General features: G+C 65.9%; 50 protein-coding genes (1 of these 50 cut by a window edge). 13 read left to right on the top strand and 37 right to left on the bottom strand.

Annotated elements, in window-relative coordinates:
* The 18 genes from hypE to METUNV2_RS0100165 form a co-directional block, all read right to left on the bottom strand.
* Positions 1-997: the 5' portion of a hydrogenase expression/formation protein HypE gene (hypE, locus tag METUNV2_RS0100250; RefSeq protein WP_018227507.1), read on the bottom strand. Its footprint begins 80 nt before the window's first position; only the first 997 of its 1,077 coding nucleotides appear in the window; the start codon lies at positions 995-997; its stop codon lies beyond the left edge, outside the window.
* Positions 994-2,133 carry a hydrogenase formation protein HypD gene (gene hypD, locus METUNV2_RS0100245; protein ID WP_018227506.1) on the bottom strand — a complete coding sequence of 380 codons (1,140 nt, stop codon included), beginning with the start codon at positions 2,131-2,133 and terminating at the stop codon, positions 994-996. The genes hypE and hypD overlap by 4 nt, the downstream gene beginning before the upstream one ends.
* On the bottom strand, positions 2,130-2,369 hold the full coding sequence (locus METUNV2_RS0100240) for a HypC/HybG/HupF family hydrogenase formation chaperone (RefSeq protein ID WP_008063444.1): 240 nt from the start codon (positions 2,367-2,369) through the stop codon (positions 2,130-2,132). Before METUNV2_RS0100240 ends, hypD begins: the two co-directional genes overlap by 4 nt.
* The gene (locus tag METUNV2_RS0100235; protein ID WP_018227505.1) at positions 2,360-3,499 is read right to left on the bottom strand and encodes a Kae1-like domain-containing protein; all 1,140 of its coding nucleotides are present in this window, start codon (positions 3,497-3,499) and stop codon (positions 2,360-2,362) included. The genes METUNV2_RS0100240 and METUNV2_RS0100235 overlap by 10 nt, the downstream gene beginning before the upstream one ends.
* Positions 3,496-4,437, bottom strand: a complete 942-nt coding sequence (gene hypB, locus METUNV2_RS0100230; RefSeq protein ID WP_018227504.1) for a hydrogenase nickel incorporation protein HypB — start codon at positions 4,435-4,437, stop codon at positions 3,496-3,498. The genes METUNV2_RS0100235 and hypB overlap by 4 nt, the downstream gene beginning before the upstream one ends.
* A 134-nt stretch (positions 4,438-4,571) precedes the next feature.
* Positions 4,572-4,916: a hydrogenase maturation nickel metallochaperone HypA gene (gene hypA / locus METUNV2_RS0100225; protein WP_018227503.1), complete on the bottom strand. Its 345-nt coding sequence runs from the start codon at positions 4,914-4,916 to the stop codon at positions 4,572-4,574.
* Positions 4,909-5,988, bottom strand: coding sequence for a hypothetical protein (locus tag METUNV2_RS0100220; protein WP_018227502.1), 1,080 nt, complete (start codon positions 5,986-5,988; stop codon positions 4,909-4,911). The genes hypA and METUNV2_RS0100220 overlap by 8 nt, the downstream gene beginning before the upstream one ends.
* Entirely contained in the window at positions 5,985-6,500 is a 516-nt protein-coding gene (gene hybE / locus METUNV2_RS0100215) for a [NiFe]-hydrogenase assembly chaperone HybE (RefSeq protein WP_018227501.1), read from the bottom strand. Before hybE ends, METUNV2_RS0100220 begins: the two co-directional genes overlap by 4 nt.
* A gap of 33 nt (positions 6,501-6,533) precedes the next feature.
* Positions 6,534-6,755, bottom strand: a complete 222-nt coding sequence (locus METUNV2_RS19950) for a rubredoxin (protein WP_018227500.1) — start codon at positions 6,753-6,755, stop codon at positions 6,534-6,536.
* Positions 6,756-6,757: 2 nt separating this feature from the next.
* Positions 6,758-7,624 carry a hydrogenase expression/formation protein gene (locus METUNV2_RS0100205; RefSeq protein ID WP_018227499.1) on the bottom strand — a complete coding sequence of 289 codons (867 nt, stop codon included), beginning with the start codon at positions 7,622-7,624 and terminating at the stop codon, positions 6,758-6,760.
* Between the two features lie 12 nt (positions 7,625-7,636).
* Positions 7,637-8,134, bottom strand: coding sequence for a hydrogenase (locus METUNV2_RS0100200; protein ID WP_018227498.1), 498 nt, complete (start codon positions 8,132-8,134; stop codon positions 7,637-7,639).
* Entirely contained in the window at positions 8,131-8,484 is a 354-nt protein-coding gene (locus METUNV2_RS0100195) for a HypC/HybG/HupF family hydrogenase formation chaperone (protein ID WP_018227497.1), read from the bottom strand. Before METUNV2_RS0100195 ends, METUNV2_RS0100200 begins: the two co-directional genes overlap by 4 nt.
* 3 nt (positions 8,485-8,487) lie before the next feature.
* Entirely contained in the window at positions 8,488-9,162 is a 675-nt protein-coding gene (locus METUNV2_RS0100190) for a HyaD/HybD family hydrogenase maturation endopeptidase (RefSeq protein ID WP_018227496.1), read from the bottom strand.
* Between the two features lie 22 nt (positions 9,163-9,184).
* On the bottom strand, positions 9,185-9,529 hold the full coding sequence (locus METUNV2_RS0100185; protein ID WP_332309771.1) for a HigA family addiction module antitoxin: 345 nt from the start codon (positions 9,527-9,529) through the stop codon (positions 9,185-9,187).
* 76 nt (positions 9,530-9,605) lie between these two features.
* A complete protein-coding gene (gene cybH / locus METUNV2_RS0100180) occupies positions 9,606-10,337 on the bottom strand; it encodes a Ni/Fe-hydrogenase, b-type cytochrome subunit (protein ID WP_018227495.1) in 732 nt (243 codons plus the stop codon).
* Between the two features lie 25 nt (positions 10,338-10,362).
* Positions 10,363-10,953, bottom strand: coding sequence for a HupE/UreJ family protein (locus tag METUNV2_RS0100175; protein ID WP_018227494.1), 591 nt, complete (start codon positions 10,951-10,953; stop codon positions 10,363-10,365).
* 35 nt (positions 10,954-10,988) lie between these two features.
* On the bottom strand, positions 10,989-12,845 hold the full coding sequence (locus tag METUNV2_RS0100170) for a nickel-dependent hydrogenase large subunit (RefSeq protein WP_018227493.1): 1,857 nt from the start codon (positions 12,843-12,845) through the stop codon (positions 10,989-10,991).
* Positions 12,846-12,916: 71 nt separating this feature from the next.
* Positions 12,917-14,002 carry a hydrogenase small subunit gene (locus METUNV2_RS0100165; protein WP_018227492.1) on the bottom strand — a complete coding sequence of 362 codons (1,086 nt, stop codon included), beginning with the start codon at positions 14,000-14,002 and terminating at the stop codon, positions 12,917-12,919.
* Positions 14,003-14,554: 552 nt separating this feature from the next.
* On the opposite strand from METUNV2_RS0100165, the gene METUNV2_RS0100160 reads away from it, so the two are divergent.
* Positions 14,555-15,685 carry an aminotransferase class V-fold PLP-dependent enzyme gene (locus tag METUNV2_RS0100160; RefSeq protein WP_018227491.1) on the top strand — a complete coding sequence of 377 codons (1,131 nt, stop codon included), beginning with the start codon at positions 14,555-14,557 and terminating at the stop codon, positions 15,683-15,685.
* On the opposite strand, the gene METUNV2_RS19295 is transcribed toward METUNV2_RS0100160, so the two are convergent.
* Positions 15,675-18,269: a diguanylate cyclase gene (locus METUNV2_RS19295; RefSeq protein WP_018227490.1), complete on the bottom strand. Its 2,595-nt coding sequence runs from the start codon at positions 18,267-18,269 to the stop codon at positions 15,675-15,677. The two genes, METUNV2_RS0100160 and METUNV2_RS19295, sit on opposite strands and share 11 nt — an antisense overlap.
* Before the next feature lie 120 nt (positions 18,270-18,389).
* Positions 18,390-19,373 carry a LysR family transcriptional regulator gene (locus tag METUNV2_RS0100150; protein ID WP_018227489.1) on the bottom strand — a complete coding sequence of 328 codons (984 nt, stop codon included), beginning with the start codon at positions 19,371-19,373 and terminating at the stop codon, positions 18,390-18,392.
* Positions 19,374-19,745: 372 nt separating this feature from the next.
* Between METUNV2_RS0100150 and METUNV2_RS0100145 the strand changes: the two genes are divergently transcribed.
* The 11 genes from METUNV2_RS0100145 to fba all read left to right on the top strand — a co-directional run bounded on the left by METUNV2_RS0100145 (position 19,746) and on the right by fba (position 30,950).
* Positions 19,746-21,212, top strand: coding sequence for a form I ribulose bisphosphate carboxylase large subunit (locus METUNV2_RS0100145; protein WP_018227488.1), 1,467 nt, complete (start codon positions 19,746-19,748; stop codon positions 21,210-21,212).
* 137 nt (positions 21,213-21,349) lie between these two features.
* Entirely contained in the window at positions 21,350-21,769 is a 420-nt protein-coding gene (locus METUNV2_RS0100140) for a ribulose bisphosphate carboxylase small subunit (RefSeq protein WP_018227487.1), read from the top strand.
* A gap of 10 nt (positions 21,770-21,779) precedes the next feature.
* Positions 21,780-22,712 (top strand): CbbX protein, encoded by a 933-nt coding sequence (gene cbbX, locus METUNV2_RS0100135; protein ID WP_018227486.1) that lies wholly within the window; start codon positions 21,780-21,782, stop codon positions 22,710-22,712.
* The gene (locus METUNV2_RS0100130) at positions 22,702-23,469 is read left to right on the top strand and encodes an HAD-IA family hydrolase (protein WP_018227485.1); all 768 of its coding nucleotides are present in this window, start codon (positions 22,702-22,704) and stop codon (positions 23,467-23,469) included. The genes cbbX and METUNV2_RS0100130 overlap by 11 nt, the downstream gene beginning before the upstream one ends.
* Entirely contained in the window at positions 23,466-24,164 is a 699-nt protein-coding gene (gene rpe / locus METUNV2_RS0100125) for a ribulose-phosphate 3-epimerase (RefSeq protein ID WP_018227484.1), read from the top strand. Before METUNV2_RS0100130 ends, rpe begins: the two co-directional genes overlap by 4 nt.
* Positions 24,157-24,861, top strand: coding sequence for an HAD-IA family hydrolase (locus METUNV2_RS0100120; protein ID WP_018227483.1), 705 nt, complete (start codon positions 24,157-24,159; stop codon positions 24,859-24,861). The genes rpe and METUNV2_RS0100120 overlap by 8 nt, the downstream gene beginning before the upstream one ends.
* Positions 24,862-24,931: 70 nt before the next feature.
* The gene (locus METUNV2_RS0100115) at positions 24,932-26,002 is read left to right on the top strand and encodes a class 1 fructose-bisphosphatase (RefSeq protein ID WP_008063499.1); all 1,071 of its coding nucleotides are present in this window, start codon (positions 24,932-24,934) and stop codon (positions 26,000-26,002) included.
* 38 nt (positions 26,003-26,040) lie between these two features.
* Positions 26,041-26,919 carry a phosphoribulokinase gene (locus METUNV2_RS0100110; RefSeq protein ID WP_008063502.1) on the top strand — a complete coding sequence of 293 codons (879 nt, stop codon included), beginning with the start codon at positions 26,041-26,043 and terminating at the stop codon, positions 26,917-26,919.
* A gap of 10 nt (positions 26,920-26,929) precedes the next feature.
* Positions 26,930-28,969 (top strand): transketolase, encoded by a 2,040-nt coding sequence (tkt, locus tag METUNV2_RS0100105; RefSeq protein WP_018227482.1) that lies wholly within the window; start codon positions 26,930-26,932, stop codon positions 28,967-28,969.
* Positions 28,966-29,829 (top strand): glyceraldehyde-3-phosphate dehydrogenase, encoded by an 864-nt coding sequence (locus METUNV2_RS0100100; RefSeq protein ID WP_018227481.1) that lies wholly within the window; start codon positions 28,966-28,968, stop codon positions 29,827-29,829. Before tkt ends, METUNV2_RS0100100 begins: the two co-directional genes overlap by 4 nt.
* 104 nt (positions 29,830-29,933) lie before the next feature.
* Complete coding sequence (gene fba / locus METUNV2_RS0100095; RefSeq protein WP_008063508.1) at positions 29,934-30,950, top strand: class II fructose-bisphosphate aldolase; 1,017 nt, start codon at positions 29,934-29,936, stop codon at positions 30,948-30,950.
* Between the two features lie 167 nt (positions 30,951-31,117).
* Here fba and METUNV2_RS0100090 read toward each other — a convergent pair whose 3' ends face one another.
* Genes METUNV2_RS0100090 through METUNV2_RS0100080 form a run of 3 tightly spaced genes read right to left on the bottom strand, consistent with a single transcriptional unit; the run spans position 31,118 to position 34,147 of the window.
* Positions 31,118-32,491 carry a sensor histidine kinase gene (locus tag METUNV2_RS0100090; protein WP_018227480.1) on the bottom strand — a complete coding sequence of 458 codons (1,374 nt, stop codon included), beginning with the start codon at positions 32,489-32,491 and terminating at the stop codon, positions 31,118-31,120.
* 20 nt (positions 32,492-32,511) lie between these two features.
* Positions 32,512-33,276: a helix-turn-helix transcriptional regulator gene (locus METUNV2_RS0100085; RefSeq protein ID WP_018227479.1), complete on the bottom strand. Its 765-nt coding sequence runs from the start codon at positions 33,274-33,276 to the stop codon at positions 32,512-32,514.
* A gap of 10 nt (positions 33,277-33,286) precedes the next feature.
* Entirely contained in the window at positions 33,287-34,147 is an 861-nt protein-coding gene (locus tag METUNV2_RS0100080; RefSeq protein ID WP_026187740.1) for a DMT family transporter, read from the bottom strand.
* Between the two features lie 315 nt (positions 34,148-34,462).
* On the opposite strand from METUNV2_RS0100080, the gene METUNV2_RS0100075 reads away from it, so the two are divergent.
* Complete coding sequence (locus METUNV2_RS0100075; RefSeq protein WP_026187739.1) at positions 34,463-36,655, top strand: putative bifunctional diguanylate cyclase/phosphodiesterase; 2,193 nt, start codon at positions 34,463-34,465, stop codon at positions 36,653-36,655.
* Positions 36,656-36,668: 13 nt separating this feature from the next.
* Here METUNV2_RS0100075 and METUNV2_RS0100070 read toward each other — a convergent pair whose 3' ends face one another.
* The 14 genes from METUNV2_RS0100070 to dnaA all read right to left on the bottom strand — a co-directional run bounded on the left by METUNV2_RS0100070 (position 36,669) and on the right by dnaA (position 56,885).
* Positions 36,669-37,565, bottom strand: coding sequence for an arylamine N-acetyltransferase family protein (locus METUNV2_RS0100070; protein WP_018227476.1), 897 nt, complete (start codon positions 37,563-37,565; stop codon positions 36,669-36,671).
* 55 nt (positions 37,566-37,620) lie between these two features.
* Entirely contained in the window at positions 37,621-39,105 is a 1,485-nt protein-coding gene (locus METUNV2_RS0100065; RefSeq protein ID WP_018227475.1) for an acetamidase/formamidase family protein, read from the bottom strand.
* Between the two features lie 167 nt (positions 39,106-39,272).
* The gene (locus METUNV2_RS0100060; RefSeq protein WP_018227474.1) at positions 39,273-40,184 is read right to left on the bottom strand and encodes a nuclease-related domain-containing protein; all 912 of its coding nucleotides are present in this window, start codon (positions 40,182-40,184) and stop codon (positions 39,273-39,275) included.
* Positions 40,184-41,059, bottom strand: a complete 876-nt coding sequence (locus METUNV2_RS0100055; protein ID WP_018227473.1) for a GIY-YIG nuclease family protein — start codon at positions 41,057-41,059, stop codon at positions 40,184-40,186. Before METUNV2_RS0100055 ends, METUNV2_RS0100060 begins: the two co-directional genes overlap by 1 nt.
* 108 nt (positions 41,060-41,167) lie before the next feature.
* Positions 41,168-41,329, bottom strand: coding sequence for a hypothetical protein (locus tag METUNV2_RS20260; RefSeq protein ID WP_332309770.1), 162 nt, complete (start codon positions 41,327-41,329; stop codon positions 41,168-41,170).
* Positions 41,330-41,565: 236 nt separating this feature from the next.
* Positions 41,566-41,904 (bottom strand): zinc ribbon domain-containing protein YjdM, encoded by a 339-nt coding sequence (locus METUNV2_RS0100045; protein ID WP_026187738.1) that lies wholly within the window; start codon positions 41,902-41,904, stop codon positions 41,566-41,568.
* Positions 41,905-41,965: 61 nt separating this feature from the next.
* Entirely contained in the window at positions 41,966-42,367 is a 402-nt protein-coding gene (locus METUNV2_RS0100040; RefSeq protein WP_018227472.1) for a PIN domain-containing protein, read from the bottom strand.
* Positions 42,364-42,612 (bottom strand): AbrB/MazE/SpoVT family DNA-binding domain-containing protein, encoded by a 249-nt coding sequence (locus tag METUNV2_RS0100035; protein WP_026187737.1) that lies wholly within the window; start codon positions 42,610-42,612, stop codon positions 42,364-42,366. Before METUNV2_RS0100035 ends, METUNV2_RS0100040 begins: the two co-directional genes overlap by 4 nt.
* Before the next feature lie 349 nt (positions 42,613-42,961).
* Positions 42,962-43,873 carry a Fic family protein gene (locus tag METUNV2_RS18725; protein ID WP_232415572.1) on the bottom strand — a complete coding sequence of 304 codons (912 nt, stop codon included), beginning with the start codon at positions 43,871-43,873 and terminating at the stop codon, positions 42,962-42,964.
* 128 nt (positions 43,874-44,001) lie between these two features.
* Complete coding sequence (locus tag METUNV2_RS0100025; protein WP_018227469.1) at positions 44,002-50,061, bottom strand: hypothetical protein; 6,060 nt, start codon at positions 50,059-50,061, stop codon at positions 44,002-44,004.
* A gap of 290 nt (positions 50,062-50,351) precedes the next feature.
* A complete protein-coding gene (locus METUNV2_RS0100020) occupies positions 50,352-51,341 on the bottom strand; it encodes an IS5 family transposase (RefSeq protein ID WP_018227468.1) in 990 nt (329 codons plus the stop codon).
* Between the two features lie 154 nt (positions 51,342-51,495).
* Positions 51,496-54,000, bottom strand: coding sequence for a DNA topoisomerase (ATP-hydrolyzing) subunit B (gene gyrB, locus METUNV2_RS0100015; RefSeq protein WP_018227467.1), 2,505 nt, complete (start codon positions 53,998-54,000; stop codon positions 51,496-51,498).
* 94 nt (positions 54,001-54,094) lie between these two features.
* Positions 54,095-55,195 (bottom strand): DNA polymerase III subunit beta, encoded by a 1,101-nt coding sequence (dnaN, locus tag METUNV2_RS0100010; RefSeq protein ID WP_018227466.1) that lies wholly within the window; start codon positions 55,193-55,195, stop codon positions 54,095-54,097.
* Positions 55,196-55,442: 247 nt separating this feature from the next.
* Positions 55,443-56,885 carry a chromosomal replication initiator protein DnaA gene (gene dnaA / locus METUNV2_RS0100005; protein ID WP_018227465.1) on the bottom strand — a complete coding sequence of 481 codons (1,443 nt, stop codon included), beginning with the start codon at positions 56,883-56,885 and terminating at the stop codon, positions 55,443-55,445.
* Between the last annotated feature and the right edge of the window lie 344 nt (positions 56,886-57,229).

Here is a 57,229-nt window from a genome sequence, read left to right as displayed (position 1 = left end):
AGTGGTGCGGGTCTTCGGTCACGACACCGATGCGCGCGGCGTCCGCCCCGCGCGGGTGGGCACGCATCGCGGCCAGCACGCTGTCGGCCTGGTCCGCCGGCACGATGGCCAGCAGCTTGCCTTCGTTGGCGACGTAGAGCGGGTCCAGCCCCAGCAGTTCGCAGGCGGCATCGACTTCCGGTTTCACCGGGATCGCCGCTTCGTCGAGCAGCATGCCGACGCCGGACTGGCGGGCGATCTCGTTCAGCGTGGTCGCGACACCGCCGCGGGTCGGGTCGCGCAGCGTGCGGAGGGCCGGACAGGCGGCCAGCATGTCGGCCACCAGACCGTTCAGCGCCGCGGTGTCCGACACGATGGTGGTTTCGAATTCCAGCGATTCGCGCTGCGACAGCACCGCCACGCCGTGGTCGCCCACCGTGCCCGACAGCAGGATGACGTCGCCCGGCCGCGCGTGCGCACCCGACACGTCGATGCCGTGCGGCACCACGCCGACGCCGGTGGTGCTGATGAACACGCCGTCGCCCTTGCCCTGCTCCACCACCTTGGTGTCGCCGGTCACCACCGCGACGCCGGCCTCGCGCGCGGCGGCCGCCATCGATTGCACGATGCGCTTCAGGTCGGCCAGCGGAAAACCCTCTTCGAGAATGAAGCTGGCCGACAGCCAGAGCGGCGTGGCGCCCATCATCGCCACGTCGTTCACCGTGCCGTGCACGCTGAGCGCGCCGATGTCGCCGCCAGGGAAGAACAGCGGCGAAATGACGTGGGCGTCGGTCGCCATCACCAGACGAGCGCCCTGCGGAATGGCCAGCGAAGCACCGTCGTTGCCCTGGCGCAGGAAGGGGTTGTCGAAGGCGGCGAGGAAAATCTCCTCGATCAGCTGCGACGCTGCGCGACCGCCTGCGCCATGGCCCATGTCGATGCGGCCGTTGCGGATATCCAGCGGCCGGACATAGCCGGCGCGCACGGTGCCGCCCTTGCTGTCGTCTCTCGCGTTCATGCTGTCACCACCGGAATGTCCTTGAACCGCCCGTAGGCGTAATGCGCGGCACAGGCGCCTTCGCTCGACACCATGCAGGAACCGATCGGGTTTTCCGGCGTGCACACGGTGCCGAAAATCTTGCAGTCGGTCGGCTTCTTGACGCCGCGCAGGATGGCGCCGCACTCGCAGGCCTTGTTGTCGGCCACCGGCGTGTAGCCGACATCGAAACGGCGCTCGGCGTCGAACTCGGCAAAGGCCGGGCGTATCTTCAGCGCGCTGTACGGCACTTCGCCCAGGCCACGCCATTCGAAGCTGGGCCGCAGTTCGAACACCTCCGACACCTTCTGCTGCGCGGCCAGATTGCCGTCGCGGTCCACCGCGCGGGTGAATTCGTTCTCGACGTGGGCGCGGCCTTCGTTCACCTGGCGCACCAGCATCAGGATGGCCTGCATCACGTCCAGCGGCTCGAAGCCGGCGATCACCACCGGCTTGCGGTACTCCTCGGCGAAATGCTCGTAGGGCGCAGCGCCGATGACGATGCTCACGTGCGCCGGGCCGATGAAGCCGTCGATCGGCACCGTGCCGTACTGGCGCACTTCCGGCGATTCCAGAATGTGGGTGATGGCAGACGGCGTCAGCACGTGGCAGCACAGCACGCTGAAATTCTTCAGCCCCTCACGCTGCGCGCGCAGGATGGCCAGCGCGGTCGGCGGCGTCGTTGTTTCGAAGCCGATGGCGAAGAACACCACCTGACGCTCCGGGTTGTCGCGCGCGACGGTGAGCGCGTCGGCCGCCGAATACACCATGCGGATGTCGCCGCCGCGCGCCTTGGCCTTGGTCAGCGACAGCTGGTCGGAGGCCGGCACGCGCATCGTGTCGCCGTAGGTGCACACGATCACCTCATGTTCGAGCGCCAGCCTGATCGCCATGTCGACCCGGCCGATCGGCAGCACGCACACCGGACAGCCGGGGCCGTGAATCATGCGCACATTGGCCGGCAGCAGTTCGCTCACGCCGTAGCGCGAAATGGCGTGCGTGTGGCCGCCGCAGAACTCCATGAAGCTGTACTGGCGGTCACCGCGTGCCTCGTCGGCCAGGCGGTCGGCGATGCGGCGGGCGACGTCGCCGTCGCGGAATTCGTCGATGTATTTCATGCGGCGGACTCCGTTGCGGCCATCGCCGACATTTCGCCGAACAGCGCCAGCGTGCGCTCGGCCTCGTCCGGATCGATCATGCCGATGGCGTGACCGACGTGGACGATGACGTAGTCGCCGACCTGCGCCTGCGGCACCAGTTCGATCGACACTTCCTTGCGGATGCCGCCGAGGTTCACCATCGCGCGTTCGTCCGCGCGCAGTTCGACCAGTTTGGCGGGAATGGCTAGACACATGACAGCATCTCCGAGTGCGTGTGCGGGGCGATGAGGATCTGCTGCGCGACCGCCCAGGCCTGGCCCCAGGCCAGACCGGCGTCGCCGCAGGAGGTGGATTGCGGGCGCAGCACGCGCAGGCCGCGCCGCTGCAGCCGCAGCGTGACCCGGCGGGTGAGCAGCGCATTCATGAAACAGCCGCCGCCGAGGCAGACGGTGTCGACGCCGGTGACTTCGGCCGCTTCCAGCGCCCACTGCGCGAGCGCGTCGGCCAGTTCGAAATGGAAACGGGCGGCCGCGGCGTCGACCGCGTCCGCCGGCGTGTCGAACAGAGTCGCAACCAGCGGGCGCAGATCCAGCTGTTCGCTGCAGGCGGCCGGTGCATCGACATCGAGCGACGGTTCGCCGTGCTGCGCGCACCAGCGCTTCGCCGCGGTTTCCAGCGCGATCGCGGCTTCGGCTTCGTGCGACTGGCGCACGCTCAGGCCGAGCGCACCGGCGGCGGCGTCGAACCAGCGGCCGGTGCTGGTGGTGGGCGGGCTGTTCAGGCCGGTGTCCAGCATGCGCGCCACGGTACGCGCGGCGGCACTGCCCACCGCAGGCGCGAAGCGCGCCTCGATCTGGTCGCCGCGACCCAGCACCTGCAGCGCCGCGGCCGCCATGCGCCAGGGCTCGCGCGCGGCGGCGTCGCCACCGGCCAGCCGCAGCGGCCACAGATGACCGAGCCGGCGCCAGTCGCCGGGCGCCACCCACAGCAGTTCGCCGCCCCAGGCCAGGCCGTCGGTGCCGAGGCCGACGCCGTCCAGCGCCAGTCCGACCACCGGTTCGGTCAGGCCGTGCTCGGCCATCACCGCGGCGATGTGCGCGTGGTGATGCTGCACGCCGACCGCCGGCACGCCCAGCCTTTCGGCCAGCGCCACCGCCAGCCGGCTGCTGTGGAAATCCGGGTGCAGGTCGTGCGCCACCGCCTGCAGCGAGGTGTTCGACTGTTCGAGCAGCGCGTCGAGCGAGCGCTCAAGCGCGACACAGGCGGCCGGATCGCCGAGGTCACCATGCAGCGGCGACCAGTGCGGCTGGCCGTCCTCCAGCAGACAGGCGGCGTTCTTGAGCCAGGCGCCACAGGCCAGCACCGCCGGCAGGCCGGGGTTCATGATGTGTGCACCGGCTGTGCTGCGGACTGCGCAAGCGCCGGCTGCATGCGCGCGGCGATCCAGGCCAGCCATTCATCCATGCCTTCGCCGGTGGTGGCGGATACGCGGATCACTTCGATGTCCGGATTCACCCGGCGCGCGAAATCGATGCAGCGCTCGACGTCGAATTTCAGATAGGGCAGCAGATCGACCTTGTTCACCAGCATGACGCGGCTGGCGGCGAACATGTCCGGGTACTTCAGCGGCTTGTCCTCGCCTTCGGTCACCGACAGGATGGCCACCTTGGCCGCCTCGCCCAGATCCCACATGGCCGGGCACACCAGATTGCCGACGTTCTCGATGAACAGCAGGCTGCGCGCCGCGCCGTGATCGTGGCGGTGCAGCCGGGTGAAGGCTTCGGCCACCATGGGCGCGTCCAGATGGCAGCCCTTGCCGGTGTTCACCTGGATGGCCGGTGCGCCGGTGGCGCGTATGCGGTCGGCGTCGAAGGCGGTCTGCTGGTCACCCTCGATCACCGACACCGGCAGGCCGGGCGCACGGCCCTTCAGCGCCTCGATGGTGGCGCACAGCAGCGTGGTCTTGCCGGAACCCGGGCTGGACACGAAATTGAACGCGGTCACGCCGTGCGAGGCGAAGTGCTGGCGGTTCCGCGCGGCGATGCGGTCGTTCTCGCCAAGGATGTCGGTTTCCAGCCGGATCGCGCGCGCCTGGCTCATGCCGGGCACCGACACCCGGGCCGCGCCGGCGCCGAAGTGCAGGTCGCCGCTGGCCGGGTCCACGCTCACATGGGCGTGATCGGCAACGACCGGTTCCGCTGCACGCGAAGCCGGCTTCGCACGGCGCGCCGCCGGCGAATACGGGTTCGCCGGATGGGCGTGGCCATGCCCCTCGATACTGACCTGGCTGCCGTCACCGGCACATCCACAGACTACGCACATGTCGATCCCCTCCGTCCTCGCCCGGTCTGGGCCGGGTCATGTTCCGCTGCGTCACGCGGCACGGGCCGCGCACATTCCTGTCTCCGGTCTGCCCGCCCTGTTGCGGACCCGACCTTCTGCTGCGGCGCCGCCGCTCAATCCTCGACCTGCATGTCGATCACTTTCAGCTCAGTGCCGCCGGTGGGCTGCAGCCGGAAGCCACCGCAGTGCGCACAGGCGTCACCGCGCTGCGCGATCTGCACGGTGACGCTGCAGTCCATGCACCAGGCTTCGCCCGGCGGTTCGTCAATGTCGATCCGCGCGCCGTCGAGCAGGGTGCCGGGCGCGATGGCTTCGAGCGCGAAGCGCAGCGCGCGCGACTCGACGCCGGCCAGCTGCCCCGCTTCCAGCCGCAGATGCGTAACCCGGGCGAAGCGCTCGCGCTCGGCCGTACGCTCGACCAGCTGCAGGATGCCGCCGGCCAGACTGGCTTCATGCATGGGCCACCTCCGGCAGCAGCAGGTCGTAGCGCACGCAGGGGTCCCAGGCGCTCATCAGCACCGCCACCTGAAGCGCGATGTCGGGCGCGTGCGGGTCCAGCGTTTCGAGCGACGCGGCGACCGCGCCCTGCGGGTGGAAATTCCATTCGGTCGGCGCCAGCACCCGGCAGCGCTGCACCACGGTGCGGGTCGGGTCGAGCTCCACGTAATGCAGCAGCAGGCCGCGCGCCATTTCGGCCCAGGCCAGACCGGCGCCCGGCCCGAGCGCGAGCTGGCCGCTGCGCAGCCGGGGTGCGGCATCGGGCAGCGCCAGCCGCACGGCTTCGGCGATGCGGGCGGCCATGCGGGCGCCGGCGGTGGGCGCCGACGGCGCCTTCGGGGCGTCGTCGAGCCGGGTCCAGCAGCCGGTTTCGGCGCAACGGCCATCGAGGTCGGGCAGACGACTGAAGCTGTCCTCGTCCGCCAGACGGCCGGCCAGCGTGCGCAGGCCGGCGTCGTCGGCGTGCGCCTGCAGCGGCGGTGCCACCGGCAGCCGGCGGTCGGCGATCGGGGCGATATCGTCCATCAGCGCGGCCAGCCAGCTGGCGCGGCCGGCACGCCAGCTGGCGAAGGCGGCGTGCGGATCGGCGTCCCACGCGGCCAACCAGTCCTGCGCACCGCCGCCGAGCAGATGGCGTTCAAGCCAGTCGACCGGCGTATGGGTGGCGTCCGGACGCAGCAGCGGACAGGCCGCGAGCGCGCGCTGCGCTTCGGGCGGCGGCGAGCCGGCCAGCCGGGTCGGCCAGTCGAGCAGCAGGCGGCGCAGGTGTTCGCGCAATGTTTCGTCGCGCAGGCTCGCAGTACTGGGCGGCGCTTCGATGCCGCGGGCCGCATCCACCGCGGCCCGCGCGCACAGCGCATGGGCATGGGCGCACAGGCTGAACACCGAAGACAGCAGGCCGGGCAGCACGTCGGCCGGCTTGCCGCGACCCAGCGTGGCGGCCCAGTCCGGACGGCTGCCAGCCAGCGCCTGCGGCCGCGCGGCGCCCGGGCGCACGCGCAGCACGCCGGCCAGTGCGTCCAGCGTGTTCATGGGCTGCGGCTCCGGCCGAACAGGAAGCCGCGACGCGACGGGCGTTCGACTTCGCCCTCCGCCTCGCGCGGCGCGGCCGCGGCATCCGCCTGCGCACTGCGCAGACGGATCAGCACCGCACGCGCGGTGGCGACCGCGTTGTCGTGGTCCGGGAAATCGAACATCGGCGAAAACAGCGAACAGGCGTCGAAGGTGCCGATGGCCGCCTCGTGCGCACCGATGAAGTCGAAGCGCTCGTTGCCGAGCGCCAGCCGGCGGCTGACGCCGACCCGGCCCGCATCGTCCTCGCGCACCAACGGCAGGCGCACCAGATTCATGAACCAGGGCGTGACCAGCACACCGCTGACCGCGGCCGGCAGATCCGGCTCCGACGCGCAGGGCTCGAAGCCGACCGCCTCCACCCGCAGCGCGGGGTTGATCACCGGCAGCCCGGCCATGCGGGTGTCGGCGATCTGGCGGAACAGCGTCTCGAGGGCGCTGATGCGGTAGGCGAGCATCGGGTCGGTGGTCATGTCGGTCGCTCAGGTGCGGTGAGGTGATCAACCTCAGTCGATCACCATGAACTGGTCGGCGTCGCCGTCGCACTGCGGGCAGCGCCAGTGCGGCGGCAGGTCGGTGAATGCGGTGCCCGGCGCGATCTGCCACACCGGGTCGCCCTGCTGCGGGTCGTACACCCACCAGCAGATCTTGCATTCGAGCTTCGCATTGTCCGGCAACTTCCCGGCGTCGCCGAGATAGCTGCCTTCGAAGCGTGCGGGTTCCGACATGATCAGGCGCCTTCCACCCAGGCCAGCACTTCGGTCAGACGCTCGAACGAATCTTCGAGATCCTCCTTCGCGGCCATCGCGACCTCGGGCAACGCGGTCACCTCGACGGTGTTCAGGATGACCACGTCCTGCGAGTTGTAATAGACCACGCGCCAGGTGTTGGGCACGCGGGTGTTGGTGATGCGGCAGTTGCCGTAGCCACGCGACAGGATGAGCACACGGCCGGTGCCGAGGTGGTGATCCATGAAGCCGATGTCTTCCTGCGACATCGGCAGCAGCGTGAGATTCACCACGTGCGCCGGCTGGCCCGGCTTCCATGCGCGCCACTGGTCCTCGATCTCGGCCAGCAGCGCCGGCGCGTTCTGCACGTTGGGCGGCAGCGCGCCCTGCCAGCGCGGCACCGAGAACCACAGGTCGTCTGCCGCCGAACTGCGCAGGATGTGCGGGATGGCGCCGACTTCCATGGTGTCGGACTGCACGCGGCCGCCGTCGGTCACGATGACGCGCCACACGCCGGCGAACACCGATTCCTGCACGTCGACCCGCCAGGCGGTGTCGCCTTCGGTGCGCACCTGGGCGCTCACCTCGCCCTCGCCCATCACCTGGTTGATCAGCTTCAGGTCGTCCGGCGGCAGCCGGGTCAGGTCGATGCTGCGGTTGCGGCCGTCGAGGCGGGTTTCGCCGACGCAGGCCAGCACGTCGCGCAGCGCCAGATGCGCCTGTTCGTGGCCGACCAGCTCTTCCGGCTCGGGCAGGATGGGCGGGCGGAAAGTCTCCATGCCCTGCGGCATGTTCATGTACTGCAGCGTTTCATCTTCGACCTGGGTGCCGGGGCCGATGACGGCGACCGGAATCGGAAACTCTTTCACGTTGGACTCCGTTCAGTGGCAGGAGGATTCGGAAGCGGCGCCGGCGTTGCGCACCGGAATGCCGACCGTGGGGGCGCGCGAGGTGGGCATGGTGAGCGCCAGGCCGACCCGTTCGACATAGACGTCCCAGTCCAGCATGCCGGACAGGGTGGTGACGTACTGGCCGTCGCGCACGAACACCAGCGCCGGCCAGCGGATGGAGCCGTAGCGCTTCGCAATGGCGTCCTCGTCCGCGCGGGTGGCGACACCGACCGTGAAGCGGCGCGGGAACTGCGCCACCAGTTCGGGCAGCACCACCGCCACGTCCAGCGCCTCGGGGAAACGCACCGGGTCGCCGGCGAGCAGGATGATGCGGTCGCCCCCGGCAGCGGCCCAGTCGGCCACCATGTCGGCGGTAAGCCACTGCGCGCCGTGGGCGCTGACCAGCCGTTCGATCAGCGGCGAAGCGGTGGCCGGTGCAGCCACCGGCAGCGTGACGATGGGCGCGGATGCGCCGTGTTCGATGCTCATGCGGGTTCTCCCAGAAGGCTGCCCTGAGGGCTGTGTTCGCTACGGGCCGCGGCGCCAGACAGCGCACGCAGCTGTTCTTCACTCATCGCGGACGGCAGGGCGAAGGCGGCATCGCCGTCGCCGCCTTCGCCCTGCATGACCGCCTCGATCATGTCCAGCGTGGCATCGACCTCGCGCGCGCGCTCGACGCTGATGCGCTCCTGCGCGCTGTCGAGGAACACCAGCAGCCAGTCACCGACCGCCACCTCGCCCACCAGCGCGGAGCGCACGCGGCGCAGGCCCAGCCGGCCCACGCAGCGCACATGACCCGGCTCGACCGCCATCACCTGCATCGGAATGCCCAGACACATGGTTCAGCCCTCCGCCGCGGTGGTCGGGAAGAAGCGGGCGTCGCCGCTGCGGCAGGCGAGGTCTTCGGCCGGGCGTTCATCCTCGTAGCGCTCCAGCCCCAGTTCGGCGAAGGTGATGCATTCGCGCACGGTGAGCGGCGTGCTGCGCGGCTGCGGGCCGGCGCCCCAGCGGCGCAGCGTATCCAGCCCGATCTGCAGTGCGTCTTCCAGCGCGCGACGGACGGTCGGGCGCAGGCTGCCGCCGTAGTCCTCCAGCTCTTCCGGCTGGCAGCCGATCAGCAGCACTTCGCGCGGATAGCGGCCGGTGAGCTGGGCCAGCGACAGCACTTCCTGGAAGCCGGTCTGGTGCAGGCTCATCTTCTTCGCGCCCATGAAGCGGGGCACGTCGTCGTTGGCGATGCACTTGATGGTGCCCGGCTCCAGCCCGTAGTCGATGGCATCGAATATGAGCAGGCAGTCGGCCGACTGCACGTGCTGCACCAGGTAGAGGCCCTGGGTGCCGCCGTCGATCAGCTGCACCTCGATGCCTTCTTCGGGCGCGAATTCCCAGCGCTGCTGCAGCGCTTCGACACAGCGCACGCCGAAGCCCTCGTCGGCCCACAGCACGTTGCCGATGCCGAGCACGACCAGGGTGTCACCAGGGCGGTGACAGGCGGTTTCGGACGGAGTGGTGTTCATCGTCGCAATACCTCGGAAAAAATCAGTGGGCGCCGCGCGGAAGCGTGGCGTCAGGCGTGGCGCGCAGCGCCTTCCAGGCGTGGAAGCTGTCCCAGGCCGACTGCAGCGCGAGCCAGAAGGCGGCGTCGGTGCCGAACAGCAGGGCACAGCGAATGGCGGTGTCGGGCGTCATCGCGCGCTGGCCATGCACGATTTCGTGCAGACGGCGGCGCGACATGCCGAGCGCGCGTGCAGCCTCGCTCTGCGACATGCCGATGGGAGAAAGGTAGTTGTGCTGAAGAAATCGTCCCGGATGCCACGGCGCCCGCACCGGAATGCCCGCAGGCGGGTGCGAACGACGTGACGAACCGGGACGCAAGGGGTGCACAACGAGCCTTCTTTCTCTTGAGGAGACGGTGGAAGGTGCCGCGGCGCGCGCGGGAGCGGGAGCCGCGGACACTGTTTCAGTCCTTGAAGGTGCGGTGGCCGGAAATCATGGTGCTCACCACGCTGGAGCGACCCATGATGTCTTCGCGGATGGCCGCATAGACGTGCAGGATGACGAACACGATGAGCGCCCACATGCCGAGGTGGTGCCAGGTATGCACGTCCTGCGACTGACCCATCAGCGGAATCACCCAGCCGAACATCCGCTCCTGCCACGAGCCCATCTGCGCGCCTTCGCCGTACAGCGCGAAGCCGGTGCAGATCATGAACAGCGTGAGCAGCAGGTAGCCGAAGAACATGGCGAAGCGCGCCAGCGGGTTGTGGCCGACATAGCGCCCGGGACGCGCGCTCACGAAGGCATACCACTTGAGCATGCCGAACACCTCGACCCAGTAGGCGCGGGTGAGCAGCGGTACCCAGAACAGCTCGCGGGCATGGTGATTGCCGACGATGGCCCAGTAGATGCGGCCGATCAGCCCCACCGCCAGCAGGTAGCCGGCGGCGAAGTGGGCGAAGCGGATATAGCCCATCAGGTAGTTCGCGCTGGCTTCACCCGGCTGGGTGGGCAGCGGCGAACCGATGAAGTAGCCGGTCAGCGCAAGCACCGTGATGGCGAGTGCGTTGATCCAGTGCCAGATGCGGACCGGCGCCTCGTACACATAGACCGACTTGATCGAGCGGCCGTGGGCGACCGCTCCGTCATCGATGCCGGTGGCGTGGGACAGCTTTTCTGAAGTGGTGGCGGACATCTGTCGTCTCCCGCGGTTGGGTGCTTCAGATGCGCGACGCGAACATGAACAGGCCGGCCGCACCGACACCGGCGGCCTGCACGCGCCACAGCCAGGCCGGCACGCGGGCCAGCCAGCTGCCGGCCACGAGACCGGCGGCGTGCAGCAGTGCCGAGCCGGCGACGAAGCCTGCGGCGTAGGCGGCGAACGAACTACCGGCGGCCCATTCGGCACCGTGCGCCACGCCGTGCAGCGCACCAGCGGCGGCGACCAGCGCGAAGCCGACGGTGGCCGGCAGTCGGCCGCGGCCGAGCAGCAGCACGCCCAGCGCAGCGACGCTCAGCGCGACACCGGCTTCGACGAAGCCGCCGGCGCCGGTCTGCACGCCGATGAAGGCACCGGCCAGCAGCGCGATCAGAAAGAAGGCCGGGCCAGCCAGGCGCTGCGCGGCCGGCAGGGCCGCCGCCGACCACACGCCGACCGCAATCATCGCCAGCAGGTGATCGGCACCGGCAAACGGGTGGGCCAGGCCAGCGGCCAGACCGTGGGCGCCGTGGCCTTCATGTGCCTGGGCGACGCCGGCGGCGGCGGCCAGAGCGGCCGCGACGGCTGCGCGGCGAACGAGGGACGTATTCATGTTTCCTCCTGATTTCGTTATGTCGTGGGCGCGCTTCAGCGCACCTTCACCGTGGTCAGTTCCTGGCCGTCCTCGCTCATCACGTGCGTCGAGCAGGCGAGGCAGGGGTCGAAGGAATGCAGGGTGCGCAGGATTTCCACCGGCTGTTCCGGATTCACCATCGGCGTGTTCATCAGGCTGGCCTCGAAGGCGCCGATCTGGCCCTTGGTGTCGCGCGGGCTGCCGTTCCAGGTGGTCGGCACGACGCACTGGTAGTTCTCGATGCGGCCGTCCTTGATGCGGATCCAGTGGCCCAGCATGCCGCGCGGTGCGGCCACGGTGCCCACGCCCTTGGCTTCCTTCGGCCAGGTCTTCGGGTCCCACTTCTCGACGTTGGCGGTGCTGCGGTCGCCGGCCTTGATGTTGTCGATCAGCTGCTTGTAATCGTCATACATCATTTCGGCGGCGTACTGGCTTTCCAGCGCGCGGGCCAGCGTGCGGCCGATGGTCGTGGGCAGCAGCTGCTTGGCGGTGAAATGGGTTTCCGGCAGGCCGAGCGCCTTCGGGATGGCGCTGTTGATCGCCACCGCCGACTCATCCACCTGCTGCTTCACGCGCTGGCACCACTTGTTGCCCTTGGCGGCGTGCGCATAGCCGAGGATGTAGCGCGACAGCGGGCCGACCTCGACCGCATGGCCGCGCCAGCGCGGCGACTTGATCCACGAGTACTTCGCGCCTTCGTCGATTTCCTCGATGTTGGTGCGCGAACCCTTGGTGTTGGCGCCCAGCACGTAGTTCGGCTCGGTCACGCCGTCCCACGGGTGCAGACCCTTGGATTCGTCGGCGTACTTGTACCAGCTGTGGGCGACGAATTCCTGCACCTGCTCCGGGTCACGCGGGTCGATTTCGTGGATCTCGTCCCAGTTGCCGTTCAGGATGACGCCGCCCGGCAGCTGATGCGTGCTGTGGTCGTAGGGCACCTTCTCGTAGGTGCCGTAGTCGGCCACGTTGGTCGCCGACAGGCCTCCGCCGTACAGCCAGCCGGCCTGCTTGTAGATCGTTCCGATGGCGAGCACGTCCGGTACATAGACGTTGTTGTTGAACTCGATCATCTCCTTGATGCGGGCTTCGACGAAGTTCAGCCGCTCCATGTTGATCGGCGCACCGGCGGCGCCGTCGCCGTCGATGTTGATCGCGCACGGCACGCCGCCCACCAGGTAGTTCGGGTGCGGGTTCTTGCCGCCGAAGATGGTGTGCACCTTGACCCATTCCTTCTGCAGGTCGAGTGCTTCGAGGTAGTGGGTGACCGCCATCAGGTTGGCTTCCGGCGGCAGCACATAGGCCTTGCTGCCCCAGTAGCCGTTCATGAAGGGACCGAGCTGGCCGCTTTCGACGAACTTCTTCAGCCGGTTCTGGATGTCGCGGAAATAGCCGGGCGAGGACAGCGGGTGCGACGGCGACACCATCTGCTGCAGTTCGCTGGTTTTCTTCGGATCGGCCTTCAGCGCCGACACGACATCCACCCAGTCGAGCGCGTGCAGGTGGTAGAAGTGCACCGCGTGGTCATGCACCTGCAGCGTCTTCGCCATCATTTCGCGGATCAGGTGGGCATTCAGCGGAATCTTGATGCCCAGCGCGTCTTCCACCGCGCGCACCGAAGTCAGTGCGTGACAGCCGGTACAGACGCCGCAGATGCGCTCGACGAAGGCCCAGGCGTCGCGCGGATCGCGGCCCTTCAGGATCACTTCGAGGCCGCGCCACATGGTGCCGGTCGACACCGCGTTGCGGATGACATTGTTGCTGTCCACATTCACTTCACAGCGCATGTGACCTTCGATGCGCGTGACCGGGTCGACGACGATGCGCCGACCGGAGTTGTCCATCTTGAAACCTTGCGTTTCGTAAGCACCCATCTTCGTATCCTTTGCTGGAACAGGGCCCGCCGGCGCGGCCGCTTACGGCCGCGCGCCTGCGGGGTTCGCGATCAGTGGTCGGCGGTGGTGGTGGCGCTGTCCTGCTTGTGCGAGGCGCGCTTGATCGCCGACACCGCTGCGTGGGCCGCGACCGCCGCACCGACCACGCCGGCCGCAGTGGCGCCGACCTGGTCCGCATTGGCCTCAATGCCGAACTGGTGGATGTCGGTCAGGCGGTCGTAGAACGAGCCCTTGTCCCAGAAGCCGTCTTCCGAGCAGCCGATGCAGCCGTGGCCGGCCTTGATCGGGAAGCTGGTGCCCTCGTTCCACTGCACGGTGGAACAGGCGTTGTAGGTGGTCGGGCCCTTGCAGCCGACCTTGTAGAGGCAGTAGCCCTTGCGCGCGGACTCGTCGTCCCAGGCCTCGACGAACTGGCCGGCGTCGAAGTGCGGACGGCGGTAGCACTTGTCGTGGATGCGCTGGCTGTAGAACATCTTCGGCCGGCCCTGGCGGTCCAGTTCCGGGATGCGGTCGAAGGTGAGCATGTAGGTGATGACGCCGGTCATCACTTCGGCGATCGGCGGGCAGCCCGGCACCTTGATGATGGGCTTGTCGAAAATGACCTTGTGCACCGGCGTGGCCTGGGTCGGATTCGGCTTGGCCGCCTGCACGCAGCCCCAGCTGGCACAGGAGCCCCAGGAAATGATGGCCTTGGCGTCCTTGGCCACGTGCTTCAACTGGTCGATGAAGGGCTTGCCGCCGATGATGCAGCTCATGCCATCCTGGTTCAGCGGCGGGTTGCCCTCGACCGCCAGGATGTAGTTGCCCTTGTACTTGGTCATGATCTCTTCGAGGATCGCCTCCGCCTGGTGGCCTGCGGCCGCCATCAGCGTGTCGTCGTAGTCGAGCGAGATCATCGACAGCACCACGTCCTTCGCCAGCGGGTGGGCCGAGCGGATGAAGGATTCGGAACAGCAGGTGCATTCCAGACCGTGCAGCCACAGCACCGGGGTGCGCGGCTTGGTTTCCATCGCGTGGGCGATCTGCGGCACGAAGGCCGGACCGAGCCCGAGCGACGTGGCGGTCAACGAACAGTACTTCAGGAAACTGCGGCGCGAGATGCCCTGCCGGCGCATCACCTCATAGAAGGTTTCCATCCTGGTCTCTCTCCTGTGCTTCTTGTTGTCAGCGGCCCATCACCCTCGCTGTACGCACGCCGCGATTCCGGTGAGCCTGTGCGCGAACGGACCCGTCCCACCTTTCAATGCGTCAGTCGACGGTGCGATGCGCACAGGTGGCGTTGATTACTAACAAGTTGCGGGCCAGCCGGTTTTTCTGCGCTGCAACAAGAATATTGATACAGATCAAGGCCTTGTTCCGTATCGGAAAAGATATGCATGGACGTGGATGGATCGCTGCCGGTCGTCAAGGCGCGATGGAAGGCTGTCTTCCACTTTCCACCCGTTGGCGGAAGCCCTGTTTGCAGTGGTCAGCCAGCTTCCGGCCGGCGCGGCGGCTGCGGGCGCGGAAACAGGCGGGTTATGGCGCCACAACGGAAACCCGACATTCCGGCAACCCGCCCCGGTGGATTAGAATTCAGGCCCTTCGTGCGGACCTGAGCCGCGCGAATGCCCGCAGGTTCTGTCCAGCCGCCGCCACAAGCGGGGGTGCAAATCTGTCGTCTACCCCACTGAAACGGAGAGATCACCGTGTCCGGCCTTCTGCCCAATGTCGATCCCGATGGACTGCTCGAATATTCGGTCGTCTACACCGACCGCGCGCTGAACCACATGTCCGCCGCCTTCCAGGGCGTCATGAAGGACATTTCGCGCGTACTGAAGCAGGTCTACAACGCCAAGGCCGCGGTCGTCGTGCCCGGCAGCGGCACCTTCGGCATGGAAGCCGTCGCGCGCCAGTTCGCCACCGACCAGAAGGTGATGGTGATCCGCAACGGCTGGTTCAGCTTCCGCTGGACCCAGATCTTCGACATGGGCCGCATCCCGTCCGAACAGATCGTGCTGAAGGCGCGCCAGCCCGAGCCGGGCTCGCAGAAGGCCTTCGCGCCGGTGCCGGTCAAGGAAGTGGTCGCCGCCATCCTCGAACAGAAGCCGGCGGTGGTGTTCGCGCCGCAGGTCGAAACCTCGGCCGGCATGCTGCTGCCGGACGACTACCTGCGCGAAGTCGCCGCCGCGGTGCGTGAAGTCGATGGCCTGTTCGTGCTCGACGCGATCGCCGCTGGCACGCTGTGGGTGGACATGGCCGCGCTCGGCATCGACGTCGTGGTGTCGGCGCCGCAGAAGGGCTGGAGCGGTTCGCCCTGCGCCGGTCTGGTCATGCTGGGCGAACGCGCCCGCGCACGCATCGATTCGACCACCAGCACCAGCTACGCGGCCGACCTGAAGAAGTGGCTGCAGATCATGGAAGCGTACGAGAACGGCGGCCACGCCTATCACGCCACCATGCCGACCGATGGTCTGGTGCAGCTGCGCAAGGTGATGCTGGAAACCGAGCAGTACGGTTTCGACAAGGTGAAGGCCAACCAGATCGAACTGGGCCGCCAGGTGCGCGCGCTGCTGGAAGCGAAGGGCTTCGACAGCGTCGCCGCCGAAGGCTTCAAGGCGCCGTGCGTGGTGGTGAGCTACACCAGCGATCCGGACATCCAGACCGGCAAGAAATTCGTCGCGCAAGGCATGCAGATCGCCGCCGGCGTGCCGCTGCAGTGCGACGAGCCGGCGGATTTCCGCACCTTCCGCATCGGCCTGTTCGGCCTCGACAAGCTGCAGAACGTCGAGCGCACCGTGGCCAGCTTCAAGGCCGCGCTGGACAAGGTCACCGGCTGACCAGCAGTCCGCGCGGGGCGGCGACCACCCGGTCGCGCCCCGCGCGCTTGGCGTCGTAGAGCGCCAGATCGGCCCGGCGGTGCAGGGTATCCACCGTATCGTCGGCCACGGCCAGCGCAATGCCAGCCGAAATCGTGACCGGCGGCAGATCCCGTCCGCCGTGCTCGAGCCGCAACGCGGCCACCTGTTCGCGGATGTCGTCCAGACGCAGCAGGGCATCCTTCATTTCGCAGGCCGGCAGCACCAGACACAGCTCTTCGCCACCGTAGCGGCAGGCGAGGTCACAGGTGCGAACCCGCTTCCTCAGCAGCGCCCCCAGCGCACGCAGCACGTGGTCGCCCGCTTCGTGGCCGAATTCGTCATTGAAGCGCTTGAAGTGATCGACATCGATCATCGCCAGGCACAGCGGCTTGCTGTCACGCCGGCTGCGCTGCAGTTCGCGCGGCAGGGTTTCATCGAGATAGCGACGGTTGTACAGGCCGGTCAGCGCGTCGCGCATGGCCTTCTCGTGCAGTGATGCACGCAGCTTCAGGTTGGACAGCGACAGGCTCAGCGTTTCGGCGAAGCGCTCGGCGCGCGCGAGCACTTCGGCGATATCGGCCTCGGGCGCGGTCTCGATCAGCAGATGGAAGCTGCCCAGCGTTTCGCTGCCGGTCACCAGAGGCACGCAGATCGATTCGTGCCGGAAGGCATCGCTGTCATGCGCGCAGGACAGCTGGTGAGCCGGGTCGGTACAGGCGTGGGAACGCGCCCGCCGCAAGGCCCAGCAGTCCCGCAGCGCGAACCGTTCGGGCATGGCGCAGTCGCCCCAGCGCACCACCACATCCATCCGGTCTGCGTCGCTCAGCAGGGCCAGGCCACCCGACCAGCCCTCGAACAGCGACTGGGCACCGCGCCGTACGATTTCGCTGGCCTCGCTCATCGAATCGGCCGAGCCGATCAGATTGCTGGTCTGCTGATGCACCGCGCGCTCGTGATGCGAGGCGTGCAGCCCGGCAACCACCTCCTCCAGCCGGCGCTGGTTGTCCTCGGCGCACATCATGGCCTGCTTGCGTTCTTCGACATCGATCAGGAAGCCGCACAGCTGCACCGCACCCTCCCGTCTTTCGGTGTGCGCATGCAGTGAATGCCAACGGTAGCTGCCGTCGGCCATGCGGAAACGAAGTTCCGCGATGAAGCGCCCGCCGCCCTCGGCCAGTGCGGTCCTCGCGTCGGACGAAATGCGGATCAGATCGGTCGGCTCGACCAGCGAGGACGGCGCCGTATTCAGGTTCAGCGCCCGGCGTTCGTAGCCCCACAGCGCATGGGCGTTTTCCGACAGATAGGTGAGCCGCCATCCGTCGTCCGAACTCATGCGGAACATGATGATGGGGCCGGCATTGAACAGCGCGCGCTCCTCGTGCAGCACCGCGGTGATGGCCTTGTTCAGGTGAATGTCGATCTTGGTGCCGTGCACCCGGGTGGCACGGCCGCTGGCATCGCGCTCATGGACCAGACCGCGTGCCAGCATCCATCGCCACTCGCCTTGCGCATCGCGCACACGGTATTCGGCCTCGTAGCGCGGAATCTCGCCACGCAGGTGGGCCAGCATCAGATGGCGGGCAGGTTCCCTGTCATCCGGATGGAAGCGTTCACGCCACTGTGCGGTGGTCAGCACCACGCCATCAGGCTGGTCGCCTTCAGCCAGCATGTAACCGTCGAAACGCACGGTATCGGCGGCAATGTCCCAGTCCCAGAACGCGATGCGCGCGGTTTCCATGATGACCCGGCGCTGGTCCGCCGCCCGCCGCAGTTCGGCGGTCATCTGGTCGGCCAGCGCGCGGGCACGCGCTTCCAGCGAGCGGTTCGCGTCCTGCAGCGCACGTATGGTGGCCTTGTCGCGCTCGATCAGGCGCTGGTTGAAAAGCGTGGCAATCAGGGTGACCGTGGTCAGCAGCACCGCGTTGAGGGCCACCAGCATGGCCAGCCAGTGCTCGTCGAGCACCGTGCCTTCCGAGGTGCAGACCGCGGCCGCATCGAAGTGTGCCGCCCGCATCGCGGTGTAGTGCATGGCCGCGACCGCGCTGCCCAGCACCAGGGCACCGAACAGGATGGAGCGTCGGCCGGTCACGAGCAGCAGCGACAGCCAGGAAAGACCGACCGCCACCGCCACAGAAAGCAGCACCACACCCGGGTCATAGCGTATGGCCGGCATCACCTCCATGGCCGTCATGCCGGCGTAGTGCATGACACCGATGCCGCTGCCCAGCGCCAGTGCGGCCTGGAAACGCCGCCATCCGGCAAACTCCGGGCGCCGCATCAGGGAAAGGGAGACCGCAACACCGGCGAAGGCCGGCAGGATGGACAGCAGGGTCAGCCACGGATCGAAAGTCATTTCGATCGGCAGATGGAACGCCAGCATGCCGACGAAGTGCATGCTCCAGATTCCCACACCCATCACCAACGTGCCTGCGGCTTGCCAGGCGAGCCGCACCCGGCTGCGCAGATCGGGCAGCTGACGGGTGATGTGCAGGAAGGTCGCGGAGGCAAAGATGGCCACCAGCCAGGACAGCAGGACGAGCGCGGAATCGTAGCGACCGCTCATTCGGGAACAGCTCAGGATGCAGATGCGGTTTTAACGACCGTTCCATCTGCCTGCACAGGGCGGCCATTGTGAACATGTGCAAGCCGCCCGGCGGGCGTCGGCGGCAGCCTGTCCGCGGCGTCAGGCGCCAGCCGGCACGCAGCGCTCCGCAGGCATCGACTGCAAGGTCAGGCCACCGCCCGTCGGCTGCAGCAGCTGGTCCTGCACATGGCGCTGGCCGTGCTCGACCAGGAACTGGCGGAAGTCGGTGGCCACCGGCGTGAGCTGGCGCGAGGCGAGATGGATCACGTACCACTCGCGCTCGATCGGGTTGCCGGTGACCGGCAGCAGCGCCAGCTCGCCGGATTCCAGCTCGTGCCGGCAGATGTGCTGCGACATGAAGGCCAGCCCGAAGCCGGCGGCGCACATCTGCTTGATCGCCTCGTTGCTCGACAGCTCCGAACCGATGCGCAGCGTCAGATCGGCTTCGCGGAACAGCTGTTCCAGCGTGGTGCGGGTGCCCGAGCCGCGCTCGCGCACCAGCAGGTCTTCGTTCGCGATGTCGCGCAGCGCCAGCCGCCGACGCGCCATCAGCGGATGCGTGGGCGCGGCGACGAAGGCCATGGTGTGACGCGCGAACGGCTCGGCCACCGTCTTCAGGTCGCGCGGCGGCCGGCCCATGATGACCAGATCAACTTCCTGCGTGGTGAGCAGGCGCACAATTTCGTCGCGGTTGCCCACCTTGAGCTTCACTTCGACATTCGGCTGTTCGCGTGCGAACACCACCAGCATGCGCGGCACCAGGTATTCGGCGGTGGTCACCACGCCGATGCGCAGCCGGCGCGACACCACGCCGCGGTGCGCCGCCATTTCGTCGCCCACCTCACGCCACAGGTCGAGGATGCGCGCCGCGTAGTCGGCCATCAGCTGGCCAGCCGAGGTGAGCCGTATGCCGCGGCCCTCGCGCTCCAGCAGCGGTGTGCCGGCCGATTCCTCCAGCAGCTTGAGCTGTATCGACACCGCCGGCTGGGTCAGATGGATTTCACTGGCTGCCCGCGACACGCTGCCCAGGCGGGCAACCGCATGCAGCGCGGACAGCTGGCGGAGCGTGGCGTTCTTGAGCATGGCGGACTCCTGCGGGATGGACGGGGTACCGACCCCGTTACACGTTTCGCGCCAGCCCGCGGCAGCACCCTGAAAATCCGCCGAATGAATGGCAAGTCATTGATAAACAAAAACTGATACCAGCGCTGCCGCGCCGCCGCAGCGGACGGCCCCGGCAGCGGCGATTGCAGCGCCCACGCCGCTCCGCAAGCGCCGCTTGCAGTACAAGCGATGTTTTGTGCGTCGCAACAGGTCGGTTCAGCATACACGAAACGATAAGTTCGCCTTAATAACAGAAGGAAAAAAACAAACTTTTCTTATCCATGACCCTTCACCAGACTGGATTCAACGCCGGGCCTTACCGGCGAATGACCGCATCCACAGGAGGAAGACATGGGCGACATGAACACGCCGCAGCAGATCACCGACGCCAAGAAACGCTATTCGGCCGGCGTCCTGAAATACGCGCAGATGGGTTACTGGGACGGCGACTACCAGCCGAAGGACACGGACATCGTGGCGCTGTTCCGGATCACGCCGCAGGACGGCGTGGACCCGATCGAAGCCGCCGCCGCAGTGGCCGGCGAATCGAGCACCGCGACCTGGACCGTGGTGTGGACCGACCGCCTGACCGCCTGCGACATGTACCGCGCCAAGGCCTACCGGGTCGATCCGGTGCCGAACAATCCGGGTCAGTACTTCTGCTACGTGGCCTACGACCTGTCGCTGTTCGAGGAAGGTTCGATCACCAACGTTGCCGCCTCCATCATCGGCAACGTGTTCTCGTTCAAGCCGCTGAAGGCCGCCCGCCTGGAAGACATGAAATTCCCGGTGGCCTACGTGAAAACCTTCGCCGGCCCGCCGACCGGCATCATCGTCGAGCGCGAACGCCTGGACAAGTTCGGCCGCCCGCTGCTCGGCGCCACCACCAAGCCCAAGCTGGGTCTGTCGGGCCGCAACTACGGCCGCGTGGTCTATGAAGGCCTGAAGGGCGGCCTGGATTTCATGAAGGATGACGAGAACATCAACTCGCAGCCCTTCATGCACTGGCGTGACCGCTTCCTGTTCGTGATGGATGCGGTGAACAAGGCCAGTGCCGCGACGGGCGAAGTGAAGGGTTCCTACCTGAACGTGACCGCCGGCTCGATGGAAGAGATGTACCGCCGCGCCGAATTCGCCAAGGAACTGGGCTCGGTCATCATCATGGTCGATCTGGTGGTGGGTTACACCGCCATCCAGTCGCTGTCGCACTGGTGCCGCCAGCACGACATGATCCTGCACCTGCACCGCGCCGGCCACGGCACCTACACCCGCCAGAAGACCCACGGCGTGAGCTTCCGCGTGATCGCCAAGTGGATGCGCCTGACCGGCGTCGACCACATCCACGCCGGCACCGCGGTCGGCAAGCTGGAAGGCGACCCGCTCACCGTGCAGGGCTACTACAACGTGTGCCGCGACACCCATACCAAGGTGGACCTGCCGCGCGGCATCTATTTCGACCAGGACTGGGGCGCGCTGAAGAAGGTGCTGCCGGTCGCCTCCGGCGGCATCCACGCCGGCCAGATGCACCAGCTGATCGACCTGTTCGGCGATGACGTGGTGCTGCAGTTCGGCGGCGGCACCATCGGCCACCCGCAGGGCATCCAGGCCGGTGCCACCGCCAACCGCGTGGCGCTGGAAGCCATGGTGCTGGCGCGCAACGAAGGTCGCGACATCGCCAACGAAGGTCCGCAGATCCTGCGCGACGCGGCGAAGTGGTGCAGCCCGCTGGCCGCCGCGCTCGATACCTGGGGCGAAATTTCCTTCAACTACACGCCGACCGACACCTCGGACTTCGTGCCCACGCCGTCGGTCGCCTGAACGGCCGGACCGCCTGCTCCCCCTGTGGGAGCGGCGCCCCGCCGCGATCAGCGCCTGATCGGGCAGCGGACACGCTGCCTGCGCCCTGCGCGGCGGGGGCGCTGCGCCCACAGCCCCCTTCTTACCGGAGAACCACCATGCGCATTACCCAAGGCACCTTCTCTTTCCTGCCCGACCTGACCGACGCACAGATCCGTGCCCAGATCGAATACTGCCTGTCCCAGGACTGGGCGGTCGGCATCGAGTACACCGACGATCCGCACCCGCGCAACACCTTCTGGGAAATGTACGGCAACCCGATGTTCGACCTGCGCGACCCGGCGGCCATCATGCTGGAGGTGAAGGCCTGCCGCGACACCTTCCCGCAGCGCTACATCCGCGTCACCGCCTTCGATTCGACCCACGGTACCGAATCGGTGGTGCTGTCCTTCATCGTGAACCGTCCGGACGCCGAGCCGGGCTTCCGCCTGATCCGCACCGAAGAGCCGGGCCGCACGCTGCGCTACTCGATCGAGAGCTACGCGGTGCAGGCCAGCCCCGAAGGCGCGCGTTACTGAGCCGGCCGCAATGGACGCCGCCACCCTGATCCAGACCGTGCCGGCTGCCGCCGGCGAGGCGACGTCGCCACGCGCGATGTTCGCCTCGTCCGGCGTGCAGGCGCTGCTCGAACAGCTCGATGCCGAGCTGGTCGGGCTGGCGCCGGTCAAGGGCCGCATCCGCGACATCGCGGCCCTGCTGCTGATCGACCGGCTGCGCGCGCAGCAGGGCCTGCAGTCGCAGCCGCCCTCGCTGCACATGTGTTTCACCGGCAACCCGGGCACCGGCAAGACCACGGTCGCGCTGCGCATGGCCGAAGTGCTGCGCCAGCTCGGCTATGTGCGCAAGGGTCATCTGGTGGCGGTCACCCGCGACGACCTGGTGGGCCAGTTCATCGGCCACACCGCGCCCAAGACCAAGGAAGTGATCAAGAAGGCCATGGGCGGCGTGCTGTTCATCGACGAGGCCTACTACCTGTACCGGCCCGAGAACGAGCGCGACTACGGCCAGGAAGCGATCGAAATCCTGCTGCAGGTGATGGAGAACCACCGCGATGACCTGGTGGTGATCCTCGCCGGCTACCGCGACCGCATGGACACCTTCTTCTCCAGCAACCCGGGCATGGCGTCGCGCATCGCGCACCACATCGACTTCCCGGATTACAGCGAGGACGAGCTGATGCGCATCGCCGACCTGATGCTAGGCGGCCTGAACTATCGCTTCGACGGCGACGCGCACGAGGCTTTTGCACGCTACATCGCGCTGCGCCGCCAGCAGCCGCATTTCGCCAACGCGCGTTCGGTGCGCAATGCGCTGGACCGCATCCGGCTGCGTCACGCCACCCGCCTGTTCGGCGCCGACGCTGCGCCCGACCGCGACGCGCTGTGCCGGCTCGAAGCGTCGGACGTGCTGGCCAGCCGCGTATTCGCGGCCGACGGAAAGGACGACCTCCATGCGTCTTGATGCCCTCATCTTCGACGTGGATGGCACGCTGGCTGACACCGAAGAAGCGCACCGCACCGCCTTCAACCTCGCTTTCGAACAGCTGGGCCTGAGCTGGAAGTGGACCCGCGCCGACTACCGCCGGCTGCTCACCACCACCGGCGGCAAAGAGCGCATTGCACGCCACATCGCGTCGCTGGACCTGAGCGAAGCCGACCGCGCCGACCTCGGCACCCGCATTCCGCAGATCCACGCGATCAAGACCCGGCTGTACAGCGCGGTGGTGCGCGACGGCGCGGTGCCGCTGCGGCCGGGCGTCGCCCGCCTGCTGGACGAAGCCGCCGCGGCCGGCTGCCGGCTGGCGATCGCCAGCACCACCACCGCCGCCAATGTCGACGCGCTGCTGCACGCCACGCTGGGCACGCGCGCACTCGACCTGTTCGGCGTCATCGCCTGCGGCGACCAGGTCGCCGCCAAGAAGCCGGCGCCCGACATCTACCTGCTGGCCATGCAGCACCTCGGCGTGCGCGCCGAACACGCGATCGCCTTCGAGGATTCGGACAACGGCCTGCGCGCCGCGCAGGCGGCCGGCCTGTGGACCGTGGTCACGCCCACCTACTGGAGCGAGGACCACGACCTGTCGGACGCCGACCTGCTGCTGCCGCACCTGGGCGAACCCGCCATCCCGCTGGCCGGCGAACCGGGCAGCCGGCTGCGCGAGACGGCATGGCTGTCCTTCGCCGAACTGGGTGGCCTGCGCGAAGAGGCCCTGTCATGAGCGTTCGCATCGCCCCCAGCCTGCTGTCGGCCGACTTCGCCCGCCTCGGCGACGAAGTGAGCGCGGTGATCGAAGCCGGCGCCGACCTCATCCATTTCGACGTGATGGACAACCACTACGTGCCCAATCTGACGGTCGGGCCGCTGGTGTGTCAGGCCATAAAGCCATACGCGACAGTGCCCATCGACGTGCACCTGATGGTGAAGCCGGTCGATGCGCTGATTCCGATGTTCGCCCAGGCCGGCGCGTCCATCATTTCCTTCCACCCGGAAGCGAGCGAGCACATCGACCGCACCGTGCAGCTCATCCGCTCGCACGGCGTGAAAGCCGGTCTGGTGCTGAACCCGGCCACGCCGCTCAGCGTGCTCGACCACGTGCTGGACCAGCTCGACCTGGTGCTCATCATGTCGGTGAACCCGGGCTTCGGCGGCCAGCGCTTCATCGAATCCGCACTGCCCAAGATCGAGGCAGTGCGCCGGCGCATCGAGGCCAGCGGCCGCGACATCTGGCTCGAGGTCGATGGCGGCGTCAATGCCGACAACGCCGCGCGCGTCGCCGCCGCCGGCGCCGACACGCTGGTCGCAGGTTCCGCCGTATTCACCGGCGGCCGCTATGCCGATTCCATCCGCACGCTGCGCGAACGCGCCCTCGCCGGCCGCGCGCAGACCTTCGCCCACGAGTCCTCTCATGCCTGACAAGAACATCCCTGACCTGAGCCGCATCCACGCCATCGCCTTCGACCTCGACGGCACGCTGGTCGATAGCGCCGCCGACATCTGGCACGCGCTGAATGTCGGCCTGTCCACCGCCGGCCTGCCGAATGTCGACCTCGTCACCGTGCGCGGCTGGATAGGCGGCGGCCCGGACAAGCTGATCGCGCGCGCACTCGCCCACCTCGGCCGCACCGACGACGCCACGCTGCCCGCCCGGCTGCGCGCCGCCTTCGACCGCGCCACGCTGGCCGCGCCGCTGGACCACGGCATGGTCTATGACGGCATCGAGGAAATGGTGGAAGGGCTGTACGCGCTGTGCCCGCTGGTGGTGGTGACCAACAAGCCCACGCCGCTGGCGCGCGCGGTGCTCGCCGCCGCCGGCCTGCTGCCCTTCATGTCCACCGTCCATGGCGGCGACCGCGAAGAGCTGCTCAAGCCCTCGCCGTCCATGCTGGTCGATGCCGCGGACCGGCTGGCGGTCGCGCCGGCGCAGCTGCTGATGGTGGGCGACAGCGCGGCCGACCTGCTGGCGGCCAAGGCCGCCGGCTGCCCGGTGGCGCTGGTCGGCTGGGGCTATGGCGAGCATGCCTCCGCCCCCGGCGTCACGCCCTGGCCACTGACCCGCCCGGCCGAACTGCTGGCCGCAATGAGCGCGCGCTTCGAGGAACAGACCGAATAGTCATCACATGCCCGCGCAGCGCCGCACAGACGGCACGCGCTCAGGAATTCACATCAAGGGAGGAGAAATCATGCCCACAGGCGGACGCACCACGCTGGTCCAGTACCTGATCGAAGAACGCCGTCGTCATCCGGAGGCGACCGGCGACCTCAATGCGCTGATCACCGACGTCGCGCTCGCCTGCAAGGCGATTTCGCGCAAGGTGGCTTTCGGCGGGCTGGCCGGCGTGCTCGGCTCGGCCGGCAGCGGCAATGTGCAGGGCGAGGAACAGAAGACGCTGGACGTGCTCAGCAACCAGATCTTCCTGCGCGCCAACGAATGGGGCGGCCACGTCGCCGCCATGGCGTCGGAAGAGCTGGACGACATTTCGCTGCCGCCGGGCCAGTACCCGCGCGGCAAGTACCTGCTCGCCTTCGACCCGCTGGACGGCTCGTCCAACATCGACGTGAACGTGTCGGTCGGCAGCATTTTCTCGATCACCCGCGCGCCCGATCCGGACCGCGAAGCCACCACCGCCGACTTCCTGCAGCCGGGCCGCGAACAGGTGTGCGCCGGCTACGCGATCTACGGCCCCTCCACCATGCTGGTGATCACGCTGGGCAGCGGCACCCACGGCTTCACGCTGGACCCGGTGCTGGGTGAATGGGTGCTCAGCCACCCGGACCTGAAGGTGCCGTCGGCCACCCGCGAATTCGCGATCAACGCGTCCAACAGCCGCTTCTGGGAGCCGGCGGTGCGCCGCTACGTGGACGAATGTCTGGCCGGCCGCACCGGCCCGCGCGAAGCCGATTTCAACATGCGCTGGATCGCCTCGCTGGTGGCGGAAACCCACCGCATCCTGATGCGCGGCGGCGTGTTCCTGTACCCGAAGGACAACAAGGACCCGGCCAAGCCCGGCCGCCTGCGCCTGCTGTACGAAGCCAGCCCGATCTCCTTCCTGATCGAACAGGCCGGCGGCCGCGCCAGCACCGGCCGCAGCCGGCTGATGGACGTGCAGCCGGAGGCGCTGCACCAGCGCATCGGCTTCGTGTTCGGTTCGGCCGACGAGGTCGAGCGCATCGAGGCCTACCACCGCGAGCCGGCGGACGACTTCCGCTCGCCGCTGTTCGGCAAGCGCGGCCTGTTCGCAGACATCGTCTGAACGCACACCCGATTCCGCATCCTTCCGCGAGGTTTTCCATGTCCGCGAAACACCCCATCGTCGCCATCACCGGTTCGTCCGGTGCCGGCACCTCGTCGGTCACCCGCACCTTCGAGAACATTTTCCGCCGCGAAAACGTATCGGCCGCCATCATCGAAGGCGACAGCTACCACCGCTACGACCGCGCCGAAATGAAGAAGGCCATGGCCGAAGCCGAAACCGGCGGCCGGCCGCACTTCAGCCACTTCGGCGAAGACGCCAACCTGTTCGCCGAACTCGAACAGCTATTCCGCGACTACTCGGAAAGCGGCACCGGCCGCAGCCGCAAATACCTGCACAACGACGAAGAAGCCGCGCCCTACCAGCAGCCGGCCGGCACCTTCACGCCGTGGGAGCCGCTGCCCGACAGCGAACTGCTGTTCTACGAAGGCCTGCACGGCGGCGTGAAGACCGAACATGTTGATGTATCCCGGTACGCCGATCTGCTGATCGGCGTGGTGCCTGTCATCAACCTCGAGTGGATCCAGAAGATCCACCGGGACCGCAGCACCCGCGGCTATTCCACCGAAGCCGTGACCGACGTCATCCTGCGCCGCATGCACGACTACGTGCATTACATCTGCCCGCAATTCACGCGCACCCACATCAACTTCCAGCGCGTGCCGGTGGTCGATACCAGCGACCCCTTCATCGCGCGCACGATACCCACCGCCGACGAAAGCCTGGTGGTGATCCGCTTCGCCAACCCGCGCGGTTTCGACTTCCCCTATCTGCTCAGCATGCTGCACGACTCCTTCATGTCGCGCGCCAACACGCTGGTGGTGCCGGGCGGAAAGATGGAACTGGCGATGCAGCTCATCTTCACGCCGATGATCCTGCGTCTGATCGAACGCCGCCGCCAGCAGCGGGCCGCCTGAGGAGAGCGCGATGAACGACATGAACGCCCCGCTCTTTCTGCGCACCCAGTGCGCCAACGCGATCCGTGCGCTGGCCATGGACGCGGTGCAGGCCGCGAATTCCGGCCACCCGGGCATGCCCATGGGCATGGCCGACATCGCCGAGGCGCTGTGGCGCCACCACCTGAAGCACGACCCGGCCGACCCGCAGTGGCCGGACCGCGACCGCTTCGTGCTGTCGAACGGCCACGGCTCGATGCTGCTGTATGCGCTGCTGCATCTCACCGGTTACGACCTGCCGATGGACGAGCTGCGCCGCTTCCGCCAGCTGCATTCACGCACGCCGGGCCATCCGGAGATCGACGTCACGCCGGGCGTTGAAACCACCACCGGCCCGCTCGGCCAGGGCATCGCCAACGCGGTCGGCATGGCACTCGCCGAGAAGCTCCTGGCCGCCGAATTCAACCGGCCGGGCCACACGGTGATCGACCACCGCACCTGGGCCTTCGTCGGCGACGGCTGCCTGATGGAAGGCGTCAGCCACGAAGTGTGTTCGCTGGCCGGCACCTGGAAGCTGAACAAGCTGGTGGTGTTCTACGACGACAACGGCATTTCGATCGATGGCGACGTGAGCGGCTGGTTCACCGACGACACGCCGGCCCGCTTCGAGGCCTATGGCTGGGCCGTGGTGCGCAATGTGGACGGTCACGACCCGGTGGCGCTGGACGCCGCCATCGAGGCCGCCCGCGACAGCGACAAGCCGGTGCTGGTGTGCTGCCGGACGCGCATCGGCCAGGGTTCGCCCAACCGCGCCGGCACCGCCAAGGCGCACGGCGAGGCGCTGGGCGACGTCGAAATCGCGCTCACCCGCGAAGCGCTGGGCTGGAGTGCGGCACCGTTCGAGATTCCGGAGACGCTGCGCGCCGCCTGGTCGGCGAAGGAGCGCGGCGCCGCCACGCACCGCGCCTGGCAGCAGCGGGTCGACAACTACGCCAAGGCCTTCCCGGAACTGGCGGCCGAACTGCGCCGGCGCCTGCGCCGCGACGCCCCGCTCACGTCGGACGCGCTGCGTGCGCTCGAAGCCGCCTGTGACGCCGCCGAAGCGCGCGCCGCCTCGGTGGCCACCCGCAAGGCTTCGCAGGACACGCTGCACATCGTGGCACCGGCGATTCCGGAACTGCTGGGCGGCTCGGCCGACCTGACCGGCTCCAACCTGACCGACTGGAAGGGCCATCGGCCGCTGAAGGGCGACGGCACCGGCAACCACGTGCATTACGGCGTGCGCGAATTCGGCATGTCGGCGGTGATGAATGGCATCGCGCTGCACGGTGGCTATCGTCCGTACGGCGGCACCTTCCTCACCTTCTCCGACTACGCGCGCAACGCGATACGCATGTCGGCGCTGATGAACCTGCCGGTCACCTATGTGTTCACCCACGACTCGATCGGCCTCGGCGAAGACGGCCCGACCCACCAGCCGGTGGAACACGCGGCCAGCCTGCGGCTGATTCCGGGCGTCGATGTGTGGCGGCCGGGCGATGCCACCGAAACCGCGGTGGCCTGGCGCGAGGCGCTGCGCCGCGGCACGGGTCCGCAGCCGGGCCCGGCCTGCCTGCTGCTGTCGCGCCAGGCGCTGCCGCACGCCGGCGACGGCACGCCGCGCATCGATGACATCGCGCGCGGCGGCTACGTGCTGCGCGCGCCACGCGACGCCCGGCTGTGCCTGATCGCGACCGGCTCCGAAGTCGGCATCGCGCTGCTGGCGGCGGAGCTGCTGGCGGCGGAAGGCATCGCCGCCCGCGTGGTGTCCGTGCCCTGCGTCGAGGTATTCGAACGGCAGGACGCGCACTGGCGGGAAACCGTGATTCCGCGTGCGCTGCCGCGCATCGCGGTGGAAGCCGGCAGCACCGGACTGTGGTGGAAGTACGTCGGCGAACGCGGCGATGTGGTCGGCCTGGACCGCTTCGGCGAATCGGCACCGGCCGGCCAGCTGTTCCAGCAGTTCGGCATCACGCCGGACGCGGTGGCCGCCCGTGCGCGGGCCCTGCTCGCCACGACGGAGCAGCCGTGAGCGTGCGCGTCGCGGTCGACGGCAGCGGCGCCATGGCGGCCAGCGTGCTGCACGCGCTGGCCGGACGGGACGACCTGGATCTGGTCGTACTGAACACGCCGAGCGGGGATGCCGGGGGTGCCGGCATCGTCCCGCGCAGCCGCGAGCGCGACGCGCGCCGTCTGCCGTGGAAGCGGCACGCGGTCGACATCGTGTTCGACTGCAGCGGCCGCGACGCGCGCACCCATCTGGCCGCCGGTGCGCGGCGGGTACTGAGCTGCGCACCGGCCGCCCGCGGTGCCGACACCACGGTCGTGTATGGCGTTAACCACCGCGCGCTGCGGCCCAGCCACCGCGCGGTACACGGCGCCTGTCGCGCCACCCACGGCATCGCGCCGGTGGCGCGGGTGCTGCATGACGCGCTGGGCATTTCCAACGCCATGCTCACCGCGGTGTACAGCCGCCCGCACGACGTCGAGGGCGACGGCTTCGCACTGCCGCTGCGCACCGGCGCCGCCGACCACCTGCACCGGGTGCTGCCCGAACTGGACCACTGTTTCGACGAAACCGAACCGATGCGCATGCCCGGCGTACACGCCTCGCTGATCGGCATGGTGTTCGTCGCCGAGCGCACCACCACGGTCGAAGAGGTGAACAGCCTGATGCAGGCCGCCGCCTTCGGCGACTGGGCGGACATCGTGCGCTACGGCGACACACCGTTCAGCACCGCGCTGTCCGACCGCGACACCCGCTCATGCATCTTCGAAGCCGGCTGGACCCAGGTGTCCGGCCGCGTGGTGAAGGTGTGCGCCGGCTACCGCGGCGACCGCGGTTACGCGCACCGCATGGTCGATACCGCCGCCGTATGGAAGGCGTCGTGATGCGACGCCCTCAAGCCTGAAACCGCAGCAGTCCGGACGCCCGCGTCCGCGTTTTCCCGCCGTCCCGATTTTTTTATTTCGCACCGTCCTTCAAGGAGAACCGCATGCCCATGATTTCCCTGCGCCAGCTGCTCGATCACGCCGCCGAACACGGCTACGGCGTGCCCGCTTTCAACATCAACAACCTTGAACAGATACAGGCCATCATGCAGGCGGCGCAGAAGGTGAATGCGCCGGTCATCCTGCAGGCCTCGGCCGGCGCCCGGAAGTACGCCGGCGAGCCCTTCCTGCGCCGCATGGTGGAAGCGGCCGCGGAAATGTATCCGGAGCTGCCCATCGTGCTGCACCAGGACCACGGCGCCAGCCCGGCGGTATGCGTGCAGGCCATCCGCTCCGGCTTCACCAGCGTCATGATGGACGGCTCGCTGATGGAAGACGCGAAGACGCCGGCCAGCTACGAATACAACGTGGACGTGACCCGCCGCGTGGTCGACATGGCGCACGCGGTCGGCGTGTCGGTCGAAGGCGAACTGGGCTGCCTCGGCTCGCTGGAATCCGGCACCGCCGGCGAGGAAGACGGCGTCGGCGCGGCCGGCGTGCTCACCCACGACCAGATGCTGACCGACCCGGACCAGGCCGCCGAATTCGTCGCCGCCACCGGCGTCGATGCGCTGGCCATCGCCATCGGCACCAGCCACGGCGCCTACAAGTTCAGCCGCAAGCCGACCGGCGACATCCTCGCCATCGACCGCATCAAGGCCATCCACGCGCGCATCCCGAACACCCACCTGGTGATGCACGGCTCCAGCAGCGTGCCGCAGGACTGGCTGGGCATCATCCGCGAGCACGGCGGCGACATCCGCGAAACCTACGGCGTGCCGGTCGAGGAAATCCAGGAAGGCATCCGCCACGGCGTGCGCAAGGTGAACATCGACACCGACATCCGCCTCGCGATGACCGGCGCCATGCGCCGCGCCATGGCCAAGGACCCGTCGGAATTCGACCCGCGCAAGTTCATGAAAGACGCCATGGCCGCCGCCCGCGACCTCTGCATCGAACGCTTCGAAGCCTTCGGCTGCGCCGGCATGGCCGGGCGCATCGTGCTGCGCAAGGCAGCGTAAGGGCTGCAGCTCGGTTCTCGCAGGCGGCCGATCGCGACGGGGGCGTCGCTCCCACAGAAACAGCTCCGCTCGCGGCAGTTGCCGTGGGAGCGGCGCCCCCGCCGCGATGCAGCCCGTGCAGGGCCGCAGGCGGTTTCAGTCCGCCATCGGGCAAACGCCGCCCCACCTTATGACGGTGAATCTGTGCGTGGCAGTTCGAGCACGAATTCGGCGCCGCCCTTCGGGTGGTTGAGCGCGGTGAGCGTGCCGCCGTGCTGTTCGACGATGCCGTAGCTGATGGACAGGCCCAGCCCGGTGCCTTTGCCCACCGGCTTGGTGGTGAAGAAGGGTTCGAAGATGCGCGACAGGTATTCGTCCGGGATGCCCGGGCCACTGTCGCGCAGGGTCATGCGCACCGTGTCGCCACGACCTTCGCAGGCGAGGTCGAGACGGACGGTCTGGCCGTCGGTGCCGGCGGCATCGCAGGCGTTCTGCAGCAGATTCATCACCACCTGCTGCAGCTGGCCGGCGCTGCCCTGCACGATGCAGGGTTCGCCCGGCGTCCAGTCCAGTTCGATGTCGGCGGTGCTGCCCTTGCGTATCCAGTGGATGGCGCGACGGATGACAGTGTTCAGATCCACCGGCTCGCGGCTGCCGGAATCGACCGCGGAAAAGCGCTTCAGGCCATTGACGATGTCGGCGGTGCGCTGCGCGCCTTCCACCGTGCCTTCGATCAGCGAAGGCAGATCCTTCAGCAGGTGCTCGATGCGCAGCTTCACCCGCATCGCGGCCAGCTCTTCGTCGCTGGCGCCTTCATGCACCGCGTCGATGTAGCGGCCCATGCGCTCGCTGTACTTCTTCAGCGCATGCACGTTGCCGAGCACGAAGCTGATCGGGTTGTTCAGTTCGTGCGCCACGCCGGCCACCAGACGGCCGAGCGAAGCCATCTTTTCCGAATGCAGCAGCTGCTGCTGCGCCAGCTTGAGCGCTTCGTGCGCCTCGCGCAGTTCGTGATAGGCGCGCTTCAGTTCGGCGGTGGGCCGGCCGACGAACACGGTGCCGGCGCGCCGGCCGTTGCGCGCGAAGCGCGGCGTGAGGTTGGCGTCCACCGGCACCGGCCGGCCTTCGGCATCCAGCAGGTTCAGTTCGGCGGCGGCGCCGCGGCGTGACGGATTGGCGTCGCCCAGAATGCCGCGCAGCCGCGCCACGCTCGCTTCATCGGCCAGCAGCGAGTACACCGGCGTGCCGTTCAGCTGGTCATCGCTGCGGCCGACCAGTTCGCACAGCGCGGCATTGGTTTCCTCGATTTCGCCGCGCTCGTTGCACACCAGCAGCACGTCCGACATGGCGGACATGACGCTGAAGATGAACTGCTGCGACTCTTCCAGCTCGACGTTCTTCTGTTCGAGCGCGATTTCGTCGCTCACCAGCTGCGAATACACCTCGTCCATGCGCTGGATCACGTCCAGCCAGGTCGCCTCGTCCACGCCCTCGATGTGGGCGCGCGCCAGCAGGTGTTCGGTGTCGGCGGAAGCTTTCGGACTGTCCGGGGTGTGGGGCATGACGGCGCTCGGCGCGAAGTTCAGGCCGCCATGCTAGCCGCAGCGCGGCGCCAGTGGCCGGGTGGCTGGCCGAAACGCTGGGTGAAGCGGCGGGTGAAGGCACTCTGGTCGGCGAAACCGGTGTCGGCGGCGATATCGGCCAGCGTGCAGTCGGGCCGGTCGAGCAGGGCGAGTGCGGCGTCCAGCCGCAGGCGGGTCAGGTAGCGGTGGGGCGCTTCGCCGAAGGCATCGACGAACAGGTCGTGGAAGCGCCGCGGGCCGTAGCCGAAATGCGTGGCCAGCACCGCCAGCGACGGCGGCTCGCCGGCGTGGGCGCGCAGCCAGCCGTCGATGCGGGCGACCGGAAAGCGGCGGGCGTCGTGCGCCACCGGGGCGGCATGCAGGCGGCGCGCCAGATCGTCGGCGAAGCGGGCGGCCAGCATCCAGTGACGCGGCCGCGACACGCTGCTGTCGCGCACACCGAGCAGCGGCTGCACCCGGCCGCGCAAGGCGGCGTCGATCGCGAAGGGACGCGGGCACTCGAACAGCGCGCGGGGCAGGGCGACCGAGTCGGCTGGCAGGTCCACCACCAGCTGGCGGTTGCCGTGGTCCAGGCCACGGTAGTCGTGCCGGGTGCCGGCCGGAATCACCAGCCCGGCGCCGGCGTCGACCCGGTGCAGGTGGCCCTCCACCTCCAGTTCGGTACCGCCGTCGCCGCCCAGCACCACCTGATGGAAGTCGTGCGCGTGCCCGGCCGGTTCGGCGGCGTAGCAGCGGGTATCGACATTGGGATCGGCGGCGTGCATGGCATGACTTTCAGCGACGCCGGCACAGTAGCACGCCACCCAGGGCCAGCGCGAAGCCGCCGATCTGCAGCGGACTGAGCCGCTCGCCGAACAGCAGCGCCGCCTGCACCGCGGCCAGCGGCGGCACCAGCAGCACCAGCACGCTCACCCGCGCGGCCGAACCGTGGCGCACCATCCACACCAGCAGCGTGCTGCCGATGGCCGACAGGCCGAGCACCGCCCACGCCAGCGCGCCCCACAGCGCCGGGCCAGGCACCCAGAGTGACTCGCCGAGTGCCAGCGCGGCGCACAGACAGATCAGCGCACCGCCGGCGTTCTGCAGCGCGCTGGAGGTGAACAGGTCGGCGGCGGCGATCGAGCTTTTCTGCACCAGCGTGCCGGCGGTAATACCGGCCACCGACAGCAGTGCCACGCCCACCACCAGCGGCGACAGCGCTTCCGGCCCGACCGCGGACAAGCGCGGCGCCAGCACCATCAGCACGCCCAGCGCACCGGCCGCCAGACCGCCCCAGAAATGCCGGCCCAGCGGCTCGGCGAACAGGCGCTGCGCGATCAGTGCGGTCAGCATCGGCTGCAGCGTGGCCAGCAGCGCCATCACCGCCGGCGACAGGCCGTGCGCCACCGCCCAGTAGCCGCCGCCCATGTAAACGCCCTGCAGCAGACCGCCGGCTACGAAGTGCTTGGGCCACTGCGCACGCGCCGGCCAGGCCGCCCGCAGCGCCAGACCCAGCGCTGCGTACATCAGCGTGGTCAGCGTGAAGCGCGCAAGCAGGAACAGCGACGGGTCGGCCACGCCATCGATCGCGCGGGCGACGATGAAGCCGGTGGACCAGACCAGCACGAACAGCACGGGGGCAAGCAGCGAAAGCACGGCGGCAGAACGGGACAAAACCGTAGTCTGGGCCCGATCAGCCAGCCTTGTCTTGTCGAAAACTGCAGCGTGCGGACAGACGCCATGAAGCATCCACTGATGCGCTCACGAGTGGAATACCGCAACTGAACGGTACAGATGCGCTGAAACAAAATGCGTCGGCAACATCCATGACCTGAGGTGTGGCGTACAGTCCGCATATGCTGGATCGGCATACCATATGGATGAATATGCCGGTCGACCCGACCGCCATTCCTGCAGATCAGAGCGGACGGCCCCTGCAAAGGCCTGTCCGTTCCCTATCGGGATATCGCGATGAAATGTCCTTCCATTCTTCCGTCAGAACCGGAACGCCTCATGGCGCTGGCTGCCTATGGGCTGGACAGCAGCCATGCGCTGCCCAGTCTGGACCCGGTGGTGCGCATCGCGACGCGCATGTTCGGCATGCCGGTGGCCGCGGTGAACCTGATCGGCAGCGACCATGTGTTCTTCGCCGCCAGCACCGGCATAGACCAGGCGGTCGACATGCGGCGCGACGTGTCTTTCTGCGCGCACGCGATCAACCAGCGCGAAGTGATGGTGGTGCCGGACGCACTGCTGGACGAACGCTTCCATGACAACCCGCTGGTCACCGGTTCAGCCGGGCTGCGCTTCTATGCCGGCGTGCCGCTGCTGTCGCCGGACGGTCATGCGCTGGGCGCGCTGTGCGTGATCGACAGCCAGCCACACGCGGATTTCAGCGACGAGGACTGCGAGCGCCTGCGCGAACTGGCGAAGATGGCCGCCGACCGCATGGAACTGCGCCGCATCGAGGCGGCCCCCGAGCACGGCCGCCCTGCCTTCGACGATTTCGCGAAGAACGCACCGAACCCGCTGATCGCCTTCGATGCCGGCGGGCTGCTGATAGGCTGCAACGCCGCTGCGGCCGCACTGCTCGGCATCGACCCGCAACGCTGTGCCGGCACACCGGCCGACGCGCTGCTGCCGGCACAGGAGCGCCCCGCCTTCCGCACCCTGCTTGCGCAGGCCGCAGCGCAGGCATCGCTGGACGGGCTTACGGTGCCCCGAGACATCATCGGCCTGCGCAGCGACGGTACGCAACTGCTGCTCGGGCTGACGCTGTTCCTGCACCGGGAGGCGCGCGGCATCACTTTCAGCGCTCATCTGCAGGACTGCACCGAGCGCCATGAACGCGAAAACGCACTGCGCCGGATGGCCACCACCGACGGCCTGACCGGGCTGGCCAACCGGGCCGCCTTCTTCCGCAGCGTGGAGCGTGCACTGACAGGGTCGCAGCAGGTGGCCGTCGTCATGATCGATCTGGACGGCTTCAAGGACGTGAATGACACGCTGGGCCACGCCATCGGCGACGGCATCCTGCAGCAGGTCGCGCGGCGGCTGGAGGCCTGCGCCGGCGAGCACGACCTCGCGGCACGCATCGGTGGCGACGAATTCGCGCTGCTGCTGACCGACATGGACAGCCTGGAACGGGCCACCGGAATCGCGCAGGCGCTGCTGAATTCGATCGAAACACCCATCGTGATCGACGGACACGAGGTGGGGGTGGCCGCCAGTGCCGGCATCGCGCTGGCGCCGCTGCACGCGGCCGAAGCGCTGGAACTGATCGGCAATGCGGATCTGGCGCTGTTCAAGGCGAAGAAGGTCGGTCGCGCGCAGTGCTTCACCTATCTGCCGGCCTTGCGCATGGAAGCGGTGGCGCGGCGGCTGTACAGCATGGAACTGCACCGGGCCGCACACGAGGGCGAATTCCTGATGTTCTATCAGCCTCAGGTCAGGCTGGCGGACGGCAGGCTGAGCGGCGCGGAGGCCCTGATACGCTGGCTGCATCCGGAACGCGGGCTGCTGGCGCCAGCGGCTTTCCTGCCGGCACTCGAAGGCGGACCGCTGGCCGCCATGGTCGGCAGCTGGACGCTGGAAGAGGCCTGCGCCCAGACCGCGTTCTGGCGGCGCAACGGCGCGCCGCATTTCCGGATAGGCGTGAATCTTTTCAGCGCCCAGTTCCGGGTCGGCGATCTGGTGGCTGAGGTCGCCGAAGTGCTCGACCGCTACGGCCTTCCGCCCGACGCGCTGGAACTGGAAGTCACCGAAAACATCGTGCTCGACCACGATGACCGGGTGCTGGACACGCTGCAGCGGCTGAGGGCGCTCGGGGTGGGCGTGTCCTTCGACGACTTCGGCACCGGCTACGCCTCGCTCAGCCTGCTCAAGCGCTACCCGCTGACCCGGATCAAGATAGACCGCTCATTCGTCGACGGCATGCTGGAATCGGAGCGCGATGCGTCGGTGGTGCGCGCCATCCTGGACATTGCCCGCAGCTTCGAGCTGGAGAGCATCGCCGAGGGCATAGAGCGCGACGTGCAGCGCATCCGGCTGTTTAACGAAGGCTGCACCGACGGCCAGGGCTATCTGTTCGGGCAGGCGTTGTCGGCGGAACAGTTCGCGCGGACTTTCGGGCTGGCGGCCGGCAGCCAGGTGTCGAACGGCTGAAAACCGCCCGCATTCAGCTTTCCGGCAAGGCCCGCAGCTGCACCACCAGATCCGGCTGATCGGCAACCGCCAGTCCGAACAGATCCTGCAGCGTGGCGATCAGTGCATCGGTATCGGCCAGCACGCGACGCTCGATGCCGCCGTCGTTGCGGTATTCCGACAGTTCGCGGTTGAACAGCGTCCAGCGCCGGTCGGCACCCGCACGGGCCAGCAGCAGGTTCTGGGTGAACAGCGACTGCGGATGGGTGGACAGGTAGTAGCTGGGCGCCACGTAGTCGCAGGCATGCACCTCGATGCGCCGCAGCCGGTACAGCGGCCGCCACTCGCCAGCAAACGCCTGCAGCCACCATTCCTCACCGTCGAGCAGCAGCCGGTAGCGGCCGTGCGGCGTGGCCTGTTCGACATCCGGTTGCCAGCGCAGCGGGGCGGTCACCGTGAATACGCCGAAGCCGACATCGACCAGACGCTGACCGTCCGGCGTATCGACGTCGAGCAGCATGTGGAAGGGCGGCGTGGCCAGGCCTTCCGGCTGGTTCCACACCACGCGCGCGACCAGCTCCCGCACCGTGAAACCGAGCGCGCGCAGCGCGTCGGCGAACAGGCGGCTGTGCTCGAAGCAGTAGCCGCCGCGCCGTGCGTCGATGAGCTTGGCCGCCACCGAGGCACTGTCCACCTCGACCGCCCGGCTGCGTATCGGGTCCAGATTCTCGAACGGGATGGCGATGGTGTGCGCCAGCACCAGCGCGTCCAGCGTGGCGTTGTCCGCCGGCGGGCGGGCGGCGCCGGTCCACGCGATGCGGGCGAGATAGGCGTCGAGCGGGAAGGACATGGCAGCAGCGGCGAAAGATGGATGCGTGATGATGCCGCGTGCGTCACCGCGGGCATCATCGAACAGGTCACGCCGCGCCATGAAGACTGTGCTGCACACGGCAGGCCTCGGTGTGGGCCAGGCCTGCCGCCTGGCCTTACAGACTGCCGCCGGAGAACAGCGCCTTGCGGATCACCGCGTGCACGCCCCAGTTGCCATCCACCACCTGAGTAACCGCGAAATCGACGCCGACCGACAGCAGCGAAATCGCCTCGTCCTCGCTCAGGCCCTGAGTGTCCATCAGGAAGGTGCGGCTCTTGCGGAAGGCATCGCGCAGCGCCAGATCGACTGATGACTTGGCGTAGATGTCGCTCTGCGCCTTATCGCCCAGCTCGGCCAGGTAGTTGGCGAAGCTGAAGCCGTGGATCACCCACTCGTCCTGGGTTTCAAGCAGCGGGTATTCGAGCTTGGCCAGCGGCGTGCCGGCGAGGTCGGCCTTCTTGTGCAGGATGAACTGGAAGGTGCCGGTGAGCGAGCACTCGATCGCGGTGCCGCACAGTTCGGAATCGCCCTGGCCGGCGTGCGGGTCACCGACCGAGAACAGCGCGCCCTTGACCGCGACCGGGTAGTACATGGTGGCGCCCTTGCCGATGCGCCAGTTGTCGATATTGCCGCCGGTATAGCTGGGCGGGATGGAATCGACCATATCCGCCTCCTTCGGCGCGACACCGGCCACGCCGAAGTGCGGCCGCACCGGCACCCGCACGTTCTTCAGCACGCCGTGGTTCTCTTTCACCGTCGCGTGATCGACGATTACGCCCGGGTAGTCGATGGTCTTGTGCACCACGCCGAAGGGGTCGGTCTGCGGCGTCCACTGGAAGTTGTACACCGCCTGCGCCCAGTTGCGGTCAAGCCCGGCGTCGATTTCGTAGATGGTGATCACTTCGCGGTTCTTCGGCTCGGTGATCAGGTCCTTGTAGTGGAAGCCCCACCAGGCCGCCGCATTGACGCCGAAGCTCTTGCCCTTGTACGTCGGGTTGGCGCTCGGCCGCGGCGCCACATCGACGATGCGCACCTCGAGCACGTCGCCTTCTTCCGCGCCCTTCACGTACACCGGACCGGTACAGATGTGCACGCCCAGACCTTCGCCCGCGCCCCGGCCAAACAGGCTGGCATCCATCGGCCCGGCACCGCGCCGGTTCACGCCTTTCCGTTTCTTGTCCCAGTGGAACACGCTCTCGGCGCCCGGGTCGCCCTTGATCATGCGCTCGTAATCGTCACCGGCGTGGTGGGTGAGCGTTTCGATGGTGACGAAATCGCCGGAACTGATTTCCACCTGCGGCTTCAGCGACTTCGAGAAATAGCCCCAGTGCACCGTGTCGGCGCTGGCCGGGATGAAGTAGTGGCTGCGCGTCTGCATCGTGCCGTCAGCCGCCCGCGCCATCGAACTGCCGACCAGCCCGGCGCCCAGCGTGCCCAGCCCGGCCGCGATCGACCCTTTCAGAAGCCCGCGCCGCGACGGATCCTTGGGCGCCGGATCGTCGATATGCGGGTCGCCGTTGCCATCGACCTCGACGGTCAGACGACCTTTCGAATCGCAGAAACTGCAGTGCTGATGTGCGGGATGTGTGCAGCCGGACATGTGATGCGCTCCTTATCTGGATTGGGGATGGAGGCGGAAAGGGTCCTCACCCCGCGCAGCATTCGTGCCAGCTGGAAAGTGCTTTCAGATCAACGGGTAGTGCAGTGGAGGCATGCCCCCGGACGGTGCGGGCGCACTGAGGCGGCGCAGGTGTGATGATGTCGCTGCTATCGCGAATAGAGCGGTGTGACGTCGCGACAACGCTGACCGAGCTGATGGGCAATCTGCTGGATCGTCTGGTCCGTAAGCGACTGATGTGCATTCTTTTCCAGCAGGGTTTTCAGCATCCGCCCACTCAGAACGATGACTGTGCCCTCGCCGCCCGGGTCTACGAACCAACCGGGCAGTGCAAGTACTGGCGCCGCTCGTACTCGCGTGCCGGTTGCGCTGGACAGCCACTCAGTCAACCACTTTGCCTGCCGCGCTGACTGCTCGAGAGGCTTGGTCGTCGAGTAATTTGGAAAGACAAGCTTCTTGCCGTCAAAAACGACCGTCGCATTTTTCCTGCCATCACCTTCCGCGAGCTTCGTATAGCCCTTGGTTTCGACGGCAAACACACCTTGCCGAGCAACAACGACGTGATCGATATTGAACTGCTCAGCAGGAAAATCGTGAAACACCAATGCGCCCTGATGCATCAGCTGATTGAGCTCCTGGCCCACAGCCAGCTCTGCGTCATAGCCTGCTTTCAGCTTGTCGAGCTCGGTCGCAATTTTCAGGAGCTGACGTAGACAGTAAGCGGCATTCGCCACCGTCAATGCACCATATATAAGCGCGACGCCTAGCCCCACGTTCTTGTCACCGAGAAGTGCGATCTGGCCAAAGTACAAGGCCACCACTGCAGTCGGCACAAACATCAGTCTGAACAGCTGCTCCCACAGATCTTCCTGCAGTTGCTCTATCTGCTCGCCCAAACCATGACCGGGTGGGCGAAGCAGATCAAACCCAATAGGAGACTTGCGGCGGGCGCGAGCGATGGCCTTCCTGCGCTGAAGCAGAAAGCCTCCGAGAAAAACGCTGACCACCATCGGACCCACGACAATCAGTGCGATCCCTATCTGCGCCACCAGACCGTCCATCAGACCGAGGCCTCCTCAGCCTGCAACTCCTTCAAGGTCCGGCCCCGCGTGTCCTTCCACATGAGTCGTCCGTTGGAACAGGTTCCGAGCACCATGTCTGACGCCGACGAAGGTGAGCTGAATACGTAGTCCTGGGTGAAGCGGTAGACGTTGCCATCACGAACAAGGGCGCCGTTCTCGATCAGTTCCTGCCGCAGGTCGTTTGATCTGCGCATCTGCTGAAAGCTTGGCGTCACCACGGTCACCGTCTGGGAACCCGCCTTTACGACGAAGCCCTGGCTGGACTCAAAACCGGTCGCCAGAACGCCTTTTGCCTTGCAGGTAAGCAGCACCTCTTTCCTGCCTATCGGTGCGGGGCTTGACTCGAATGCATGAACGCCCATCACCGGCAACATCCCCAGCATGTTTTCCAGAAACACCATCATGTCGGCGCGATCCGCTTCCGACAGACTGGATTCCAGCGGCTGGTTGGCGTTGTCCAGTGGCACACGGCGGGCCGCTTTCGCCAAGCGGATCAGGTGGGCTTCGAGAAATTGCACATGTGCCTTGTTGAGCTGCCCCGGTGCCGCGATGAAGCAGATGGCGCGAGTCCAGAAATCCTTCTGTACGTAGTGACTTTCGAGCCGTGGGCGCACCGGGTCGCCTTCGCCGATGTAGAGCAGTTCACCCTCACCATCCTCACGCGGACCGAGCAGCAGATAGACACCGGTCTGCTTCAGTTCATCGCGCTGCTTCACCTGGGGCAGCAGGGCACGCGGGAACATCAGCGCTTTGCCAATCCAGTTCGATCGCTCGACGATACGCAGCCCGTCCGGGTCGCCATCAGCGACAAAGATGCGCAATGAAAACGGCTTGTTCATGTTCTGGTCGTCCATCTCATTTTCACGCTGCCCAACCGTCGGCAGCATCCGCGGTTGGCCGACGCCCGCCTTCGCTGGCGGTGAATTTCGCTGAAACCTGTCGGGTACGTCTACGCATTCCGCTCAACTGGCCAGTTCGTTGAACAGGACTTCGTTGATGCGGTACTTCTCGCGGCCATACTTCTGCTCGCGCAGGATGCCCAACTCGGCAAGAGTCTGCAGGTAGGTCAGACGGTCTGCCGCTTTACGATGTCCGCATCGACGACAAACTGGATCTTGGCACACGGGTGCAGGAAGATGACATCGATCTTTAGATCACCGGCGCTTCGGTTTGCGCCCGTGCGCGCACACTTTCCAACAGGGCACGAATCCGTTGCACCTGATCTTGGGTCTGTTGCGCCGTAGATGGGATGGCGCGCAGCATGAACAGAATCCAGTTTTACCCGTCCTGCGCCTCGGTGACGCGGCGCACCCCCCTCTTGGATTCGCCGACCGATCTGGACGCTGACGCCGCAGTCAGCTCATACCTTCTTCACGAACTCCGACTTCAGCTGCATCGAGCCAAATCCGTCGATGCGGCAATCGATGTCGTGGTCACCTTCGACCAGGCGGATGTTCTTCACCTTGGTACCCACCTTCAGCACCGAAGAACTGCCCTTCACCTTCAGATCCTTGATCAGCGTGACGGTATCGCCGTCCTGCAGCACATTGCCGTGCGCGTCCTTCCACACCCGCTGCTCATCGCCCGCAGCAGCCGCATCCCGGCTCCATTCGTGACCGCATTCCGGACAGACGAGCAGGGCGCCGTCTTCGTAGCTGAATTCGGAATTGCATTGGGGGCAGGGGGGAAGGGTGCTCACGGGGTTCCTTGGAAAGAAGGGGTTGGAAGAGGCAACAGGTACTCGTGCCGCCGATGGGCGATCAATCTGCGAGCAGCTCCATGCCTGCCCGCTGAGCGCCGCGATCGAAGGTGACGATGCGATCGCAGCCGGCGGCGCGGGCGCTTGCCACGATGAGCGCGTCAGGGAAGTCGATGGACGGTTCCGCCTCGATCGCAGCGAGCGCCTGATTCACGGTGGCGCGCTGATCGATCTGCAACTGGCGCGAATCGAGCAGATCACGCACCAGCTCGCAGATTTCACGCTTCGACGCCTTGTACAGGCGCTGCATGACCCAGCAGGTTTCGACCAGCACGACGAGCGATACGAAGGCAGGCGACGTTTCGCTCACCTCCTGTTCGATCAGGCGGGTAGCGAGCGCGGATTGCTGGGCGTGGTCCTGCGCCAGATAGCGCACCAGCACATGGGTGTCGAGCGCGATCACTTTTCGCCGACGCCCGCAGCAGAATCTGCGATGGCCGCATTCATTTCATCGATCGATACCGGGTTGTCAGCACGGCCGGCGAAGCGACCTTTCAGACTGCGTACGTCATTGCGCAATGGAACGATCCGGAAGCCCGCACCATCCGCGACGAAATCCACCTTGTCGCCAGTCTGCAGACCCAGCGCGGTACGAACGGCGAGCGGAACGGTGATCTGGCCTTTGCTGGTCAATGTCGATGTGGTCATCCCGGCCTCCGAATTCCTTACTTGAGGTAAGGAATCATAGGCGAAGTGGGGGCGTCGATCAAAGTCCGGGGATCTGGTCTGGAGACTGAAGCCTGTGGTGAAGCTTAAAGCGAGGGTGTTGTCGAAGTCGCGGAGCGCAAGCGGTTGCGTTACCTCGCAACCCTTCGAGGTGAACGACCGAGGATTCCTCGGTAGTTGCCAGGATCAATACTGTTGCGTGCGCACAGCAGGCCTCAGGAATGAGTCGCTCGATGCGCCGGGTTCCCCGACACCTGTCGAGCTGATCGACACATGAAAAATTCGTGTTTAAAAACATACCGAAAATCGACACGTCTTCCGAACGTGTCGATCACGTCGACGCATCCCTCGCTAAACTGGCCAGTTCGTTGAACAGGGCTTCGTTGATGTAGTACTTCTCGCGGCCGTGCTTCTGTTCGCGCAGGATGCCCAGCCCGGCAAGCGTCTGCAGGTAGGTCGAAGCGGTCTGCCGCTTGGCGATGCCTGCGTCGACGACGAACTGGATCTTGGTGTACGGGTGCCGGAAGATGACCTCGATCAGATCCTTGCTGTAGATCGCTGGCGCTTCGGTCTGCACGCATGCGCGCACACTTTCCATCAGGGCACGAATCCGCTGCACCTGATCATGGGTCTGCTGCGCGGTAGATTCGATGGCGCGCAGCATGAACAGAATCCAGTTCTCCCAGTCCTGCGACTCGGTGACGCGGCGCAAACCTTCGTAGTAGGCCGCGCGGTTGGCGATGATGTAGCGCGACAGGAACAGGACCGGGGTGTCGAGCAGCCCCTTCTCGACCAGATACAGCAGATTGATGATGCGCCCGGTACGGCCATTGCCATCCGGAAACGGATGGATGGCCTCGAACTGGTAATGCATCACCGCCATCTTCACCAGCGGGTCGATGCCGTCTTCGGCATAGATGAACTGTTCGAGATTGCCCAGCTTGTCGCGGATGACGGCCTCGCCGATCGGTGGGGTATAGACGACCTGACCCACCTCGTTCTTCAGCGCCGTGCCCGGAATCGCCCGGATGTCCAGTTCGGTCTGCTTGATCAGCCGGACGATTTCGACGAAAAGATTGGTCGTCAGCGGCCGAGCCTTCAGCGCCTGAAAGCCGTGATAGAGCGCTTCGCGGTAGCGCAGCACTTCCTTCGTGTGCGGATCGCTCTTGCCTTCGGGATCGGTCCGATACAGCTCATCGTTGGTAGTGGCGATGTTCTCGAATAATTCTGTAGTACTGGCCAAAATTAACCCAGCGAGCCACCGCAAAGCGGGGGCGGTTCAGCACGTACCACAGAAAGCCATGAACTATGAGACGCCGATCAAGCCAGCGAGAATCCCCTCGCCGGGCCTCGCCGCTGAATGTGCATGGCTCAGACCGAGTAGCCGTTCTTCGCCGTCTTTAGGAGAGATTGCCCGTAGCTTCTTGGCTGCTTGATCTGCCTGCTTGCAAAAACGTTGATGTCGAGGGCCAGTTTCCCACGGACAGCGACTAGCTGTTCGAGGCCCCTTGGTGTCACAACTAGGTAGAAACCCTCGCCCCACAGAGACTCCGCATCGATATCAACCGGGCCGGCATCCCGCCACCAGTAGTGCCTTGCGACCACAGCTCCGCTCGGGTCGAGGAAGACGCTAGGCTCTTCGTCATGCGCGCGCCAGCGAAGCCGCTTCACCCAGTTCGGGCACAACGCGAACGAATAGGCCGCTGCGTCAAAGCCCATGTCCACGGAGCAAACAACTCGCCTTACCAGAGTAGGCGCCAGATCATTGTCAAGTGCAACGTACTGGCCTAGCCAAACAACGATGGGCAGCCCAGCATAGCAGTCGTCGAAGTCTTCACTATCAGTCTCTGCCGAGGGTGCCCTAAAGCGGTAGAGGCGGTGCTCCGACAGCCGTGGCTTGAGTATCTTGAAGCGAGACACTTCGGCCACGACTTGGCCATCGCGGTGTGCTGGGAAGGGGGCAACGTCGCTGTCGACTTCGTCAATCCACTTCCGCTCTCGCTCGGACCAACCCGCACTTCGGTCAAGCAGCGGCATACGAATCCATTCGGGACGCACGCACGGGAGCTTCAGCGGCCGAGGCGGAAGCGGGCAACCCAAATGCTCCAACAGCGTCGGCGTGTCGCGGCCTTTCAGCTTACCGGCCAGCCGCAGTTCTCCCGCGACGTGGCGAAGGGCAACGATGGCAATGTAGGCGTGCGGCTTCAGGTAAGTGATCTGCATGTCGAGGTCGCGAAGCTGAGCCTCAAGTCTTTTGATGCCAGAGGGCCCAAATGCCTCAAGTCCACCCCAATCCTGGATGAACATCGCCGCGCGCCGGCGGACTGCCATCTCCTCAATGCCTGCCGCCTTCGCAATGTGACGTGCCGTCGAGCGCAACATCTCGGTCCAACCAAGCGGCGACTCGACACGCATTGCACCAGTTCTCTCGTCCGTGAACGCCTCGTCGCCCTCTGGCGGGTGCTCAAGTTCGAGACGATAGAAGAGCGGCAGTGGCATCGCGTCCAAGTGGACAGCTAGCCCCCACCGATGCGACAAGAGCGCGGCTGACTCGGCCACCGCGAGGTCACGGTGACTGACCAAGGCAACCACGGAGCTGCCAAACTCGGGTACAAGGTCCGCGCTGTCAGCAGCCAGCAGCGTTCCGAGCGCCTGCAAGGGAGCATCTAACTCGCCGGCCATAAGTCGCCGAACAAGGGACTTGAACAAGGATTGACCGAAGCCGGTTTGTCTTGCCAAGCTCAGCGTGCAATTGCGTGCGTGTCGCTGAACTTCTGCAACGGAGAGCCGATAGGCAAAGTACAGCAAATCCTCCAGAAGCTCCATGTCGCTGAGCGGTAGCTCGCTCGGCTGGAAGGGCCGCCCCAGTTGGAACTCGCGAGTGCAGGCCATCTGCTCCTCAAGCAGCGACCAGATGGCCGGCCAATCCGGCGTCGTGCTGATTACCGGCAGTATCGAATCCAGCTCTGTCAGCAGTGATTGGGTGTTCTCCTGGCCCGCCGTCACTGAATCGACGATGTTCTCGAAGGCGGCAGGGCATGTGGATGGTCCCTGCAAGATCTTCTTCGCCTGAAAGTAGAAGAACTTGCCGCCACCCATCCATTGGCTCCAGGAACTCCAGGGCTCCTTGCTTGACTCGTAGCCTTGCATTAGCTTCTTGGCGTGCTCGACCTCCCCCGCCGCAGCCAACCGTCTAACCATCAAGAAGCGGCAGCGCGCGTTGTCCTGCAAGACCTGCCAGCGCTCAAACATCCTCCGCGCCAGATGAAGCGGAGCTGTCTCTGCCAAATCTCGGAAACGGTACGGGGCGTTGTAGTTCAGCTCGTCGCCATCCGCTTCAAACGCACGCTCAAGCTCCTCGAGATTGGCTTCCGAGTCGTACTTGCTGGGCGTATATGAGTGCCGAGGTTCCGGCGCTTCTGACGTCCACCGGGCTAGGGCGGCGTCGAGCTCGTCCGATGAAAACCCATGTTTTCCGGCAGCGGTGCGAAGGCGCTGGAGCAGTCGAACCCTCTCGTGTGCCCTGCTGGCTACCTCGATCACCCCCAAAAGCATCAGCGCGAGCGGTTCAATCTGTCCAGGTCCTGCGGCGTCGGCGGCGATGTCGATGAAGTCGCCGACGTGGTAAGGATCCCGGTAGTACGGTTCCATGTAGAACGGCAAGCACAGCCCGCACCAGACGATCGCGCAGGCCAAGACGAGTTCAGGGCTTCGCCGGACCATCCCCGTCATGAGCAGGTCGACGCGGTTCGGCCAGCCAATCAAATGCCATTCCGCCAGTGTCCTTGACACCTCGAAGCCAAATCGAGGTCCGACCTGAATCGCTTCCTCAATGAGCGTCATCGTCAGGCGATGCGCCGCCGACGACCCTTCCGTTTCGGTCATGCCGCCGACTTGACGCATCAAGTTTGAGATCCGCTTGATACGGTTCTCCAGGTCAGCGGCGTTCGCAAGGACCAGGACGTCTCGCCAGATTGCGTACTGCGGGTCTTTTTTGGGCGCCAACGCGTAGCCAAGGCATTGCTCGGGAACTTTCGCCAGCAACTGTTTCGCCCGCTCTAGGTCCCCGACCGCAGCAAACGCGATGGCCAGATCCGCCAGCCCGTCGATCTGCTCGCTCGGCGTGCTCTCCTGAAGCTCCGCCACGAGTGCGTTGAGTCGGTCGACGGCCGCCTCCCGGTCACCGTCTACCCGATACGCATCTACGGCCAATCTTCGCCGCAAGTACGCAGTTCCGCCCAACTCCGATGAGGCTATGGCTGCATCAATCTCCCGAAGTACCGCGCGGTACTCAGTCTCGCCGCGCTTGGCGCCGAGCCCCAGAAGCGCCTGCGCGAGGATGGGGAGCGCTTTGAAGGCCTGCTGAATGCGATATGACTCGCTGCCGCCTTCTGATGTCAGTCGTAGGACGGACCCAAGGGCGATACGGGCTTCGTCCTGTACGCTGCCAGCCGGCACGGACGCTTTGTCGACGGCGGCGCGACCTAGAAGCACGCCGATCGTCGAGGCGTGCTGCTGGAACGGATGAAGAAAGGTGTGCTTCGACGGCGTCGCGCTTGGCAGCTGCCTATTGAGCAGCGTGCAGAGCCTCGCGTGATGCATCACCGCGCCGACCAGATTGCCCAGCCCAGCCAGGTTCGTCTCGTCGTCGCACATGGAGATCATCGGTGCGACCAGCTTGTCAAACATGGCCTCGGCTATGTCACGACGGTCAGCTTCGAACGCAATCAATGCCATCCGGCGGCGGTAGCCGTTGGGTACCTCTCCGAAGCCAGGAAGGGCGGCGGCAGCATCAAACAGGGCAAGCGCTTGCGCAACGTCGCCACGCCGACTGGCCGCGAATCCTGCGTGAATCATCACCGAAGGCGTGTCTTCGTTGGCTACCCCGAGCTTGCTGCAAAGTTCTTGTGGATCGGCGCCAACCTTTTGAACGAGCATAGCCTCTGCGGCTTTACGCCTCAGATGCAGCTTCAGCGCGGCGACAGTTTGCGGATCTAGCTTTTCGGGCTCGCGTAGCCCCTCTGCGGCGAGGTGGTCAATCGCCATCTGGATCTGCTCGGTGTCGCGGAAGTGGGGGGTGCGCCTTGCCCACCTTTCGAACTCCTCGATGTTGTAGTCATGCCCGTGGTTCTCGAACTTGGACGTATGGAGCTGCGACAGTGGCTCGAGGTTTTCAAAGAGCTCTTTCGCGCGCTCGAAGTCGCCTTGCGCCAATAAGGCATCGACGACCTCATAGCCTTGGCTGGGAAAGTACTGTACGAAGGAGAGGGCTGCATCAATGTCCCCGACCGCCAGCATTGCCAGGGGAAGCTGGTCGGCGTACTCAAGTGCTGTTTCGCGCCGCCCCACCTCGTCACGACACAGCAGCAGCCGGGCGAAGGCGGTCGCATCGTGCGTGCCGCGCACTGCCAGCAGAGCCAGATGGATATCGGCGTGGATCTCGGCGATAGAACGCCCGTCAGCCAGTTGCTGCCTGAAGCGACCGGGCATCGCCAGTGCAAGTACATCGACACCGTCGCCAGCACGGGCGCGGTAGCGCAGCTCAAGCCAGTGCTGCGCCGATTCGGGCGGCGCATTCTTCGCCAACAGGGCGAGGTCGCGGTACACGCGCTGCGAGTATTCGGCGTCGACGCTTCCGAGCCGGGTTCGCGGTTGAGCGATGACGAACAGCCTAAAGCTGTTGTGGAAGACGCTCCATCCTTGGGATGAACTGCGGAGCAGGTGCCTTGCAACGATCAGGGCGCGTTCAATCGCGGACTCCTTGACCATCGTGGCCAGCAGCCTCAGGTCCATGGGTGCCTCAGCCCGAGCGATAAAGCCCAGCACGTCCATGGCATCGACATCACTTGCGATCTCGCGCCAAGCAGCGGCGTACACGGTCTCAATATCGTCGTCGAACGGCATCCCGCCGCTGAGAAGGTGCTTACGACCGGCTTCGTCTGCGTGCAACAGCGCTTGAATTAGGTAACGCGTTGCCAGCGGGTGGCCATGCGTGAGATTGCTCAGATCCAATCTTGGAATCGCGGCGGGCAGGCCAAGCGCATCCGCCATCCGGGCGACCTCCTCGCGGCCGAGAGGCTCCATGAGAATCTGTCGCCCGCTCTTCTCCGCTTGCTCTCTTACGGCGGGCTTCAGATTCGCGAGACCCAGCCGCTGCGTACCGAGCACGAACACAACCCCGTTGGGGATGGCTGCGGGAAGAGGCAGCTCGCCCAGAAGCGAATTGGTCGGCCGCTCTTCGCGAGGCACATGGTCGAGCCCGTCGACGACGATGATTGTTCGGATCCCGTCGCGGTCGAAGCGTTCACCAGCCTGCCGCATTAAAACGCCGAACTGTTCGCGGCGCTCATGCAGCGAGTCATCGCGAAGACGAAGTCCAACCAAACCGCTGTTGCGCAGCTGCGTGCCGACGTCGGTCAGGAAGTTGTCGGCCTCCCCGCGACCCACGCCTTGAGCGGCGCCCGGCACGTACGCCAAGTAGCGAACGAGCCGCACATTTGCTTCAGTGGCCAGCGCAACCTGAAGGAGAGTGGACTTCCCGGAACCAGGCGGTCCTATGAGTGAGACGTAGCCCTGGTCGGCGGCATGCAGCGCGGCTAGTAGCTTGACCTCAGTGTCGCGGTTGCGCTGGACATAGGCGCCGACCGGGAACCGATGGATCAGCAGCGTCTTGGCGGGATCGCGCCAGCCAAGCTCACGAAGCAGTTCGTCACGCGTCCACCTGTCTTTGTCGCGTGCATCGGCGACCAGCTTGGGCAGTACGCTTGCAATCTCGGATGCCTGCCGCGCCTGCTCGCCGTTCAACTTGTGCGACTGGATGAAGTCCGCCGCAGCTCCGCACACCACACGGAGGCTGTGCAAGAACTGTTCGAAGTCGTCATCGCCCAGGCCGGCCCCACGACGCAGGTGGTCGATCAGTCTGGTCCATTCCGGCGTGTACCAATCCGCTAGCGGCCGATTTGCATTCCGCTGGAGCTCTTCAAGAAATGCTGCGCTGTGCGGCGACGTGCCGTCGCCGGGGTTGTCAGTAATCGATGGAAAGTCGTTGATTACCAAGCGAATCTCGACACGGCTTCCGGGGTTGTCCTTGCGCAGGCACTGCCAAGCGTGAACCAAGGGCTTCAAGAGACCGTTGGCACCAGTAAACAGCGTCTCAACAGTGAAAGTGCCAGGGAACTTGGACGTCTTGAACTGGTGCCCGACCACCAATCCATCGAAGCCAAGTACCAGGTCGTCGGCGATGCCCGCGTTGCGGTCGGCGACGCCGACCCAAAGCAGCTCGTCGCGCTCAAGCGCGGCATAGATGGCAGCACCCGCCCGCTGATACTGGCCGATATATCCACGGAGTGCTCGGCGTTCTCCTTCTGCCGGCGCAGTTGAAGGAGCTGCAGCGGTGGGTGGTTTCGGTTTCTTGGAGATTTTCGGAGCCATGGAAATGGATCGCGGATTTGGTTGTCGGAGCCTTTCTGGATCAGAAGAACTGCTTCTGCATCACTTGAGGAACCCAGTCTAAAGAACACCTGCGATTCAAAACAGAAAAGGCCCTCTCGGGCCTTTTCCACCTATGGAAACGCTGATCAAAGCCACCCTTCCGGGATTTTTCGTCCGTGAGGCAGCAACTCCGAAATTCGCATCGTCATGACATCGAATTTCGGCTCTTTTTCAGCCCCGAATCATCGACCCGAGGCCCTTTCGGAGCTCATCGCTCCGATTTCTCGCCCTCAGGACGCACCTGTCCTGTAGGGCGCGCACAGACTTCTCTGCGACAGCACCAGATTCGCCATCGCGAACAGCACATGCAACTGCGCCGTGTTCTTCGCCAAACCCTTGTAGCGGCACTTGCGATGCCGGAACAGGTTCTTCACCACATGGAATGCGTGCTCGACCTTCGAGCGGATGCTCGCCTTGGCGTGCTCCGCCTTCTCGATGAGTTGGCGTCTCGGGTCCGTCTTGTCCAGCCTCTTGTAAGTCGAACGCCGGCGTGCGATCACGAATTCGGCCGGGCAGTCCTTCAGTTCGGGACGCTTGCCTGCACCCTGGTAACCAGCGTCGGCATGCACGTGCTTCTCCTCACCATGCAGCAGCTTGTGCGTCTGGCTCACGTCGGACGCGTTCGCCGCCGTGGCGGCAAGCGAATGAACGATGCCGGTGTGCGCATCCGTACCGATATGCGCTTTCATGCCGAAATACCACTGCTTGCCCTTCTTCGTCTGGTGCATGTCGGGGTCGCGCTCGCCCTCCTTGTTCTTCGTCGAGGGGGGCGCAGCGATCAAGGTGGCGTCGACGATCGTGCCTTCGCGCAGGATCAGCCCTTGCTGACCGAGCTGTTCGCGGATCAGCGCGAAGATGCGCACCGGCATCTCGTGACGTTCGAGCAGGCGGCGAAATTTCAGCAGCGTGGTGGCATCGGGTGCCTGACGCTCGATCAGGTCGATGCCCACGAAGCGACGCACCGCGATGCTGTCGACGATGGCATCTTCAATTCCTTCGTCCGACAGGCCCAGGCAGTTCTGGCACAGATACATGCGCAGCATCGTTTCCAGCCCGACCGGCGGACGACCGCGCTCGCCGCGGTAGTAGTGCGGCTCGATCAATGCCACCAGCTGCGACCACGGCACCAGACGATCCAGGTCGGTCAGAAACTTCTCCCGCCGCGTCGGCTTGCGACGCGCCGAGTACTCGAGATCGGCGAAGCTGGTTTGCTGTTTCATCTGGATGGTTGCGCCTATCGGGATGACCGGGGCATTCTACGGGGACGGGGTTAAATCAGTGTTTCCCTATATCTCAACTTCTTCGAGTTCTTGGTCTCATGAAGTGGGATTTAGTCTCAATGTTTTAGATTGCGCGCAATATGATGATTAAAGATCACACATCAATATTCCGCGCATTCAGCGCATTGCGCTCGATGAACTCCCGACGCGGCTCGACATTGTCGCCCATCAGCGTGGTGAAGATTTCGTCGGCGGCGATGGCGTCTTCGATCTGCACCTTGAGCAGGCGGCGCACGGTGGGGTCCATGGTGGTTTCCCACAGCTGCTCGGGGTTCATTTCGCCCAGGCCCTTGTAGCGCTGCTTGCCGAGGTTGCGTTCGACTTCGTTGAGCAGCCAATGGGCGGCTTCGCCGAAGGATTTCACCTCCTGCGACTTCTCGCCACGCTTCACGACGGCCCCTTCGCCGATCAGGCCGGCAACGGTTTCGGCGGCATTGCGGATGCGCTGGTAGTCGCCTGACAGCAGGAATTCGCCATCGACGTGGCCGACCTTGCGGTTGCCGTGATGCATGCGCTCGATACGCAGTTGCCAGCCTTCGGTCTTGTCGTTGTAGTCGGCGTCGAGCTTGACGCTGGCCGGCATGACGTCGGCCAGACGCTTGACGCTGGCGCGGGCGGCGGCTTCGTCGGCGAGGTCGAGCGCGATGTTGTGTTCGAGCAGCGCGCGCAGCAGTTCGCCGTCGGCGTATTCGGCCAGGCGGTCGACGATGGCTTCTGCGGTCAGGTACTCGCGCGCCATCTCTTCGAAGGCGGTGCCGGACAGCGGCTCGGCGCCTTCGCGCGGCAGCAGGCTGGCGTCGTCGAAGGCGAGCTTGAGCAGGTACTGGTTCAGCTCGTGGTCGTCCTTCACGTACAGCTCGGTGCGACCGTGCTTGATCTTGTACAGCGGCGGTTGCGCGATGTAGATGTGGCCGCCTTCGACCAGCTCCGGCATCTGGCGATAGAAGAAGGTGAGCAGCAGGGTGCGGATGTGGGCGCCGTCGACGTCGGCGTCGGTCATGATGATGATGCGGTGGTAGCGCAGCTTTTCCGGCTTGTACTCGTCCTTGCCGATGCCGGTGCCCAGGGTCTGGATCAGCGTGACGATTTCCTGGCTGGAAATGAGCTTGTCGAAGCGCGCCTTCTCGACGTTCAGGATCTTGCCCTTGAGCGGCAGGATGGCCTGGAACTTCCGGTCGCGGCCCTGCTTGGCGGAGCCGCCTGCGGAATCACCCTCGACCAGGTAGAGCTCGGCGTTGGCCGGGTCCTTCTCCTGGCAGTCGGCGAGCTTGCCGGACAGGCCGAAGGAATCGAGCACGCCCTTGCGACGGGTCATGTCGCGCGCCTTGCGGGCGGCGTCGCGCGCACGCGCAGCTTCGACGATCTTTCCGCAGATGGTCTTGGCGTCGTTCGGGCGTTCGAGCAGGAAGTCGGCGAGCTTCTGCGCCACCACTTCCTCGACCGCCGGGCGCGCTTCCGACGACACCAGCTTCATCTTGGTCTGCGAGGCAAACTTCGGATCCGGCATTTTCACCGACAGCACGCAGGCCAGGCCTTCGCGCATGTCATCGCCGGTGATGTCGACCTTGGCCTTCTTCGCGATCTCGTGTTCTTCGATGTACTTGTTGATGATGCGGGTCATCGCCGCCCGCAGACCGGTCAGGTGGGTGCCGCCGTCGGACTGCGGGATGTTGTTGGTGAAGCACAGCACCTGTTCGGCATAGCTGTCGTTCCACTGCATCGCGACTTCGACGTCGATCTGCACACCGTTCAGCACCGATGCGCCGGCGCTGTAGAACACGTTCGGATGCAGCACAGTCTTGTTGCGGTTGATGTAGTCGACGAAGCCCTTCACGCCACCGGAGAAGGCGAAGTCCTCCTCCTTGCCGCTGCGCTGGTCGACCAGCTTGATCTTGACGCCGTTGTTCAGGAAGGAAAGCTCGCGCAGGCGCTTGGCGAGGATGTCGTAGTGGAACTCGACATTGCCGAAAATCTCTTCGTCAGCCAGGAAGTGCACTTCGGTGCCGCGCTTTTCGGTGCTGCCGATGACCTTCAGCGGTGATACCTCGACCCCCTGCTGCACTTCGATCTGGCGTTCCAGCGGCACGCCGCGCTCAAATTCGATGAAGTGCTTCTGACCGTCGCGGCGCACGGTGAGGCGCAGCCACTTCGACAACGCGTTCACGCAGCTCACGCCGACGCCGTGCAGACCGCCGGACACCTTGTACGAGTTCTGGTTGAACTTGCCGCCGGCGTGCAGCTCGGTCAGCGCAATCTCGGCGGCCGAACGCTTGGGCTCGTGCTTGTCGTCGAACTTGATGCCGGTCGGGATGCCGCGACCGTTGTCGGTGACCGAAATCGAGTTGTCGGTGTGGATGGTGATGACGATGTCGTCGCAGTGGCCAGCCAGCGCCTCGTCGATCGAGTTGTCGACCACTTCGAACACCAGGTGGTGCAGACCGGTGCCGTCCGACGTGTCGCCGATGTACATGCCCGGCCGCTTGCGCACCGCCTCCAGACCTTCGAGGATCTGGATGCTGCCTTCGCCGTAGGCGTCGGCATTGGGCGTCGAGGCAGGCGCGGGATTGGGCGTGTTCGGGCTCTGTGCTTCGTCAGACATGGCGTATTCCGGTACTGCGCACGGGTGCGCGGGGTGCATCAAAAAGCGGAACGCCCGGCACGCGGCCGGGCGGGTGCGGCGGGGCGCGCAGAACTTACACGCGCATCGGCATCACGACGTACTTGAACGCCTCGGTACCGGGCAGCGTGATCAGCGCGCTGCTGTTGCCGTCGTTCAGGCGCAGGCTGAGCGTGTCGCCACTGACGTTGTTCATCACGTCCAGCAGGTAGCTCACGTTGAAACCGATGTCGAGACCTTCGCCGTTGTAATCGACTTCCAGTTCTTCCACCGCCTCTTCCTGCTCGGCGTTGCTCGAAATGAGCTTCAGCGTACCGGCAGACAGCACGACGCGTACGCCCTTGAACTTCTCGTTGGTCAGGATGGCCGCGCGCTGCAGGGCCGGCAGGAAGGTGGCGCGCTGCAGCACCAGTTCCTTCGGGTGGTCCTTCGGGATCACACGCTCGTAGTCCGGGAACTTGCCGTCGATCAGCTTGGTGATGAGTTCGACCGAACCGAAGCGCAGGCGGGCCTGGTTGGCGCCCAGTTCGATGTCGACCGGGTCGTCGATATCGGCCAGCTGACGGGCCAGCTCCAGTACGGTCTTGCGCGGCAGGATCACGTCCAGCTTGCTGGTGACGCCGGGCAGCGGCTCGGATACGAAGGCCAGGCGGTGGCCGTCGGTGGCCACCAGACGCATTTCCTCATCACCCACCGACAGCAGCAGGCCGTTCAGGTAGTAGCGGATGTCCTGCTGCGCCATCGAATACTGCACCAGCGACAGCAGGCGCTTCAGCGTTTTCTGGCTGAGGCTGATCTTGGTGGTTTCACCTTCGGCCAGCTGCATGCGCGGGTAGTCCTGCGCCGGCAGGGTCTGCAGCGTGAAACGGCTCTTGCCGGCACGCACGGTGAGCTTGCGCTCGTCGGCGTCCAGGCTCACCTCCTGGCCTTCGGGCAGCGCGCGCAGGATGTCCTGCAGCTTGCGTGCGGCCACGGTGAGCGAAGCCGGCTGGGCAGCGCTGATGCTGCCGGTGGAGCGGGTACGGATCTGGATCTCGATATCGGTGGCAAGCAGGGTGAGCGCGTCGCCTTCGATATCGATCAGGACGTTGGACAGGATGGGCAGCGTGTGACGCTTCTCAACGATGCCGCTGACCGATTGCAGGGGCCGAAGAAGCTGTTCGCGTTCTATCTTCATTAAGAGCATTTTGTAAACCTCTGTAAACCGTTAACGTCGGCCGATTTCTGTGGATAAGGCAAAAAAACGTTTCAAATTCAAAAAATTGCGATCTGTATGGTCTTATGTATAAGCGGCCATTCTGTGGACGAACAAATGTGGATGAAAGTCGGCCCGTCGCAAAAAGGCGGACTTGTCCACACGCTTGTCCCCTGCGTTCAGACCTGTTTATCCATACACATTCACAGCTTCGTTCACAGCCTGACCTTTACTTGCGCAAGGTCTGTATCAGCACGTGCAGGTCGTGGTTCAGCACTTCGTCCTTCAGTCTCAGGTCGGCGATGGTGCGACAGGCGTGCAGCACCGTCGTGTGGTCACGCCCGCCGAAGGATTCGCCGATCGCCGGATAGCTTTCCGGCGTCAGTTCCTTGGCCAGGAACATCGCCACCTGACGCGGCCGCGCGATCGCGCGCGTCCGCTTTTTCGAATACATCTCCGACACCTTGATCTTGTAGTAGTCGGATACGGTCTTCTGGATGAACTCCAGCGTGATCTGCCGGTTGTGCGCGCCCAGCAGATCCTTCAGCGCCTCGCGCGCTACTTCGAGCGAAATCGGCACGGTGTGGAAGTGCGCGAAGGCGATCACCTTCTTCAGTGCGCCTTCGAGCTCGCGCACGTTGCTGCGGATGTTCTTGGCGATCAGGAAGGCGACGTCTTCGCCCACCTTCACCCGTTCCATCTCGGCTTTCTTTTTCAGAATGGCTACCCGCATTTCCAGCTCGGGCGGCTCGATCTGCACCGTGAGTCCCCAGCCGAAGCGGGTGGTCAGGCGTTCCTCGACCCCCTGGATGTTCTTCGGATAGGTGTCACAGGTGATGACGATCTGCTTCTTCGCGTCAGTCAGCGCATTGAAGGCGTAGAAGAACTCCTCCTGCGTGCGCGTCTTGTTATTGAAGAACTGGATGTCGTCGATCAGCAGCACGTCCAGCGAGCGGTAGTAGCGCTTGAAGGCGTCGAAACTCTTCTGCTGGTAGGCGCGCACCACGTCGGCGTAATAGTCATCGGCATGCACGTAGCGGATGACCGCGTCCGGATTGTGCCGCATCACCTCGTTGCCCAGCGCATGCACCAGGTGGGTCTTGCCCAGACCCACACCGCCATAGATGAAGATGGGGTTGTAGGACATGCCCGGGTTCTGGGCGACCTGGACCGCCGCGGCGCGGGCGAGCTCGTTGGCGCGACCGGTGACCAGGTTGTCGAAGGTGAAGCCCGGGTTCAGACGCGAACGGTCACGCTCGCCACCGCCTCCGGGGGCGCTGCGGGTCAGAATGGCCGGTGCGGCCACCCGGGTGCTGTCGGTGCTGTCCGCGCGCAGTGCGGCGACGCGGGCTTTCTCCGGCTGCTCGGGTGCAGCGGTGTTCGCCGCCGGAGCAAGGTCGTCGGTGCCAGCCGGTGCCGGGGTGCGTGCGCCTGCCTCGGGCAGGCTGAGCCTGACCGACAGTGGCTGCGAGAAGTACTCCAGCCCCAGTGCTTCGATGCGCGAAAGGTAGCGCTCACGGACCCACTGCAGTACGAACCGGTTCGGTGCGACGATGGCCAGCGAGTCGTCTTCGCTCGGGCCGATGCGCAATCCCTTGATCCAGGTCTGGTACTGCTGTGCGGGGAGTTCCTGTTCGAAGCGGCTGAGGCAGACTTCCCAAAACTGTTGCATCATGGTCTGCGTGGTCGCCGGGTCGATGTTCTGAATTTGCGGGACAGCGTTGCGGAGGCGGCCTGACCCGTAACTGCGCGCCTGTAACGATCGCTGCGATCGAAGGCGCCGGGTCGGCGCTGCTTTGTTGCTGTTATGAGGGACGGATTCTAGCGATTTCGGGCCCTCTTATCCACAGGCCCGAACGTCCGGAAAGCCGGTGGCACAAGCTGCATGGAGGCCGCTTTGGCGCTGAGAGCCCGTAAGGGCGTCGGGCAAAAATATTTTCGGTGCCCGGTGAGCGTCCGCGTGCAAGGTCCGGAAAGGATTGACAAAGCGGCCCTTTTCCGCTGTAATCGCGCGTT

Origin of the sequence: Methyloversatilis universalis EHg5 (genome assembly GCF_000378945.1) — a bacterium.
Taxonomy (GTDB): Bacteria; Pseudomonadota; Gammaproteobacteria; order Burkholderiales; family Rhodocyclaceae; genus Methyloversatilis; species Methyloversatilis universalis_A.
Note: the sequence above shows the minus strand (reverse complement) of the source record. Positions and strands in the feature narration are given on the sequence as shown.

What these genes read in the sequence shown, in the direction of transcription:
- hypD (WP_018227506.1), bottom strand. Translation starts at nt 2,133, where the DNA reads ATGAAATACATCGACGAATTCCGCGACGGCGACGTCGCCCGCCGCATC.
- METUNV2_RS0100240 (WP_008063444.1), bottom strand. Translation starts at nt 2,369, where the DNA reads ATGTGTCTAGCCATTCCCGCCAAACTGGTCGAACTGCGCGCGGACGAA.
- METUNV2_RS0100235 (WP_018227505.1), bottom strand. Translation starts at nt 3,499, where the DNA reads ATGAACCCCGGCCTGCCGGCGGTGCTGGCCTGTGGCGCCTGGCTCAAG.
- hypB (WP_018227504.1), bottom strand. Translation starts at nt 4,437, where the DNA reads ATGTGCGTAGTCTGTGGATGTGCCGGTGACGGCAGCCAGGTCAGTATC.
- hypA (WP_018227503.1), bottom strand. Translation starts at nt 4,916, where the DNA reads ATGCATGAAGCCAGTCTGGCCGGCGGCATCCTGCAGCTGGTCGAGCGT.
- METUNV2_RS0100220 (WP_018227502.1), bottom strand. Translation starts at nt 5,988, where the DNA reads ATGAACACGCTGGACGCACTGGCCGGCGTGCTGCGCGTGCGCCCGGGC.
- hybE (WP_018227501.1), bottom strand. Translation starts at nt 6,500, where the DNA reads ATGACCACCGACCCGATGCTCGCCTACCGCATCAGCGCCCTCGAGACG.
- METUNV2_RS19950 (WP_018227500.1), bottom strand. Translation starts at nt 6,755, where the DNA reads ATGTCGGAACCCGCACGCTTCGAAGGCAGCTATCTCGGCGACGCCGGG.
- METUNV2_RS0100200 (WP_018227498.1), bottom strand. Translation starts at nt 8,134, where the DNA reads ATGAGCATCGAACACGGCGCATCCGCGCCCATCGTCACGCTGCCGGTG.
- METUNV2_RS0100195 (WP_018227497.1), bottom strand. Translation starts at nt 8,484, where the DNA reads ATGTGTCTGGGCATTCCGATGCAGGTGATGGCGGTCGAGCCGGGTCAT.
- METUNV2_RS0100190 (WP_018227496.1), bottom strand. Translation starts at nt 9,162, where the DNA reads ATGAACACCACTCCGTCCGAAACCGCCTGTCACCGCCCTGGTGACACC.
- cybH (WP_018227495.1), bottom strand. Translation starts at nt 10,337, where the DNA reads ATGTCCGCCACCACTTCAGAAAAGCTGTCCCACGCCACCGGCATCGAT.
- METUNV2_RS0100175 (WP_018227494.1), bottom strand. Translation starts at nt 10,953, where the DNA reads ATGAATACGTCCCTCGTTCGCCGCGCAGCCGTCGCGGCCGCTCTGGCC.
- METUNV2_RS0100170 (WP_018227493.1), bottom strand. Translation starts at nt 12,845, where the DNA reads ATGGGTGCTTACGAAACGCAAGGTTTCAAGATGGACAACTCCGGTCGG.
- METUNV2_RS0100165 (WP_018227492.1), bottom strand. Translation starts at nt 14,002, where the DNA reads ATGGAAACCTTCTATGAGGTGATGCGCCGGCAGGGCATCTCGCGCCGC.
- METUNV2_RS19295 (WP_018227490.1), bottom strand. Translation starts at nt 18,269, where the DNA reads ATGAGCGGTCGCTACGATTCCGCGCTCGTCCTGCTGTCCTGGCTGGTG.
- METUNV2_RS0100150 (WP_018227489.1), bottom strand. Translation starts at nt 19,373, where the DNA reads ATGCTCAAGAACGCCACGCTCCGCCAGCTGTCCGCGCTGCATGCGGTT.
- METUNV2_RS0100145 (WP_018227488.1), top strand. Translation starts at nt 19,746, where the DNA reads ATGGGCGACATGAACACGCCGCAGCAGATCACCGACGCCAAGAAACGC.
- METUNV2_RS0100140 (WP_018227487.1), top strand. Translation starts at nt 21,350, where the DNA reads ATGCGCATTACCCAAGGCACCTTCTCTTTCCTGCCCGACCTGACCGAC.
- cbbX (WP_018227486.1), top strand. Translation starts at nt 21,780, where the DNA reads ATGGACGCCGCCACCCTGATCCAGACCGTGCCGGCTGCCGCCGGCGAG.
- METUNV2_RS0100130 (WP_018227485.1), top strand. Translation starts at nt 22,702, where the DNA reads ATGCGTCTTGATGCCCTCATCTTCGACGTGGATGGCACGCTGGCTGAC.
- rpe (WP_018227484.1), top strand. Translation starts at nt 23,466, where the DNA reads ATGAGCGTTCGCATCGCCCCCAGCCTGCTGTCGGCCGACTTCGCCCGC.
- METUNV2_RS0100120 (WP_018227483.1), top strand. Translation starts at nt 24,157, where the DNA reads ATGCCTGACAAGAACATCCCTGACCTGAGCCGCATCCACGCCATCGCC.
- METUNV2_RS0100115 (WP_008063499.1), top strand. Translation starts at nt 24,932, where the DNA reads ATGCCCACAGGCGGACGCACCACGCTGGTCCAGTACCTGATCGAAGAA.
- METUNV2_RS0100110 (WP_008063502.1), top strand. Translation starts at nt 26,041, where the DNA reads ATGTCCGCGAAACACCCCATCGTCGCCATCACCGGTTCGTCCGGTGCC.
- tkt (WP_018227482.1), top strand. Translation starts at nt 26,930, where the DNA reads ATGAACGACATGAACGCCCCGCTCTTTCTGCGCACCCAGTGCGCCAAC.
- fba (WP_008063508.1), top strand. Translation starts at nt 29,934, where the DNA reads ATGCCCATGATTTCCCTGCGCCAGCTGCTCGATCACGCCGCCGAACAC.
- METUNV2_RS0100090 (WP_018227480.1), bottom strand. Translation starts at nt 32,491, where the DNA reads ATGCCCCACACCCCGGACAGTCCGAAAGCTTCCGCCGACACCGAACAC.
- METUNV2_RS0100085 (WP_018227479.1), bottom strand. Translation starts at nt 33,276, where the DNA reads ATGCACGCCGCCGATCCCAATGTCGATACCCGCTGCTACGCCGCCGAA.
- METUNV2_RS0100075 (WP_026187739.1), top strand. Translation starts at nt 34,463, where the DNA reads ATGAAATGTCCTTCCATTCTTCCGTCAGAACCGGAACGCCTCATGGCG.
- METUNV2_RS0100070 (WP_018227476.1), bottom strand. Translation starts at nt 37,565, where the DNA reads ATGGCGCGGCGTGACCTGTTCGATGATGCCCGCGGTGACGCACGCGGC.
- METUNV2_RS0100065 (WP_018227475.1), bottom strand. Translation starts at nt 39,105, where the DNA reads ATGTCCGGCTGCACACATCCCGCACATCAGCACTGCAGTTTCTGCGAT.
- METUNV2_RS0100060 (WP_018227474.1), bottom strand. Translation starts at nt 40,184, where the DNA reads ATGGACGGTCTGGTGGCGCAGATAGGGATCGCACTGATTGTCGTGGGT.
- METUNV2_RS0100055 (WP_018227473.1), bottom strand. Translation starts at nt 41,059, where the DNA reads ATGGACGACCAGAACATGAACAAGCCGTTTTCATTGCGCATCTTTGTC.
- METUNV2_RS0100035 (WP_026187737.1), bottom strand. Translation starts at nt 42,612, where the DNA reads ATGACCACATCGACATTGACCAGCAAAGGCCAGATCACCGTTCCGCTC.
- METUNV2_RS0100025 (WP_018227469.1), bottom strand. Translation starts at nt 50,061, where the DNA reads ATGGCTCCGAAAATCTCCAAGAAACCGAAACCACCCACCGCTGCAGCT.
- METUNV2_RS0100020 (WP_018227468.1), bottom strand. Translation starts at nt 51,341, where the DNA reads ATGAAACAGCAAACCAGCTTCGCCGATCTCGAGTACTCGGCGCGTCGC.
- gyrB (WP_018227467.1), bottom strand. Translation starts at nt 54,000, where the DNA reads ATGTCTGACGAAGCACAGAGCCCGAACACGCCCAATCCCGCGCCTGCC.
- dnaN (WP_018227466.1), bottom strand. Translation starts at nt 55,195, where the DNA reads ATGAAGATAGAACGCGAACAGCTTCTTCGGCCCCTGCAATCGGTCAGC.
- dnaA (WP_018227465.1), bottom strand. Translation starts at nt 56,885, where the DNA reads ATGCAACAGTTTTGGGAAGTCTGCCTCAGCCGCTTCGAACAGGAACTC.